Below are 54,065 nucleotides of genomic sequence, written 5' to 3' on the forward strand. Positions count from 1 at the left end.
GGCGGCTCTCTGTGGGCGGTGCGGGGTGCCAATACCAGCGCATCAGCGGTGTTGCGGGGCCCGATCAGGAGACGTCCTTATAATCGGGGGGAGATTGTATCGAAGAAACGCAGGGAAATGGTCGTGTTTAATGACTTTTATTAGCCGTCCGGTCAGATGGTCAACAGTTGCCGGTTGCGTGCGCGAGCCCGCAGCGGTTGCACGCGGGCGCTGGCGGGCAATGGCTGGTGCAACCAGTTGAGGCGGATCTCTTCGATTTCCACCCAGCCTTCGCCCATCGGCTGCAGGCTGCATTGCTTGAACGCCTGGCAGCGGCCATTGCTGTCCAGCAGGGCGAAGCTGCGGTGGTGAGGGCGCGGGGTGAACAGCGAAATCAGGAAGCGCATGATCGGATACCGGGTCAGGGAGCTTGAGGCAAGCCTGACAGCGGGCCATGACATGGCGGTGTAAGGACCGTGACAAAGGGGTGACAGGAACCGCTTTGCGCGGCCTGTGTCAGACATTTCAGTATTCATCGTCCGGTGCTAGTTCCAAGGCAGAGCCCGCCGCTATACTGCGGGCCTGTTCGTGCCCGATTCTGGAGAGAAGCGCATGTTGCAACGCCTGTTGTTCGGTTTGATCGCCGTGACCAGTCTGACCCTCGTCGGCTGCGCCCACAGCCCGCAACAACTCAACCCCGAGCCCAAGCTCAATGCCCAACTGGCGCCGGTGGGCCGTGGCCAGCCGGTGGCGGTGCGGGTGGTGGACGGGCGTCCCTCGCCGACCCTCGGCACCCGTGGCGGGCTGTACCCGGAAACCAGCGTGATCACGGTGCAGGGCGCACAGATCCTGCCCAAGTTGCAGGCCCAGGCTGAAGCCGCCGTCCGCTTGCTCGGCTTCACCCCCACCGCCAACGCATTGAATGCGCCGCAACTGACCGTGACCCTGGCCGAACTCAAGTACCAGTCGCCCAAGGAAGGCATGTACGTGACCGAAGCCACCATCGGCGCGACGTTCCGTTCCGACGTGCAGAACGCCAACCGCCGCTACAGCGGTCGCTACGGTGCGTCGCTGGACCAGCGCTTCGGCATGGCGCCCAACCAGGACACCAACACCAAGTTGGTCAGCGATGTATTGAGCGATGCCCTGACCCGGCTGTTCAAGGACCCGACCGTTGGCCAGGTGCTGGCTGAGTAAGCGTTCGACCTGTAACACCAACCTGTGGGAGCGAGCTTGCTCGCGATAGCGGTTAGTCAGTCGCCTGATGTGTGGCAGGACTGACGCTATCGCGAGCAAGCTCGCTCCCACAGGTTTTTTGTATCCTTTTCAGGCCGCCTGCGAATACAGCTCCAGCACGCTGATCCCGGTCAGCAGGTCGGTCTCGGGCAGGTCGGCATGCGGGTGGCCGCCGAGGGCGCAGTACACCAGCCAGTGCCGGTCCTGCACATTGAAGGACAAGCTGCCGACGAGGGCCTGCTGTTCGTCGCTGGGGCTGATGAGGTAGAGACGATCCTGGTTTTCGGCGTGAAGCATGGTGGGGTCCGTGCAGGTTTGGAAGGGCGACAGGGTGGCGTATCCAGATGACGAAACCATGACGGCGGAAATTAATCGCTCAGATCAGGCCTTGCCCCACAGGTCGGAAAAAACCGCCCAGGGCGGCAGGCTTTCGGTAGAATCCGCGCCCTGTTCGTAGGTCCCGGGCGCGTCCTGTCCGTTTTTCCCGCTTGAGGTTCGTGATGTCGCTGCATCTGTTTTCGCTGTTCGCTGCCCACCCCGCCAAACTGGTCAACCTGCTCGCGTTGCTGTTTGCCTGCCCGGGCGGTTGGGTGCTGCACGCGACGCGCCGACGTGAGCAACGGGCGCGGGCCTGCCTGCAAGCGCGCAGCGGCAATGGCGAGGAGCGTTTCGAAGCATTGCTCGACCTGGCGACCCAGCGCATGAACCGGTTCTTCTACCGGTTCGGTTTCGGCTGCCTGGCATTGGCGTTGCTGGTGTCCTGGATCAGCACGCAAATCTGACGAAGCAGCCCTGCCCGGCCATCGGGGATTGCCAGGCTAAGGCGCTGTTGTGGCGAGGGGATTTATCCCCGCTGGGTCGCGAAGCGGCCCCGTTCCGAAGATGGACCGAGCTATGAGCGCTTTGGGGCTGCTGCGCAGCCCAGCGGGGATAAATCCCCTCGCCACAGGAACGGCCTTCGCCTGCAAACATTGGCTTACAGCGCCAACCCCGCCTTGACCCGATACTGATTGCGCACCGGTGTTGCATATTGCAGCACCAGGAACGGCCGGTGTTCTGCCGGGCAAGCGTCCAGCCGGCGCTGCCATTCTTCCTCGGCCTTGGCCAGTTCCTCGGCACCGAACACCTCGGCCGCCGTGGGCACCTGCAACTGCGGGTCGGCATCCGCCCATTGGGCGTAGGCCAGGTAATGCACCGGGAACAACCGGTAGCCGCCGAGGATCTGCCGGTCCATCTCCACGGCCAATTGCTTGGTGTCCTCGTAGTATTCGGTGATCGGCGCGGCGAAGTTCACATGGACCCGGCCCTTGTAGCCGGTGATGCCCTTGGCGATGCTCACGTCGTCCTCGCCGGGCGCCTTGGTATAGGTGCCGGTGGTGGCGCGAATGTACAGCTCGCGGGCCTTGGCCTGGTCGCACGGGTCGTATTCGTAGCTGATGGACACCGGCGTGAGGTTCAGCGACTGGATCACCTCGCCGAAGGGCTCGTCCTTGCGGCTCATGTGGAACATCTTGAGGATCGCCGACTCGGTGCGGTCGTCGCCATCCTTGGCCCGGCCTTCGGCCTGGGCGATCCAGATCGAGGCGCAGTCGTTGCGGATCGAGTGGTTGATGTAGGCCGACAGCAATTGATAGGCCGCCAGTTTTTCCCGGCGCCCGGTGAGGGAGCGGTGCACGATGAAGCTCTTGTTCAGGCGCATCAGGTCGCTGACGAACGGCTTTTGCAGCAGGTTGTCGCCAATGGCGATGCGCGGCGTCGGCAGGCCGGCGTGGTACACGGCATAGTTGACGAAGGCCGGGTCCATCACGATGTCGCGGTGGTTGGCGAGGAACAGGTACGCGCTGCCGGACTTGAACTGCTCCACGCCGGTATACGTCACGCCGTCGGTGGCGCGCTCGATGGTGTGGTCGACATAGAACTCCACCTTGTCCTGCAAAGTGGCGACGGAGCTCACGCCGGCGAACTCACGACGCAATCTTTGCGCTATAAGGGGTTTGAGCATCCAGCCGAAAGCGCCGGCCATGCGCGGGAAGCGGAAGTGGGTGAGGATATCTAGAAACGCCTTGTCGCCGAGCAGCCGTGCCAGCACCGCTGGGACTTCACTGTCGTCGTAAGGTCGGATGGCATCGAATTCGCCCATCATGCTCTCTTGTTGGAAACGGCTAGGGTAAGTAAAGGTTCGCTTGAAAAAAACGACGGGGCACGGCCTGGAAGATAGCCAGGCGAAAATAGCCCTGCAAACAGACCGGCGATTATACGCACAAGTCACCTGGGAGGCCCGCGATGCTGGAAACTGCGCTTTATGATTGCCCCTATTGTGGTGAAGAGATCGAGACGTCCGTGGACCTGTCCGCAGGGGACCAGACCTATATCGAGGACTGCCAGGTCTGTTGCCGGCCGGTCACCTTCGTCTTGCAGGTGCATGGCGAGGAATGGCACCTCGAGGTCCATGGCGAAAACGACTGACGGGGGCGTGCCCATGCGACGCATCTACGAGCTGGAAAGCCTGATGGAAGGCGAGTTGCTGCAAGGCATGCTCGCCAGCGAGGGCATCACCGCGCACCTGGTGGGGCGTGACCTGGTGGGCGGCGCCGGCGAGTTGCCGATGCAGGGCCTGCTGGGGCTGGCGGTGGAGGACGAGCAGGCGCAGTACGCCCGGGAGCTGATCGTTGCGTACAATGCCGCGATGCCAGTGCCCGGCGATGAGCCGGAGAGCTACCCCGGCACGTTGGTCTGTTAGGCTTTGGGCGCAGAGCGTGGGGTCGTCCCTCGACGAATCCCCGTACAAGGCCCAGGCTGGCGGCCGTTTGATCAAGAGTCGTGTTACCCCATGTGTGGACGTTATGCCCTGTTTCGCTGGAACCCCGCTTTCGCGGCCTTGCCCGGCTTTCCTGCCGACCAGAAGGCCCAATGGAATATTTCGCCCAACGATTCGGTGCTGATGTTGCGTGCCGGCGCCGAGGGCCAGCGGGAACTGGCCCGGGCTCGCTGGGGGCTGACCCCGCCCTGGCTGACCGACCTGTCCCGCACCCCGGCCCACGCCCGGGCCGAAACCGTGGCCGAGCAACCCATGTTCCGCGAGGCCCTGCGCCTGCGCCGCTGCCTGCTGCCGGCCAACGGTTTCTATGAATGGCGCGGGGGCACGCGCAAGCGCCCGTACTGGCTGACGCCGGGGGAGGGTTCGTCGTTGTTGTTCGCCGCGATCTGGGAGGCGTACCCAGTCCAGGAACAGGTCTGGCTGAGCACCGCGGTCATTACCCAGCCGGCGGCGGGGCAGCGTCGGCCATTGATCCTGGATCAAGAAGGCCAGCGCCTGTGGCTCGACCCCGAGACGCCATTGCATGCCTTGCAAGGGCTGCTGGCCAGCGAACCGGCGCCGCTGCGCGAGCGGGTGCTGGCCAACCTGGTCAATGACCCGAAGCTCAATGGGCCGGAGTGCCTGACGCCGGCTTGAGGGTGTTGGTGCGGGTGCTGGTGCCTTTCGCGAGCTGGCTCGCTCCCACAGGTTGCGCGGCGCGTTCCATTGTGGGAGCGAGCCAGCTCGCGAAGACGCGTCGGAATCAAACCCTGAACTGATTGATCAACCGCCGCTGCTGTTCCGCCAGCTTGGTCAACCCGGCGCTGGCGGCGCTGGATTCGTCCGCGCCGCTGGCAACTTCGTTGGCCACCTGGCCGATGTTGATCACATTGCGGTTGATGTCATCGGCCACGGCGCTCTGCTCCTCGGCGGCGCTGGCAATCTGGGTGTTCATGTCGCTGATCACCGACACCGCCTGGGTGATCGTCTCCAGGGCCTGGGCCGCCTTCGCCGCGTGCTGCACGCTTTCATCGGTGCGGTGCTGGCTGTCTTCCATCACCCGCACCACATCCCGGGTGCCTTGTTGCAACTGCTGGATCATCGACTGGATTTCTTCCGTGGCCTGCTGCGTCTTCTGCGCCAGGTTGCGCACCTCATCGGCGACCACGGCGAAGCCGCGACCCTGTTCACCCGCGCGGGCGGCCTCGATGGCGGCGTTGAGGGCGAGCAGGTTGGTCTGCTCGGCGATCCCGCGAATGGCGGTGAGGATGGCGTTGATGTTCTCGCTGTCCTTGGCCAGCGTCTGCACCACGCCCACCGCCTTGCCAATCTCCACCGCCAGCGCGCCGATGGCGGTGGAGGTGTCCTGCACGATCTGCATGCCCTGGCTGGCGGCCTGATCGGCGTGGCTGGCGGCTTGTGCGGCCTGGGACGCATTGCGGGCCACGTCCTGGGCGGTGGCGGTCATCTCGTGGACGGCGGTGGCCACCTGATCGATCTCCGACATTTGCTTGTGCACGCCCTGGTTGGTGCGGATCGCGATGTCGGCGGTGTGTTCCGACGAGTCGCTGACGCTCTGCACCGAGGTCACCACTTGCGTGATCATGCCTTGCAACTTGCTCAGGAAGGTGTTGAACCCCCTGGCGATCGAACCCAGTTCGTCGGCGCGGTCGCTGACCAGTCGACGGGTCAGGTCGCCTTCGCCCTGGGCGATGTCATCGAGCATCGCCACCATCTGCTTGAGCGGCCGGGCAATGCCATGGCCCACCAGCCAGATCACCAGCAGGCCGACACCGGCAATCGCCAGGCCCACCATCGCCATGCCGAAGATGTCGGCCTGGCGCTGATGATCGAGGTCGTCCTGCAAGGCCTGCAGGTCAGCCATCACGGCGTTCAGCGGCAGTTGCAACATCAGTGTCCAGCGTGCGTTGGTGTCGCCGATGCCGAACGGCATGTACACCTCGATATGCCCGTGTTCTTCATCGATGTCGTAGCGCACGTCGTCCGCGCCGAGCTTGCCCAGGTTGTCCAGTTCGCTGGCGTCGAGCAGGTCGCTGGCTTTTTCCCCGAGCTTGCTCGGGTCTTTGGTGAAGGCCACGAAGCGGTTGTTGCTGGAGAGCAAGGCCATTTCCCCGGCGCCGTCGTACAACTTGCCGTCGGCGGCCACGAGCATGTCCTGGATGAAGTTCACCGACAGGTCGGCCCCGACGATGCCCTGGAACTTGCCGTCGATGAGGATCGGCTCGATGAATGAGGCGAGCATGGTCATGGTGTCGCCGACGCGGTAGGGCGCCGGGTCGATCACGCAGGCCTTGCGGCTGTCCTGGGAACACAGGTAGTACTCACTGGCACGAATGCCGGTGGAAAGCAGTTTCTGGTCGGTCACGTCGGCGAGTTTTTCCAGGCCGAGGGTGCCGTCCTGGTTGCGAAACCACCAGGGCAGGAAACGCCCGTTGGTCTCCATGCCCACCACCTGGCTGTTCACGTAGCGGGCGTCGTCGTGATCGATGGCGTTCGGTTCCCAGGCGATATAGGCGCCCAGGACCTTGGGATTGCGCACCACGGTTTCGCGCAGCAGGCTGATCATCTGCTCGCGAGGCACCTTCAAGGGCGGGTTGCCGTCCGCGCCCTGCATGCCCATCAGTGCGTTGGTAGTGGCCAGGCCCTTGGCGAGCTGCAGCGGCGCCTCCAGTTCCCGTTGGATCAGGCTGGCCTGGGTGCGGGCCAGGGCGCCGAGGCGCTGTTCGATGAGCTGTTCGAATTGCGCCCGGGTCCGTTGTTGCACCATCTCCTGGGTGCGGGCGCCGGCAAACAACGCGTACAGCACCAGGGCGCCGACCACGCTGAGGACGATAGCGCCGGCCAGGGCCGCTACGGAAAACTGGATCGATTTGAATTTCATAAAGGCTCCGGACGCAGGATGACGTCTGGAACTTGTATCGGCATTTTGGCGCCCCGGCATGAGGCGCTGTTCGTCGGATGACTGTTTTGGCTGGGTGAGTGTCGCAAATGGAAACGTGGGCGTTTTCCGAAAAATCGGTAATCCATCGTCATGTATCTGGCGCCGATACAAATCACCGCCTAGGATACGCCCACGTTTCCAGGGAGCTTCTTATATGCACAAGACATTGATGGTGAGTGTACTGGGCGCGGGCCTGCTGCTCGCCGGTTGCCAATCGGTGAATACCACCAGCGGCGGCGCCGTGGGCGTGGAGCGCAAGCAGTACATGTTCAGCATGTTGTCGACCGACGAGGTCAACCAGATGTATGCCCAGTCCTACCAGAAGACGGTGGGCGAGGCGAGCAGCCAGGGGGCGTTGGACAAAAACAGCAATGAAGCCAAGCGCGTCCAGGCCATTGCCAGCCGGCTGATCGCCCAGGCGCCGGTGTTCCGCCCGGACTCGGCGCAGTGGAAGTGGGAAGTGAACCTGATCAAGAGCGACGAGCTCAACGCCAACTGTGGCCCTGGCGGCAAGATCATTTTCTACACCGGGTTGATCGATTCGCTGAAACTCACCGACGATGAAATCGCCGCGGTCATGGGCCATGAAATCGCCCACGCCCTGCGCGAGCACGGCCGCGAAGCGATGTCCAAGGCCTACGGTATCGAGATGGCCAAGCAGGGCGCCGGTGCCTTGTTCGGCCTGGGCCAGGACAGCCTCGCCCTGGCCGACACCGTGGCCAACTATGGCATGACCCTGCCCAACAGCCGTGCCAACGAGAACGAAGCCGACCTGATCGGCCTCGAACTGGCGGCCCGTGCCGGCTACAACCCGAACGCCGCGATCACCTTGTGGAACAAGATGAGCAAGGCCTCGGAAGGGGCGCCGCCGGAGTTCATGAGCACCCACCCGGCGTCGAGCAGCCGGATTGCCTCGTTGCAGGCGGCAATCCCCAAGGTGATGCCGCTTTACCAGCAGGCCAAGAAGTAAGCCTCATCATGCGTTGAGGCGGCAGGCCCCATCGCGAGCAAGCTCGCTCCCACGAAGACCTGCAGTGAACACAACTTTGTGGACACCCGCAGCCCCCGTGGGAGCGAGCTTGCTCGCGATGAACGACAACGCGGTCTTCAAACCCACCCGCTGCTCTGCATTGCCTTGTACACCGCCACCACCGCCAGGACGAAAAAGGCCGAGGCGGCCAGGCGGCGGATCAGGTTCAGGGGCAGCTTCTCGGCGGCGAAATTGCCGGCCAGTACTACCGGCACGTTGGCAATCAGCATGCCCAGGGTGGTGCCGATGATCACCAGCCACAGCTCCGGGTACTGCGCGGCGAGCATCACCGTGGCGATCTGGGTCTTGTCACCGATTTCCGCCAGGAAGAACGCAATCAGAGTGGTCAGGAACGGGCCGAATTTGCGGGCCGTGGTGGTTTCCTCATCGTCCAGCTTGTCCGGGACCAGGGTCCACAGCGCGGTGGCCGCGAAGCTGGCCGCCAGGATCCAGTGCAAGACCGCATCCGAGAAGATACTGCCCACCCAGGCCCCCACGGCCCCCGCAGCGGCATGGTTGGCGAGCGTGGCCGCGACGATGCCGGCGATGATCGGCCAGGGCTTGCGAAAGCGTGCCGCCAGGATGAGCGCGAGCAGTTGCGTCTTGTCGCCAATTTCGGCCAGCGCGACGATGGTGGTAGGTACGAGGAAAGAGTCCAGCATCAGGTGGTTCCTAAAGGGGCGGGTCGACACGGCTATGACACGTACAGCCTTCCCGCCCCGGGTAAGGTGTGCGTGTCATAGGTCTTGTCAAACCCAACGGCCATCTGCGTGGACGCTTGGATCGCATACGCCATGGTCTGCTGACCAAGTGTGTTGACGTATGCCGGGCGAGCAGGGCGCTCGCGGGAGACTACTCCCCTAGGACGGAGCGGATTCTGCCTAGGCAAATCCGATAGGGCAAGCGCTGTTTTGCAAAAAGGCTCAGCCGCGCCTGGCCTGGTAGATGCGAAACCCCTGGCCCTCGGCCTTGATCGTGCAGGCGCCCAAGTGCTCTTCGATCAGCGGCTGGTACTTGAGGAAGCTGTTGGCAACCAGCCGCAGTTCGCCGCCGTTCTTCAGGTGTTTCGCGGCTTTTCGCAGCAAGTTCTCCGTGGCGAAGTAATCGGTGTGCACGCCGACATGGAACGGTGGGTTGCTCAGGATCGCGTTCAGGCCCATCGGCGCGGCGTCGATCCCGTCACCGGTCAGTACCTCGGCGTCCAGGCCGTTGGCCGCCAGGGTCAGGCGACTGCTGGCGGCAGCGAACGCATCCACGTCCAGTAGCGTGACGGTATTGTGTGGATAGCGCCGCTTGACCACCGCGCCGAGCACACCGGCACCACAGCCGAAGTCCAGCAAATGCCCGCTGGGCAATTTGTCCAGGTGCTCGAGCAGCAACGCGCTGCCGCGATCCAGGCGACCGTGGCTGAACACGCCAGGCAGGCTGATGACGCTCAGCGGGCCTTCGGCCAGGGGCAATTCGTAGGTCTGGGCCAGGCTTTCCAGCGGCTTGGCCTCGGGCGCATTGGCCACGGTGACCTGCCACAACTGGCAATGCCGCGCACTGTCGAGCTTGCGCGGCTTGCCGAAAGGGTTGAGCTGCTTGGACGCGCCTTCGATGCCGCTGCGTTTTTCCCCCACCAGGTACACCTCGCGCCCGGCCAGGCGCGCCGCCACGGCGTTGAGGATGTAGTCGGTGAGGTCCTTGGCCTTGGGCAGGAACACCACGGCGGTGTCGAACCCGTGTTCCGGGACGGTGACGCCAAAGTGGCTGCGCTGCGGGAACCGCGCATCCAGCGCGGCCTGGTCGCCGGCATGCCAGCACCAGCCTCGGGCCTCGGGCAAGCGGCCGAGCAGGTCGTCGGCGGGCAAGCCGGCCAGCAAGACCTGGCCCTGGAATAACTCGGCCTGACGAAGCAGTACTTCACTGCGCGGATCCATGGTCTGCTCCTTGAAAAAGCCGGTAGAAAAAAGTCCGGCAGTTTATCAACTGACGACCCGCAGCGCTGTACCGCTGAAAAAGCCCTGGGCATTCTCGGTCATCTGCCCGACGATCCGTTGCCGCGCCTCGCGGCTGCCCCAGGCGTTATGGGGGGTGATGATCAACCGGGGAATGTCGCCCGCCAGCAGCGGATTGCCCTGGCTCGGCGGCTCGACGCTCAGCACGTCGGTGGCGGCCCCGCCCAGGTGGCCGCTACGCAAGGCGTCGGCCAGGGCCTGTTCGTCGATCAGGCCACCACGGGCGGTGTTGACCACGAAGGCACCGGCTTTGAGCCGAGCCAACTCCCGGGCACCGATGAAGTTCCGGGTGTGTTCGTTGAGTGGGCAGTGCAGGGTCAGGGCATCGACCTGCGGCAACAGCTGGTCCAGCGCCAGGCGGTCGGGCCGGGCCGGACGCCCGGGGATCTGCCCCAGCAATACGCGCATGCCGAAGGCTTCGGCCAGTCGCCCGACGGCGCTGCCCAGTTCACCGTGGCCCAGCAGCCCCAAGGTCTTGCCTTGCAGCTCGACGATCGGATAGTCCAGCAGGCAGAACTGCGACGCCTGTTGCCAGCGGCCTTCACCCACCGCTTTCTGGTAGTCGGCCAGGCGTGTCGCCAGGTTCAGCAGCAGCATGATCGTGTGCTGGGCCACCGACGGCGTGCCGTAGCCCTGGCAATTGCACACGGTGATGCCCTGGCTGCGGGCGGCCACCAGATCGACATTGTTGGTGCCGGTGGCGCTGATCAGGATCAGCTTCAAGCCAGGGTTGGCGGCCATCGCGGCCGCATCGATCACCACCTTATTGGTGATCGCCACGGTGGCGCCCTGGAGTCGCTCGGTCACCTGGTCCGGCGTGGTGCGGGCGAACAACTGCAACGTGTCGAAGCAACTGCGCAGCGGCGCCAGGTCCAGGTCGCCGAGGTCCAGGGACGGGTGATCGAGGAAAACGGCGCGGGCAGTGTTTGTCATCAGCTGTACCTTTTATCTCAAGAATCGAAGGCGTAATGTGGCGAGCCTATCAGATGGGATATGGCCGTGGCCTGGCCCGAATGTCGGGGGCCTATGATTCACTCGCCACACAATCGATGGTTGTTTCGAGATTGCGTTAGCCAAGGAGCTCCACCATGTACCTCACCGAATTCCTCACCGTCGCCCTGATCCACCTGCTGGCCGTCGCCAGTCCCGGGCCGGACTTCGCCGTGGTGGTGCGCGAAAGCGTGACCCACGGCCGACGTGCCGGGACCTGGACCGCGCTGGGCGTGGGCACGGCGATCTTCCTGCACGTGGGTTATTCGCTGCTGGGCATCGGCCTGATCGTGTCGCAGTCGATCGTGCTGTTCAACGCATTGAAATGGGCCGCCGCCGCCTACCTGCTGTACATCGGCTTCAAGGCATTGCGGGCGAAGCCGGCCAAGGCCGCCGAGGAAAACCTGCACAAGGAAGTCGGCGAGCGCAGCGCACGCGGGGCGTTCACCGCAGGCTTCATCACCAATGGCCTGAACCCCAAGGCCACGCTGTTCTTCCTGTCGCTGTTCACCGTGGTGATCAACCCGCACACGCCCTTGGCGGTCCAGGCCGGCTACGGCGTGTACCTGGCGGTGGCCACCGCGATGTGGTTCTGCATGGTGGCCATGTTGTTCAGCCAGCAACGGGTGCGCGCCGGTTTCGCCCGCATGGGCCACTGGTTCGACCGCACCATGGGCGCGGTGCTCGTGGCCATCGGCGTAAAGCTGGCTTTCACCGAAATGCATTGAGGGGGCTGGACGCCCCGCGGGTGGTGCCCGGGGGCGTCCTGCCGTCAGGCCTGGCGCTGGCGGGCGTAGTCCAGGAACGCTTCGAGGTCGTCGCTGCACAACAAGGGCGAGACAGCCTTGACCTCCTCCATCGGCCATTCCCACCAGGCCGACGCCAGCAGGGCCTGGCGCACCGGTTCGTCGAAACGCCAGCGGATGAACCGGCAAGGGTTGCCGCCGACAACCGCGTAGGGCTCGACATCGCGCGTCACCACGGCACCGGCGGCGACGACGGCGCCGTGGCCGATGGTCACCCCCGAAAGGATCATCGTTTCGGCACAGATCCAGCAGTCGCTGCCAATCACCACGTCGCCCTTGGTCGGGTTGCTGCCAGGGATGTGCCTGGCTTCGTCGATCATCAGCGGGAAGGGGAACGTGCTGACCCAGTCCATGCGGTGCCCGCCCCCCAGGAGGATCTTCACCCCGTTGGCAATGGAGGTGTAGGAGCCGATCCTGAGCACCGTGTCATCGCCGAACTCGGTCACCTCGGGGATGCCATAGGTGCCGACGCCAACCTGGTACCTGGGATAGCGCAGGCGGATCTTTTCCGGAGCCCTTTCGAGTTTTTCCAAGCGCTTGAGGTACTTGCGGGTCCTGCGTTCCTTGAGTTTCTGCAAAAACTTCACGACCCGGACCTCACGGTCGAGCGCGACAGCAGCAACCGCCTGAAACGCCTGAGGCTGGTCTTGTTCCAGTGGCGCCATGGAATGCTGCGCAGCAGTTTCCAGGCGTCTTTCTTGTCTTCCACCACGGCGTACTTCAGCGCCTTGTGGATCAGCACCGTGCGGGCCGACTCGTACGCGGGATGATCACGGTAGGGCGCGATGGCCGCCAGGTCCGCCTCGAGCATCAACTTGTACTTTCGCGACAGGTTATTGGGGTGGCGTCGATAGCGCGTGACCGTGACGGGCAACTCGTGGACTTCATAACCCAGGTGGGCAATACGCAGGGTGATCTGGAAATCCTGCACCCGCAGCAGCGGGTCATAGAATTCGGCGCTGCGCAGCGCGCTCATGCGGTACAACGCCGTGGGCGCACCGATGACCACGGCCTCGCGCAGGATGTCGTCGAAGGTATACACCCGGGTGCTGGTGCGGCGTTGCTCCTTGATGGCCTGGCCGTTGCTGTTCATGTAGATGATCAGCGCGCCGACACACCCCGTCTCGGGATGATGGTCAAGGTAGTCGGCGCGGACCCGCAGCGAATGCGGCAACATCACGTCGTCCAGGTCCGGTGTCGACACGTACTCACCCCTGGCGTATTTCAAGCCATGGTTGAGCGCGGCGCTGACGCCCTGGTTCGCCTGGGAATAGAGCTGGAAGTCATAGGTCTGCTGCAACTGCCGGAGCATGGCCAGGCTGTTGTCGGTCGAGCCGTCGTCGACCACGATGACTTCGTAGTTCGGGTAATCCTGCGCGAAGATGCTGTGAATGGCCTCTTCCAGGTATTTCTCGGCGTTATAGCAAGGCGCCACGATTGAAATCAGCGGCGGTATTTGCGACGCGGTGGCCTGGGGAGGTACTAATTCAGTGCTCATTGTTCTCCGTAATGGCCAGGCGGCAATCTTTATTCGTCCATGGATTTTGTAATAAAGCTGATGGCATATGCTCGCCTTTGAAGGGCGTTCTGACAAGGTTTTGTACAAATGGCCCGGGAACCGCGCAATTACTGGCCCAAGGCTAGTATCCACGGACCGTTCAAATCATTCCTTTGGCTGATTTGATCGGCGCATAAGCCCTCTAGAGTGCTTACCTCCAGCCAAGACCGTGCAGTCAGAAAAGGGACTCCCATGTTGCAGACTCGCGTTATTCCTCCAGCCGAAGGCGCTTATCAATATCCGTTGCTGATCAAACGACTGCTGATGTCCGGTGCCCGTTACGAGAAGACCCGCGAGATCATCTACCGCGACCAGTTGCGCTACACCTATCCGACGCTGATGGAACGGGTTGCGCGCCTGGCCAACGTCCTGACCGAGGCCGGGGTCAAGGCCGGCGATACGGTGGCGGTGATGGACTGGGACAGCCATCGCTACCTGGAATGCATGTTCGCCATCCCGATGATCGGGGCGGTGATCCACACCATCAACGTGCGCCTGTCACCGGAACAGATCCTCTACACCATGAACCACGCCGAGGACCGCTTCGTGCTGGTCAACAGCGAGTTCGTCGGCCTGTACCAGGCCATTGCCGGGCACCTGACCACGGTCGAGAAGACCCTGCTGCTCACCGACCTGCCGGAAAAAAACGCCGAGCTGCCGAACCTGGTGGGCGAGTACGAGCAATTGCTGGCCGCCGCCAGCCCCACCTACGACTTCCAGGATTTCGACGAGAACTCCGTCGCCACCACCTTCTACACCACCGGCACCACCGGCAACCCCAAGGGCGTGTATTTCACCCACCGGCAACTGGTGCTGCACACCATGGGCGTGGCCACCATCATGGGCGCCATCGACAGCGTGCGGCTGCTGGGCACCAATGACGTCTACATGCCGATCACGCCGATGTTCCATGTGCATGCCTGGGGCCTGCCGTACGTGGCGACCATGCTCGGCCTCAAGCAGGTCTATCCGGGCCGCTACGACCCTGAATTCCTCGTCCAGCTGTGGCACAAGGAGCAGGTCACCTTTTCCCACTGCGTGCCGACCATCCTGCAGATGCTCCTCAACGCCAAGGGCGCCCAGGACACCGATTTCGGCGGCTGGAAAATCGTCATTGGCGGCAGTGCGCTGAACCGCAGCCTCTATGAAACGGCCAAGGCCCGGGGGATCCAGCTCACCGCCGCCTACGGCATGTCGGAAACCGGCCCGCTGGTGTCCTGCGCGCACCTCAACGAAGAACTGCTGGCGGGCAGCGAAGACGAGCGCACCACCTACCGGATCAAGGCGGGCGTGCCGGGGCCGCTGGTGGAGGCCGCGATCATCGATGCCGAGGGGCGCTTCCTGCCCGCCGACGGCGAGACCCAGGGCGAGCTGGTGCTGCGCGCACCGTGGCTCACCGAAGGCTATTTCAACGAGCCGCAGAAGGGCGCCGAGCTCTGGGCGGGCGGCTGGCTGCACACCGGTGACGTCGCCACGCTCGACAGCATGGGCGTGATCGACATCCGCGACCGGATCAAGGATGTGATCAAGACCGGCGGCGAATGGATCTCGTCCCTTGACCTGGAAGACCTCATCAGCCGTCACGTGGCGGTACGCGAAGTAGCAGTGGTCGGCATTCCCGACCCGCAGTGGGGCGAACGTCCCTTTGCCTTGCTGGTGGTTCGCGAAGGGCATCAGGTCGGGGCGCGCGAGCTCAAGGAACACCTCAAGCCCTTCGTCGAGCTGGGGCACTTGAGCAAGTGGGCGATCCCGAGCCAGATCGCCCTTGTTACTGAAATTCCCAAGACCAGTGTCGGCAAGCTCGACAAGAAGCGCATCCGCGTCGACATCACCGAATGGCAGAGCAACAACAGCGCGTTCCTCTCGACGCTTTGAGCCTGTTTGCCGTGCCCGAACGGGCACGGCAGCCCCACCAAGCAAGCGCTTGCCTTGTCAAACCGCAAATTTCAGCCATCCTTGCCGTGCCGACACCTGTCGGCCTGGCGAAAGGACTGTTCCAGAGTGGTCGGGGCTGCAAATCACACTTTAGAGGGATCAAGCCGTACTACCTGCTGGCTATAGTCCGTTGACGGATTTTTCAGGAACGGGGCGCACGCACGAAAGGGCGATGCGACTCCGACGCAGGTCGGGACGCTGCCGCTCCCTGCCGTCGGGGTGTTCCTGGATAACCACTGCCATAACAATAATGCAATGGAGTAGCGTCGATGACCTCAGCAACCACGTTCTGGCGCCGGGCAAAATTGCCTCTGGCGGTCAGTCTCGCCTCTTCGCTCGCCGGCCCGGCCTTCGGCGTCAGCTTCAACATCGGTGAAATCGAAGGCCAGTTCGACTCGTCCCTGTCGGTCGGCGCGAGCTGGTCCACGGCCAAGCCCAACAAGGACCTGATCGGCGTCAACAATGGCGGCAAGGGCCTGTCCCAGACCTCCGATGACGGCCACCTGAACTTCAAGCGTGGGGAAACCTTCTCGAAGATCTTCAAGGGCATCCATGACCTGGAGCTGAAGTACGGCGATACCGGCGTGTTCGTGCGTGGCAAGTACTGGTATGACTTCGAGCTCAAGGACGAAAACCGCCTGTACAAGGACATCAGCGACAACAATCGCAAGGAAGGCGCCAAGTCCTCCGGCGGGCAGATCCTCGACGCATTCGTCTACCACAACTATGCGATCGCCGATCAGCCGGGCTCGGTCCGCCTGGGCAAGCAGGTCGTCAGCTGGGGCGAAAGCACCTTCATCCAGGGCGGCATCAACTCCATCAACCCGGTCGACGTGTCCGCGTTCCGCCGTCCCGGCGCCGAGATCAAGGAAGGCCTGATCCCGGTCAACATGTTCTACGTGTCCCAGAGCCTGACCGACAACCTGTCGGCCGAGGCGTTCTACCAGCTGGAATGGGACCAGACGGTAGTGGATAACTGCGGCACCTTCTTCTCCCAGCCGGATGTGATTGCCGATGGTTGCGACAATAACCTGCGGGTGTTGAACAAGCGTTCCAGCGTCCCGCTGCCGGGCGTGGTCCTGCCCATCCTGGAAGGCCAGGGTGTCGACATCAACGAGGAAGGCGTGCTGGTACGCCGTGGCCCGGACCGCGATGCCCGCGACAGCGGCCAGTGGGGCGCATCGCTGAAGTACATGTTCGAACCGCTGGACACCGAGTTCGGTGCCTACTTCATGAACTACCACAGCCGTGCGCCGATCTTCAGCGCCCAAGGCGCTGCGCCGCAGTTCTACACCGCTGGGCCCATCGCGGCACTGCGTCCGTTGATCGTGGCGGGTAACTCCAACTATTTCGTGGAATACCCGGAAGACATCCGCCTGTACGGGTTGAGCTTCTCCACCACGCTGCCTACCGGCACGGCGTGGAGCGGTGAGATCAGCTACCGTCCCAATGCACCGGTGCAGCTGAGTACCACCGACATTCTCTTCGCTGGCGTGACGCCGCTCCCCGGCTACGGCAATGCCTCGGTGCTCCAAGGCACGCCGGGCCAGGACCTGCATGGCTACAACCGTAAAGAGATCACGCAGTTCCAGACCACCTTCACCCACTTCCTCGACCAGGTCATGGGCGCCAGCCGCCTGACCCTGGTGGGTGAGATCGGGGTGACTCATGTGGGTGGCCTAGAAAGCAAGTCCGAGGCCCGCTACGGCCGTGACCCGGTGTTCGGCCCGGGCAAGCTGCCCAATGATTTCTGTAACTCGCTCAATACCTCGACCGCTTCCGGTGGCGGCCAGACCGTCGGCAACGTGAACAGCAACTGCAACAACGACGGCTTCACCACCTCCACGTCCTGGGGTTACCGCGCACGCGCCATCTGGGAATACCCGGACGTCTTCGCCGGGGTGAACCTCAAGCCCAACGTGGCCTGGTCCCACGACGTCAAGGGCTACTCGCCAGGCCCTGGCGGGAACTTCGAGGAAGGCCGCAAGGCCGTCAGCCTCGGGTTGGATGCCGAATACCAGAACACCTACAACGCGAGCCTGGCCTACACCAACTTCTTTGGTGGCGACTTCAGCACCGTGGACGATCGCGATTTCCTGGCGCTCAGCGTCGGCGTGACCTTCTAAGCACCGTATTTCAGGACGACACACTATGAAAAGAACAAAAAGTCTGTTGCAGGTCGGCGTTTTGGGGCTGTCCCTGCTGGCCGCCAGCGTCATGGCGGCAGTGCCTGCCGCCGAAGCCGACAAGCTGGGCAAGAGCCTGACGCCGATGGGCGCCGAGATGGCCGGCAATGCCGATGGTTCGATCTCCGCCTGGAAGCCCATGGCCAAGAACGCCGGCAGCGTCGACAGCAAGGGTTTCCTGTCCGACCCGTACGCCAGTGAAAAACCGCTGTTCACCATCACCGCGCAGAACGTCGACCAGTACAAGGACAAGCTCGCGCCGGGCCAGTACGCCATGTTCAAGCGCTACCCGGAGAGCTTCCGGATGCCGGTCTACCCGACCCATCGTGGCGCCACCGTGCCGGATGAAGTGTTTGCCTCGATCAAGAAGAACGCGGTGAACACCAAGCTGGTGTCCGGCGGCAACGGCCTGGAGAACTTCGAGACCGCCGTGCCGTTCCCGATTCCGCAGAGCGGCGTGGAGGTGATCTGGAACCACATCACCCGCTACCGCGGTGGCAGCGTGACGCGCCTGGTGACCCAGGCCACGCCGCAGCCCAACGGCTCCTACAGCCTGGTGTACTTCCGCGACCAGTTCGTGTTCCGCGACAAGATGAAGGATTTCGATCCGGCCAACCCGGGCAACATCCTGTTCTACTTCAAGCAGCAAGTGACCGCGCCGGCGCGCCTGGCCGGCGGTGTGCTGCTGGTGCACGAAACCCTCGACCAGGTGAAGGAGCCGCGTTCGGCGTGGGTCTACAACGCCGGCCAGCGCCGCGTACGCCGTGCGCCGCAAGTGTCCTATGACGGCCCGGGTACCGCCGCCGACGGCTTGCGTACCTCCGACAACCTGGACATGTACAACGGCGCACCGGATCGCTACGACTGGAAGCTGGAAGGCAAGAAAGAGCTGTACATCGCCGCCAACAGCTACAAGATCGATTCGCCGCAACTCAAGTACGCCGACATCCTCAAGGCCGGCCACATCAACCAGGACCTGACCCGCTACGAGCTGCGTCGCGTCTGGCACGTGACCGCGACCCTGAAGGAAGGCCAGCGCCACATCTACGCCAAGCGTGACTTCTTCATCGACGAAGACACCTGGCAGGCGGCGGTCATCGACCATTACGACGGTCGTGGTCAACTGTGGCGCGTGGCCGAGGCCCATGCCGAGAACTACTACGACAAGCAAGTGCCGTGGTACGCGGTGGAAACCCTCTACGACCTGCAGTCCGGCCGCTACCTGGCGCTGGGCATGAAGAACGAAGAGAAGCAGGCCTACGACTTCGGTTTCACCGCCAGCACCGCCGACTTCACCCCGAACGCACTGCGTCAGGACGGCATTCGCTAAACCGCTTTACCCGAGGCCGCATCCTCGAAGAAACGCCCCGACCTGGTTCGGGGCGTTGTTTTTGGGGCCAACACAAAACCCCTGTGGCGAGGGGATTTATCCCCGTTGGGTGGCGAAGCGACCCCCTAAGCCATTACCTCGGAACATCAGCCGGATAGCCTTCAAGCTTTTTGGGCTGCTTCGCCGCCCAGCGGGGATACATCCCTCGCCACAAAAACGCCCTCTGCAAGGGCCATCGGCTTGTAGTCTTTTTGTAGCCATTTGTAGCACTCCCTTCAATACCTCTTCGTTTACCGCTAGTCTGCGGACATCTGCAACGCCGCCACCCGCCTTTCAACAAGAGCCGGCCATGACTGATTTGTCCTCACTTCCGGATTCTGCCCGCGCAGCCATCGCGGTCCAGGACGGGCGTTTCTACCGCCCGCCCTTGCCCGACGGTCACGTTGTGCGGCCGCGGTTGTGCGAGCGCTTGAGCGCGGGGCTGGGTGGCCGGCTGCTGTTGGTGAGTGCCCCGGCGGGGTTCGGCAAGAGTTCCCTGGCGGTGGAGTTCTGCCAGGGCCTGCCGAGTCATTGGCAAAGCCTCTGGTTGGGGTTGAGCGTCCGCGACAACGACCCGGGGCGTTTCCTGGAGCGGCTGCTCGAAGGGCTCCAGGCGTTCTTCCCGCAATTGGGGCGCCGGGCGCTGGGGCTGTTGAAAATGCGCCAGCGGCATCAACCCTTCGCCTTCGAGGAATGGCTCGACGGCTTGCTGGACGAGCTGTCCAGCCACCTTTCGCCGCGTGACCCGCTGCTGCTGGTGCTCGACGACTACCACCTGGCCCAGAGCCCGGTGCTGGACCGTTGCCTGCAATTCTTCCTCAATCACTTGCCCGACGGCCTGCTGGTGCTGGTCACCAGCCGCCAGCGTCCGGACTGGCACCTGGCGCGCCTGCGCCTGTCGCGGCAACTGCTCGAATTGAACGAGCAGGACCTGCGCCTTACCCATGAAGAAGCCCAGACCCTGCTCCAGCACCACAGCAGCTCGTTGCGCGGCGAAGCGTTGGACAACCTCATCCAGCGCAGCGAAGGTTGGGTGGCCGGGCTGCGTTTCTGGCTGCTGGCCGCCGCCGAGGCCGGTACCGAAGGCCAGTTGCCCCAGGCTTTGCACGGTGGGGAAGGGCTGATTCGCGACTACCTGCTCGAAGAGGTCATCGACTGCCTGCCCGCCGAGGTGCAGGCCTTTCTCTACGACACCGCCCCCCAGGAGCGCTTTTGCAGCGCATTGTGCGACGCGGTGCGCGAAGCCCACGACAGCGCCGAGATCCTGCGCTACCTGGCGGCCCACCAGGTGTTCCTGGTGCCGCTGGACGAACACGGCCACTGGTACCGCTATCACCACCTGTTTTCCGACTTGTTGCGCAGTCGACCCAGCTTGCCGGCCATGGTCCCGGCGGCGACCCTGCACCTGCGCGCCTGCCGCTGGTTCAACGCCCAGGGCCTGATCGACGAAGCCGTGGAGCAGGCACTGCGGGCCGGGCACCTGGACGTGGCGGCGAACCTGGTGCAGAACCTCTCGGAGGAGCAACTGCTGGCCGAGCAGAACGTCGGGATGTTGTTGCGCTGGAAAATGGACCTGCCCGACAGCCTGCTGATCAGCACCCCGCGACTGATCGTGCTCTACAGCTGGGCGCTGGGGCTGGCGTGCCAGCTGGATGCCGCCGAGGAGTTGGCGGCGCACCTGAGTCGCTTCCTGCCGGCGCCCTCGGCCACCGCGCAAAAATCCATGCTTGCCCAATGGCTGGCCTTGAGCGGAATCGTGGCCCGAGGCCGCGGGGATCGCGAAGCCACCGTGCGCTATTGCAGCGAAGCGCTGGAAAGCCTGCCGCACAAGCGCTACGGCCAGCGTCTGATGTGTTTGTCCACGTTGTCCAACCTGGCGATTGCCGACGGTGACCTGTGGCGCGCCCGCGCCCTGAACCGGGACTCCCTGGAACTGGCGCAGCGAGTCGGCAACCCGCTGTTCGAGGCCCTGGCCCATTACGATCGCGCCCGGGTCCTGCAAGCCCGCGGCGAGATCCAGCGGGCGCTGGACGAAGTGCACCAGGGCCTGCAACGCCTGCACGCGCTGTCACCGCAACGGCTGTATGCGGTGCGGGCGCGGTTGACCCTGTACGAAGGGTTCCTGCTGACCTTGCGCATGCAGCCCCAGGCCGGCTTGACGCGGTTGCAGGCCGGTCTCACCGAAGCCCGTGCCTGTCGTGATATCAGCGTGTTGCTCGGTCATTGCGTGATCGCCCGTATCGAGGGTGCCAGCGGCGAGTTCGCCCGGGCCTTCGCCGAACTGGCCGAGGCCGAACGCCTGATGCACATCTGGGACGTGCCGCCGATCTACTACCTGGCGATGATCACCCTGGTCAAATGCGAGCTCTGGCTCGCCCAGGGCCGCACCGACCTGGCCGAGGCCTGGTTGTCGCGGCTCGGGCAGACCTACACCGGCGAACGGGCCGCCGCGCCGCCGGAATTCCATCCGCAACTGCCGCTGCATGTCGAGCTGCAACAGGCGCTGCTGGAATCGATCCGTGGGCAGCCGATGCTTGCCGAGGGACGGCTCAACGCCTTGCTCGAACATGGGCAGCAAACCGGCCGGCAAATGCTCAGCGTGATGGCGCTGAACCAGAAAGTCGCCCTGTTGCTCGGGCTTGGCCGCGAACCCGAGGCGCGGCGTGCCCTGGCCCAGGCCTTTGAAGCGGCAGGCGGTGGTGTCCTGCAGCCGTTCGAATGGCTGCTGGGCGAGCACCGCGAATGGCTGCGCGAACAGCTGTCGCATGCCGCGTCCAGCCCCGTGCGCGAGCGGTTGCTCGAACGCCTGCCGTCGGCGGTGACCCAGGCGGTCGACCCTTCGGCCTCGGTCGAGACTCTTAGCAGTCGCGAGCGGGCCGTGCTGCAACTCATCGCCCAAGGTTGCTCGAACCAGGAAATCAGCGAACAGTTGTTCATTTCCCTGCATACGGTGAAGACCCACGCCAGCCACATCAACAGCAAGCTCGGCGTCGAGCGCCGCACCCAGGCGGTGGCGCGGGCGAAGGCGTTGGGGTTGTTGGGGTGATGAGCGCTACGGGGGGCGAGAAGCTTTTGTGGCGAGGGGATTTATCCTCGTCGGGTGCGAAGCACCCATGAAACCTGAGTACACGGTGCATCAGGCGAGAGCGTTGCCCAAAGCTCTGGGGCTGCTTCGCGCCACAAAAGCCGGTCAGAATCAGTAAGGAACGACGTCAATGCTCCCCCTCTACAAAACCATCCCATCCCCCGTCGGCCAACTGATCCTCGTCGCTCGGGAGCGCAAGCTGGCGGCTATCCTCTGGGAGAACGAGCGGCTCAACCGGGTGCGCCTGGGGCCGCTGGAAGAAGACAACCAACACCCGACCCTCAGGGAAACCGAGCGCCAACTCGCGGAATACTTCGCCGGCCAGCGCAGCCGCTTCGAGCTGGAGCTGGATTTCGCCGGCACCGACTTCCAGGTCCGGGTCTGGCAGGCATTGCTGACCATTCCCTTCGGCCAGACTCGCAGCTACCGCGACATCGCCATCCAGATCGGCCAACCGACAGCCGTGCGTGCGGTTGGCGCAGCCAATGGCCGCAACCCGATCTCGATCATCGCCCCTTGTCATCGCGTCATCGGCAGCTCCGGCAGCCTGACCGGTTTCGCCGGCGGGCTGGCCGCCAAACAGTTCTTGCTCAGCCTCGAAGGCCAGCAGACCCTGCAACTGGCCTTCTGAAAGCCAGCCCACCCTGTCTGAAAGCCCAGTCCACCCCTGTGGGAGCGAGCCTGCTCGCGAAGCGGTGGGGCAGCTTGAATAGATGTTGAATGTGCCACCGCCATCGCGAGCAAGCTCGCTCCCACAACGGCAGATGACCCTCAGGCCGGCGGCGACTTCGGTGGCTGCATGCGGGTCGGCGGCTGGCCGTTGGCGTTGTGCTGGTAGATCCGCGCCGGTTGTCCCTGTTCATTGAGGAACACCTGGCCAATCCCCGCGCCATTCCACAACCGCTCTCCCGCCTCGGCGTGTTCCGGGGTATGGGGAACGATGCGCATGCTGCGGCGCTTGGTGAACCAGTTCAGGGGCGAGCGTGGGGCGTAGAGCCAGCGGTTCAGGCGGTCGAACCACGCCAGCAACGCGGGTGGGAATTCGTTCTTGATGCCGCTGCTGGTGATCTGCCAGATGCGCGGGCCGCCCTTGCGGTGTGGGATCAACACCTCGTAGACGAAGGAATAATGCACATCGCCGGACAGCACCACGTAGCTGCCGGGCGTGCGCGAGTGTCGGAAGATGTTCAGGATCACTTGGGCCGCACCGCGATGGGCCATCCAGTTTTCCGCGTCCACCAACAGCGGATAACCGCACCAGCTGAAGACCCGTTGCACGGTCTCGATCAGTTTCACGCCAAAGATCGGTGCCGGTGAAACGATGATCGCCGAGGGGTGATCCAGCAGCTCCTGCTGCAGTTCGCTCAGGGCTTCCCAATCCAGCAGGCCGGAGGGGCGCTTGAGGTTGTTTTCGCTGCGCCAGCGACGGGTGCGGGTGTCGAGCACCACCAGGGCTGGCGTGCTCGGTATCACGTAGTGCCACTGTTGAAACCCCAGCAACGTGTCGATCAAGGTGTCCTGAGGCGCGCTGTCGAGGTAACGGTCGCGGGCGGTGGCGGTCAGGGCAAGGGTTTGCTGGAGCACATCGGCAAAGGCATCGGGGTTGTTGCCCCAACCCTGGCAGAGCATGTAGGCGATCAAGGCGTTGCCGATGATGCGCTTGGAGAACGGGTGGCCGTAGGCCGTTTCCTCCCATTGCGCGGAAAGATTCCAGTCGTCGGTGATGTCGTGATCGTCGAAGATCATCAGGCACGACAGGTGCGCGAACACCCGCGCCACGCCGTCCAGCCCCGCCTTGAAGACGTCGATGCGCTGCTGTTCCAGCTCGTAGCGTTGGCGGCGGTCGGGTGTCAGTTCGGGTGGTGTCGGCGCGATCAGCGTCCAGGGCACGGGCGACCACACCAGCAGGTACATCGCCATGACCTCGGCGAAGGTCACCAGGTGATTGTCGGCGCTGCTGCTGGTGAAGATCGGCTTGCGCGCCCCGCCGAAAAAACGCTCGCGCAGGGTCTCGTTGCTCTCCAGGGCCGGTAGCAAATCGGCGCGATGGTAATAACTGGCGGGGTGCCGATACAGCTTGGCGCTGTCCTCCACCACGGCGCCGTCCAGGCATTCCTCGAACAGGCCCAGGCGCTCGATCAAGGCATGGATCGCCCGCAGCATGGGGCCTGCGACGTCGTCGGCATACACCTGGTCGCCGCTCATCATCAGCAGTGCCGGGCGTTGTACGGGCTCCTGGGCCAACAACCGATCGACGCAAAGCAGGCCGTCGTTGGCCGGGTAATGGGGCTTGCGGCAGGACCCGTGGACCAGCTGCTCGATGCGCGAATGCAGCATGAAGTTCGGGCACCGCGCGCCGTCATACAGCAGATGGGGGGCCCACTGGGCAATCGGCGCGCCGTCCACCAACAGGTCGTAGTCGATCGACGTGTCCTGGGGCAGGGGGCTGTCGAGCGACACGTCAATCAGGTGGACGAACGCACGCTGCCCCACCGGCACCACCGTGCAACGAGACGCGTCGAGGACCAGGTCGCCCACCCCGTCGATCCGCAGCGTCAACGCCAATGGTCGCGTGCCCACCAACCACAGCACCAGCCGCGTGGGTTCCAGGCGCCGCAGCAGCGGGCCGACCAGCACGGGGGGCAGGGAAGGGGCGATGTCGGGGGAAGACGGCAGCATGGGTGGCGCAGGCTCTGTCCAGGGCGAGCCGGGGATCATAGCGCAATGTGCCGGCCCGCTGGGACCACAGGACGGTGCGGGGCTGCTGCGCAGCCCAGCGGGGATAAATCCCCTCGCCACGGTACCTGTGCGGCTCGCTGTATCACGGTGCGACGTTGGACGCCTGCGCCGCCTTGATCAAGTCCGCCCCGATCTCCTTTTCGAACTTCGCCCACACGGGCTTCATCCGGTCGCGCCAGGCGTTGCGCTCTTCGGGCGTGAGGGTAATGATCTCGGTGGTCTTGGCGTCGAGCACGTATTGCTTGTCCTGCTGGTTCAGCCGGTCCGCTTCCTGGTTCACATAGGCGGTGACCTCGACCACGATCTTGTCCAGTTCGGTACGAATGTCCGGCGGCAGGTTGTTCCAGAAATCCGACGTGGTGATCAACATGTAGTCGAGTACGCCGTGGTTGGTCTCGGTGACGTACTTCTGCACTTCATTCAATTTCTGGTCGTGGAAGTTCGAGTAGGTGTTTTCCGTGCCGTTGACCAAGCCGGTGCGCAACGCCTGGTAGGCCACCGAGAAGACCATCGGTTGCGCTTTGGCGCCCACTGCCTGGAACTGTTCCTGCAACACGGCGGAGGTCTGTATCCGAAACGCCAGGTTGCGAGCATCCTCCGGCTTGCGCAGGGGTTTGTTGGCCGACAACTGCTTCATGCCGTTGTGCCAATAGGCCAAACCGGTGACGTTCTTGCCTTCCATGGACTTGAGCAACGTCTGGCCTTCGGAGCTCTGCTGGAAACGGTCCACGGCGGCAATGTCATCGAACAGAAAGGGCAGGTCGAACAACTGCACTTTCCGGGTGTACTGCTCGAACTTCGCCAGCGACCGGGCAATGATCTGCACATCCCCCAGCAACAAGGCTTCCATTTCCTTGTCGTCGCCAAACAGCGTGGAGTTGGGATACACCTCGACCCTCACCTTGCCCGCCAGCCGCTCTTCCACCCGCTTCTTGAACATCGATGCCCCCAGGCCCTTGGGCGTTTGTTCGCCCACGACATGGGAAAACTTGATGACGATCGGCTCCGCCGCCATGGCCGTGCCCAACGCACTGGCGGCCAGCAGGCAGACGAGTGTCTTGCACAAACGCTTGAGCATTGCGAAGTTCCTTTTACGTTTTTATTTAAGGGGCGTGATGATTCAAAAACGAGACACGTTCAGTCTAGGAGAGAACTGGTCGGCTGCCGCAGAGTCGCTACAACAGAAGTGCCGCCATGCTTCTGCCGCAATTGCGCGATCTGGCTGTTCGGTAATATCGCCGTGGCGATCGTGGCGGTAGCGCTGGGCATCCTCTGGAATCGACGGCGCAGGGCTCGAATCCGATGAAACACGCCACTTGAGTGAGGCCTTTCACGACGCCTGGGCGGGGCCTTTCAATTCGATCTGGTTGCCATCCGGATCGAGGCAGTAGATCGACGGGCCATTGCCCTGCGCGCCATATCGTACCTGCGCCTGCTCGGCGTCGACGCCGTTCGACGCCAGATGCGCCAGGATAGCGGCCTCGTCGAAGGGCTCGACGCGCAGGCAGAAGTGATCGACATTCCGGCCCTGCTCGCCCGCCGCCGGCCCGCCCTGGCGCCCCAAAGGCCCGTCCACAGCCACCAGGTCGATCATCGAGACGCCGCTGCCGAGATGGATCATTCCAAGATCGTCCCGGCGCTTCCTGAGGTCACAGCCCAGTACGGAGGTATAGAACGCCAGGCTGCGCTCCATGTCCTTTACCCGCAGGACGATGTGATCGATCTGCTGAATCGTGAAGTTCCTCATGCCGGCCTCATGAACGTTGAATGGCGGGTTCCCCACCACCTTAGTGGACAATGGCGACTGTTGCCGGACAGGCCGAAGTCAAACACAAAAAAGTATGTGCGAGCATGCTCGCGAAAATGTCAGCCCAACCACCCCGAACGCTCGGATGCGTACCCTATGATGTTCACGATCTCTACACCCGCCACAAATCCCCTGTGGGAGCGGGCTTGCCCGCGATGACGGCGGCACATCCAACATCACCAGCCCAGACAGACCGTTTTCGCGAGCAAGCCCGCTCCCACAGTTTTTGATTCTGGGTGTTCACGATTTCTGCGCCCGCCGCAAATCCCCTGTGGGAGCGGGCTTGCTCGCGAAGATGGCGGCACATCCAACCTCACCGGCCCAGACCGACCGCTTTCGCGAGCAAGCCCGCTCCCACAGTTTTTGATCCCGGGTGTTCACGATTTCTACTCACGCCACAAATCCCTTGTGGGAGCGGGCTTGCCCGCGATGACGGCGGCACATCCAACATCACCAGCCCAGACAGACCGCTTTCGCGAGCAGGCTCACTCCCACAGTTTTTGATCCCGGATGTTCACGATTTCTACGCCCGCCACAAATCCCCTGTGGGAGCGAGCCTGCTCGCGAAGATGGCGGCACATCCAACCTCACCGGGCCAGACAGACCGCTTTCGCGAGCAGGCTCGCTCCCACAGTTTTGATCCCAGGTGTTCACGATTTCTACTCACGCCACAAATCCCTTGTGGGAGCGAGCATGCTCGCGAAGATGGCGGCACATCCAACATCACCGGCCCAGACAGACCGTTTTCGCGAGCAAGCCCGCTCCCACAGTTTTTGATTCCGGGTGTTCACGATCTCTACGCCCGCCACAAATCCCCTGTGGGAGCGGGCTTGCCCGCGATGACGGCGGCACATCCAACCTCACCAGCCCAGACAGACCGCTTTCGCGGGCAAGCCCGCTCCCACAGTTTTTGATTCCGGGTGTTCACGATTTCTGCGCCCACCACAAATCCCCTGTGGGAGCGGGCTTGCCCGCGATGACGGCGGCACATCCAACATCACCAGCCCAGACCGACCGCTTTCGCGAGCAAGCCCGCTCCCACAGTTTTTGATCCCGGGTGTTCACGATTTCTACTCACGCCACAAATCCCCTGTGGGAGCGGGCTTGCCCGCGATGACGGCGGCACATCCAACCTCACCGGCCCAGACCGACCGCTTTCGCGGGCAAGCCCGCTCCCACAGTTTTTGATTCCGGGTGTTCACGATTTCTACGCCCGCCACAAATCCCTTGTGGGAGCGGGCTTGCCCGCGATGACGGCGGCATATCCAACATCACCGGCCCAGACAGACCGCTTTCGCGGGCAAGCCCGCTCCCACAGTTTTTGATCCCGGGTGTTCACGATTTCTACGCCCGTCACAAATCCCTTGTGGGAGCGGGCTTGCTCGCGAAGATGGCGGCACATCCAACATCACCGGACCGTTTTACTCGAATGCCAGAACATCCACGCCCTTGGCCTCCACCATCTGCGCAAACCCCGGCAACCGCGCCACGAATTCCGTCTCGAAGGCCAGGTACCGATCCTGTGCCGCCAGGTAACGAATCGTCGGCTTGACCCGCGCAATGTCCTTGGACGACAGCTTCACCACCTCATGGCTACGCTGGTTCCAGAACCACGCCAAGGTTTGCGTGCCGAAGGTGTTGGTTTGGTAGTTCCACACCCACCAGTCCCCATGCCCCCGCGAGACATGAAGTTGCCCATGGAACGTGCGCAACGTGATGACCTGCTTGGGCTGGGTGACGAGCAGGCGCGTGTCCTGGCGCAGCTCGCTGCCGAAACCGTCCAGGGTCGCCCGGGTCTTGGTGCCGGTCATGACGTTGAAGCGCCACGCCAATAGGACCGTTTCCTGATAACCCGGATGCTCGACGTTCTGCCGCGTGCCCTCGCTGAACAGCAGAATCTCGTCTCCCCCCAGGTACGCGGTGGCGGCGCGCAGCTTGCCGCCGTCGGCCGGCAGCGGCTGGGCGGCGATGGCCGGATGGGGGGCGTCCTGGTGCCAGATCCAGCAGCGTGCACCGTTGTCCTCCATGAACAGCACGCGGCGCGGGCCGATGGGCAGGAGGGTCAACTCATCCGAATGCTCGAAAATGACCTCGCTGGTGTTCGCCGTAATCCGCCAGATCCGGGTCAGATGCTCGGGCTCGTAGAGGCGCTGGCGTTCGAATACTGCGTCGTCCACCACCACACAGGGTTCTTCGAAGCCGGGCCATTGCGTCTGCGCGGGGCCGAACGGCTGGATGTCGTCGCCACGGCGAAGTTCATAGACGTAGCGGTCGTCCGCGCTGTAGGCGCCCTGTTCGATTCGGCGGCGCCACAGGCTGCGCTGGGCATCGGCGTCGATGAACTGCAAATCAGCACCGTCCACCCCGTCGGCCCGGTGTTCGAGCATGTCCTGTTCGGCGGGCGGCCAGGGGTTGTAGTCGATCAGGAAGCACAGCCACTGGTCTTCGTCCTGCTCGGTAATGGCGGCCCAGCCGTTGCGGTAGTTGTACGCATGCACATGCGTGGGGCAGGGGTAGTCGTGGACCTCCTGCAACCAGTTCAATGCCTTGCGTTTGGCCGGGCTGGGCTTGCGTTGCGGGGCGACGGGTACCTGCGGCTCGATCCAGTGCGCGGTGAGGTCCGCCTCGGCCTGCCAGTGCCGGGCGAACGCTTCGCGCTGGTCGGACGCGATAATGACGGGCCGGTAATCATCGCCACCGGCGTCCAGGTTCCACAGGTCGTAGCCGTGACGCGCCAATGCCGTCGCCAACGCCTCGAAACAGACTTCGGGCATCTCGTTGGACAGTTCATCCAGCAACGCTTCGAATTCCGGGCCGGTGAACAGCCCGATATCGGGATAGTAATGCTGCAACAACCGGAGCAGATCGCTGCCCGGTGTTTTCCAATCGATATGAACCAACGGATCGAATTGCGATTGCATTACGTCAGCCTTCCTGGTGATTTCGCCCTCGCCATCTTAGCCGCGCCCCAATCCCCACTCATAGCTCCGGGAACTGTAAATAACACACCGGCGAACTCCCCTCCGTCCGTTTCTCTACCTCATCCTCCAGCCACTGCGCCAACACCAGCGCATTATTCTCGACCGTCGACTTGGCCGCGTACACCAACGTCAACGTCCCACCTTGCGCAACCTCCAGCTTCCACCAGTGCTCCGGGCGTCCCGCCAGTTCTCGCCGATACGCGGCGCTGAACTCGGCAAATGAAAGCGCCCCGGTCTTGAATGCCTTGCGCAACGCAGGGGACGGCCCGACCTCCGGCAGCCATTCGGCAAGCGCCAAGGTCTCCTGGCGACAGTGACGCGGCCACAAGCGGTCCACCAGAATCCGAACGCCATCTTCGGCGCTCGCGGTTTCATAGGCACGTTTGCACTGGATCATCAGCGTTTGCCTGTTCAAGTGAGACCGCCTCAGCATAGGCGGTCGATGGCGAGGGGCATGGTGAATGACGTCTTCAAGTCTTCGCCGGACCTGCCGCTATCGGTATAACGATTTCTACCCATCCTTCGATTGGCTTTGCAATACCGGTGCTTTCCGGCAATTAATGGGCAAACGCACGACAAGAGAACGTAGCGAATGGACGACGGACGGTATGCAGGGCGGACGGCGATGGAGGCAAGCGCGGGGGCGTCGGAGCCGCCGCATATTCTGCTGATCGACGATGTTCCGGAGGATATCCGCGCAACGCTTGTCCTGCTCAAGGCGCAGCCTTGGCGCATTTCCCTGGCCAGCGACGCCCACCAGGGGTATCAGCGCGCGCTGGCGTTGCGTCCGGATTTGATCGTGCTGGACGTGCACATGCCGCATATGAACGGTTTCAGCCTCTGCCGGCTGTTGCGCGAGGCCCCGTCGACCCGGCACACGCCGATCCTGTTCCTGTCATCGGCCAACACCACCATCGAGCGCCTGGAAGGGCTGACCGTTGGCGCGGTCGATTACATCCCCAAATCCTGCGCCCCCGAGGAAGTGCTGGCGCGCATCAGGATCCACCTGCAACTGACCTGGCGCGCCCCGTCCACTGGTCAAGCCGGCCCGGCCAACCCTGAGCCGGAGGGCGATGAAATCGTCCTGCGCGCCGCGATGCGCTGGATTGATGACCACCTTGAGGACATGCCTTCCCTGGTGGCGCTGGCGCAAAAAGTCGGCACCCACGAGAAGCGCCTCTCGCGGATTTTTCGCGAGCACCTGGGGCTGACCGTGTTTGCCTACATCCGCGATGCGCGATTGCGGCGCGGCCAGGATCTGCTCTCCGAGAGTGCCATGAGCGTGCAGGACGTTGCCGAACTGGTAGGTTTTCGCAACGCCTGCAACTTCACCACGGCTTTTCGCCAGCGCATCGGCATGACACCCAGCCAGTTTCGCCAGCAAGCCCTGGGCATCAGCGAAACCGAGTCGGCCGGGCACGCCTGATGCGGTTTCTTCAGTTTCTGCTGCTGGCGATGACGTTGTTATCCACAAGCCTGCTGCGCGCAGCACCTGTGGATATCTGCCGGACCGATCACCTGGACCTGATGCCCGCGCTGGAAATCTTCGAAGACCCCCAGGCCAACCTGAGCCTGGAAGCCGTCACTCAACTGCCCGACAGCCGTTTCAATCCCGCCACCCCGAGTTGGCCCACGCAAGGCTACAGCCGCTCCGCATTCTGGCTGAAATTGCACTTCACCAACTCAAGCGCCGCGGCGTGTTCGCGCCTGCTGGTGGTCGGGGCACCGCGCCTGGAAGACATCCGCGTCTACCAATCGGGGCGTGTCGCCCATGGCGGAGGCGCCTATCCGCTGGCCGAATGGCCCCAGCCGGTGGCACGCCAGCCGGCGTTCCCGGTGTCGTTGGCGGCCGGGGAGAGCGTCACGGTGTTCGTTCGCGTGGCGAGCCATTTCCAGCTCTTGCTGGAGCCGCAACTGTGGTCCGAGCCGGCGTTGCTGCGCAGCCAGCAACAGACCTACCTGAGCGACGGACTCACCCTCGGCATTGTCCTGCTCGTGGTGCCGTTCGGCTTCATCGTCGGCTGGATCCTGCGTTCCCGATTGTTGACCGTGAACGCGGGGGCGGTGCTGAGCTACATCCTGCTGACCTGCCTCCTGAACGGCTACCTGATCTACTGGCCCAGCGCGCTGGGCTGGACGCGGGAGCTGCTGACCGCCACCAGCGCGGTCTCGTTCGTCCTGTTTCTCGCCTACATGCGCGTGCTGTTGCAGGTGGCCCGGCTGCCCAGCGTCGTTGGCTGGAGTTATTGGGTGCCGCTGTCGGGCTGCGTCCTCGGCCGACTCTGGTGGCTGAAGGTCGATCCGGTCCAGGGCGCGCAGATCGTCCAGCTGTCCCTGTTCAGTTTTTATGGCGTGCTGCTCGCCACGCTGTTCATGGCGTGGCGCAGAAGGCTCAGTTACTCCTGGATGGCCTGGCTGGTGCCGGCGCTGTTGCTTGGGCAGTTGCTGATGCGGATTTTCTTCCCGCAAGAACAACTGCCCTGGCAATCGCCGGAAAGTAAATACAGCCTCTCCTCCACGTTGCCGGGCGTGGCGTTGCTGGTGTGCACATTGATCATGGAAGTCGCCCGCAGCCGCCACCGGGAAAAACACGCGCTGGCGACCCTCGACCAACAACGCCAGGCCGAGCACGAGCGGCTGGAAAGCACCGTGGCATTGCGTACCGTGCAACTGCGCGAATCCTTGGCGGCGCGCAGCGCGTTGATGGCGCGCATCAGCCACGACCTGCGCTCGCCGCTGGTGCGCATCATCGACTACGCGCGCCTGTTGCACGCCGGGCCGAACCGCGAATACCAGGCCACCATCGAGCGCAACGCCCGCCAGCAACTGGAGCTGATCGACGAGATGCTCGAGTTCTCCCGTGGCGAGCTGGAACAGATGCAACTGACCCTCGCGCCGGGTTATCTGTACGGCTTTTTGAACGAGATCGCGGACGAAGCGGGCTTTCTCGCCGCGCGCCAGGGCAACACCTTCGAGGCCGTTTTCGCCGATGACCTGCCGCCCCTGGTGGAGGCCGATTTCAAGCGCCTGCGGCAAGTGCTCATGAACCTGCTGGCGAACGCGGCAAAATTCACCCGCGACGGCCAGATCCGTTTTGATGTGAGCACCTGTCCAGGAGCGACCGCCGACACAGTGGAATTGCATTTCAGCGTGATCGACAGCGGCATCGGCATCGACCCGCAGGAGTTCGAACACCTGCTGCAACCGTTTCGCCGCGGCCGCAATGCACACCGCTACGAAGGCAGCGGGCTGGGCTTGTCCATCGTCACCCAACTGCTGGAACGCATGGACAGCCGCCTCGAACCCCAGGCCACCGCCCAGGGTAGCCACTTCAGTTTTCGCCTGTCGCTGAAATGCGCCCAGGAACAGGACCTGGAAAACGGCCTCGTCGACAACAACACCACGCCATTCGACGGCCAGGGCAAGCATGTTTTGCTGGTGGACGACGTCGAGCAGAACAGCGAATGGCTCTACGACCTGCTGGCCGGCTACGGTTTCGACGTGAGCATGGCGGCCAGCGGCGAAGACGCCTTGGCCTGCCTGGCTGAGCAATCGGTCGACCTGCTGATCAGCGACCAGATGATGCCCGGCATGGACGGTTGGGAACTGCTGCGCCAGGTGCGCGAGCGTCGGCACCCTCTGCCGGTGATGCTCTATTCGGCGGTCCCGCCGCGTCGGCCCGAAGGTTATCCGCAGGACTTGGCGTTCGACGCGGTATTGCTCAAGCCCGCCGACAGCCGCGAATTGCTGGCGTGGATCAAGTCACTGGCCTGCCCGGACACGGTGCGTCGCGCGACGGCCGGGGAGCGATAGCGTGCCCGGTTGGGGTTACCGGCTGCTGTTGCTCGGCAGTTTCTGTGCATGGCCTGGGGCATCGGTGAACGCCGCAGAAGAGGCGCCCGGCGTCCTCACGCTCGACGCAACCACGGTGACCGCTCGCCGCCGCGAGGAAGACCCGCAGCAGGTACCGATCCCGATCAACGTCCTCTACGGCGAGCAACTGGATGAGGCCGGCCTGCACCGGCTTCAAGACATCCAGCAGCGCGTGCCCGGCCTGGTGGTCTCCGGTCACGACGCCCGCTACGCTGGTTTTGGCCTGCGTGGCTTCGGCGCGACCGCTTACAACGATGGCCTGGAAAGCAGCGTCGGCACTTACGTCGATGGCGTTTACCAGGCTCGCCAGGGCATGGCCTTCACCGAGTTGATGGACATCGAGCGCATCGAAGTGCTGCGCGGCCCCCAAGGCACCTTGTTCGGCAAGAACACCACCGCCGGGGCGCTGAACATCATCACCCGGCAACCGACGTTCCAGCCCGAAGCCAACCTCGAAGCGAGCTACGGCGAGCACGGCTTGCGGGAGTATCGCGGGACGCTTTCCGGCCCGCTGCAGGACGACGTGCTGGCCGGGCGGCTCAACGTCTTTGACAGCGCCGCCGAGGGCACCGTGGTAAACCTGCAAGACGGCGCCCGCCTCGGTGATGCCGACAGCCAAGGCCTGCGCGGCCAGTTGCTGTGGACACCGGACGCCGACTTCAGCGCCCGCCTGATCGCCGACTACGCCGAGCAGAACGAAGCCGGCAACGTCCTGCTGGTCAATCACTACAGCACCCAGACCCGCGAGCGCGCCCAGTTTCTCGGCTATCCACTCGCGGAGCCCGACCCTTACCGACGCCAGACACGCATCGACGCACCGGGCCATCCGCGCACGTTGCAGGACGGTGTCTCCCTGGAATTGAATGGGGACCTGGACGAGGCGATGCGCTTCACCAGCATTACCGCCTACCGCGACTGGAACTACCGCGCCAGCCGCGACGGCGACAGCACCGCGCTCTCGGTGGCCCAATCCGACACCGAACTGGGTCACCGGCAATTCAGCCAGGAATGGCGCCTGTCCGGCACGGCCGGCTCGTCCGTCGATTACGTCGCCGGGCTCTATTACCTGCGCCAACAGCTCGACCGCGAGATCGACGTCGGATTCGGCAAGGACGCCGCGCCCTGGTTCGTCGGCGATCAACGGGAGGCCCTGCAAAAGCTCTACGGCATCACCTTCACCGATCCCAGCCAAGTGCCGGCCATGCTGCTGGAGGGCGCCCGGCAGCGTTATGACGGCGAGCAGAAGGGCGACAGCCGGGCCGTTTTCGGCCAGCTCTCCTGGCGTCCGATCGAGCCGTTGGAGCTTACTGGCGGCCTGCGCTACAGCGAGGAGCGCAAGGACGGTTGGATCGCTCGCGACGCCAGCAACCTCGCTCCGCTGACGGGGTTGCCGCCGGTGTTCCAGGCCGGAGGGCAACTGCTGCGCGACATCGCCCTGGGCCGAGGTTATTACCGCGAGGATTCCATTGAAGAACACAACGTCTCCAGCCTGCTCAGCGCCAGCTACCACTTCAGCGACGCGGTGATGGGCTACGCCAGTTGGTCGCGGGGCTACAAGGCCGGCGGCATCAACTTCGACGTGGTCGGCCCGTTCACCGCGCCGACGTTCGAACCGGAGCGGGCCACCTCCCTGGAGCTGGGCATGAAGACGCGCTTCTGGGACGAGCGGGCCTTGCTCGACCTCGCCGTCTACCAGACCGACATCGACAACTACCAAGCGCTCACCTACAGCCCGCCCACCTCGCTGTTCGCGCCGCCGCTGCGGGACAACCTGATCAACGTCGGCAAGGTCCGCCTGCGCGGCATCGAACTGGATTCCGCCTGGCAACTCACCCCCCGACTCAGCGGGCGCCTGGGCCTGGCCTGGAGCGATGCGCGCTACCGCAGCTTTCCCAACGCACCGTGCCCGCCGGCCACGGGCCAATGGGCCTGCGACCTCAGCGGCGAGCGCCTCTACAACGCGCCGGAATGGAACCTCAGCAGCGGCCTCGACCACACCCAGCCGCTGCCCTACGGATTGGAAGCCTTCAGCGGCATCGACTACAGCTTTCGCAGCGGCTCCTACGGCACCCTCGAAGGTGGCGAAGGCAGCTACCAACCCAGCTACGGCCTCACCCACCTGCGCCTGGGCCTGCGCAGCCAGGACCGCGCCTGGGAAGTGGAAGGCTGGGTGCGCAACGTCTTCGACCGCCAGTACATCACCGCCGTGTACTCACTGCTCGGTGCCGGCGACTACGGCGTCATGCCCGGCAACGAGCGAACCGTTGGCACCACCGTCAGGCTTCGCTACTGACCGAAATGAACCGCGTCGGACAGAACGCAAGGCGATTGCCGCCGGCCTTTTTCGACAGGTACATCGCCTGGTCCGCCTTGCTGATCAACCCATCCACTTCATGCCCATGCTCCGGGTAAAACGCCACCCCGATACTCGCCGCGATCTCCACTGTCTGCGCGCCAATCAAGATCGGCGCGTTCGCCGCCGCCAGCATCCGCTTGAGCAGCGGCTCGCTGTCCTCCACCGCCTGCAACCCCACCAACCCGGCGACAAACTCATCGCCGCCGAGCCGCGCCAACGTATCGCCCTCGCGCAACGTCGCATTGATCCGCGTCGCGACAATCTGCAACACCCGGTCGCCCCAGTCATGCCCATAACTGTCGTTCAGCGCCTTGAACCCGTCGAGGTCGATAAACGCGATAGCCACCTTCTGCTGATGAAGGCGCGCCTTGCCCAACGCCTGGCGCATCCGCTCCCCCAACAACAGTCGATTGGGCAGTTGCGTCAGCGCGTCGTACCGCGCATCACGCTCCAGCAACTGCAAACGCTGCTTCATCTGCGTCATGTCGCCGAGCAGCGCCACGTAGTGCTGAACATTCCCGTGACGGTCATGCACTGCACTGATGCTGATGCGTGACGTCATCTCCCGACCGTCCTTGTGGTTGCTCTGGATTTCACCGGACCAGTGCCCGTGGAAATCCAGCGCGTTTTTCATCGGCGGGTAAAACGCCGTGAGCCGCCGCGCGATGCGATGGGTGCTCAGCTCACGGCCCGTGATCTCTTCTGCCCCGTAACCGGTGAGCCGGGTGAAAGCTTCGTTCACGCGGATGACCCGACCGTAGGGGTCGACCAGGAGAACGCCTTCGCGGGCATGGCTGAACACGCTGGCGGCCAACTCGGGGCTCACGGTGTCGAGGCCACGGTCCAGCCTGCCGTCCTGGGTCGCTGGCCACGTCGCGGAGTCGAAGCCCTGCCGGGCCAGATAGCGGGCCAGGGAAGACAACCCACGGTGCAGCCGGATCAATGCCGTCGTGGCGAACTTGGAATGGCGGATGAAGATGAAAAAGTTCATGGGATACGGGTTGGTGGCTAGGGGAAGCAAGCTGGAGCGGGGATTATCGAGGGACGGGAAAGAGGGGGACTTTGCTGGAGCGGATGAAAGCTTTGCGGCAGGGGATGGATCGAGGATTTTCCTGTGTTTTACGAGGCCAGCCCCTGTGTTTTATCGACCATTTGAACGGCTAGCCTGAATCACCCCTGGCCAACACCACCCGCCCAAACCGGGCGTTGTCATCCTGCGGCGTGATCGCCAACAACTGATCGAGGCGAATCTCGCGGCGGCCCTCGGCGGTGTCGATTTCGAGAAACTCCTCCCGCGTGTGCGCGGTGCGCGTGGTGATCGCTCGGGCGGTCAGGCGTTGGCCGTCGCTCAGCTCGATGACCAACGTGTAGCCGTACAGGCAGGCGATCTCCAGGTAGTCGTGCAGGTCGCAGTTCAGGGGCCGATAGGTGTTCATCTCATACCCCGCAACCTTGCAGCTTGAGGATGTAGAAGCCCTGCCGGGCGATGGCCTCGACGACCTCGGTGTTGCTGGGCTCGACGTGGCAGAAGCGGCAGTCGTTGAGGGTGATGTCCTGGTCTTCGATGCCCTGTTCAGCGAGGAAGCGTCGAGCGCAGGCCTGGGCGAATTCCAGGTCGTTGCGGTCGATCAGCACGTCGAAATGCAGGTACCGCCCGTCCTGGGTGCGTACGTGTGTGTCATAGACTTTGATGGTCATAACGTGTCCCTCATCAATGGCGCGGCAGTGGGTGGGGCGACCGGGCAGGTGGGCGTCCATGAACGCCCGCCTGGCGGTCGTCGGGCAATGTGTCGATCAGCGCAGTTGTTCCAGCATGGCCCGCAGTTGGTTGTCGCGCGCCGCATCGAGCGGGAACACCGGCAGGCGTGGGTCGCCCACCTCCAGGCCCAGGGTGCGCAGGCCAGCCTTGATCGTGGCCGGCAAACCGCCCTTGAGGATGAAGTCCAGCAACGGCAATTGGCGATAGAACAGCTCGCGGGCCCGACCCAGGTCATTGGCCAGCACGGCGGCGTACAGGTCGAGGTTGAGCTGGGGAATCAGGTTCGGCGCCGCGGTGCACCAGCCCTTGGCGCCGGCGGCGAAGGCTTCCAGGGCCAGGGGGTTGCATCCGTTGTAGAACGGCACCTGGCCCTCGCCCAGCAGTTGCAGCCTGTGCATGCGCTGGATGTCGCCGGTGCTCTCCTTGACCATGGTGACGTTTTCCACGGCGTTGAAAATCCGCAGGATCAGCTCCACCGACATGTCGATGCCGCTGGTGGCCGGGTTGTTGTACAGCATGATCGGCAGGTCGATGCTGGCGCCGATGGTCTGGTAATGGGCAAGGATTTCCGCCTCGCTCAGTTTCCAATAGGAGGCCGGCAACACCATCACCCCATCGGCGCCCTGGGCCTGGGCAAAGCGTGCGCGGCGTACTGCCTTGGCGGTGGTCAGGTCAGAGACGCTGACCACGGTCGGCACGCGGCCGGCGACGCGGGCAATGCTGAACTCGCTGACCTGGTCCCATTCCGCGTCGCTCAGGTAGGCGCCTTCACCCGTGCTGCCCAGGGGCGCGATGGCGTGGACGCCGCTGTCGATCAGGCGGTCGATGGACTGGCCCAGTGCGTCCAGGTCGAGGCCTTGGCCGTCGGCGGAGAAGGGCGTGATGGTGTAGCCGATGATGCCGTGGATGTTGGGGGTAGACATGGTTTCGCTCCTGGTGGGTTCAGTTCAGGCAATCGGCGTGTTGGCGCAGGTTCTGCCGCACGTAGTAGTCGAAGGCGGCCGCGTGGCGCTTCGGCCGGGCGATCCAGTCGTGGGCTTCGCGGCCCAGGTGCGGCAGGATCGGTTTCACCTCGCCGGCGGCCATGGCCAGCAATTGCAGCTTCGCCGCGCGTTCGATCAATTGGGCGATGTTGCAGGCTTCTTCCACGGTGGCGCCGGTCGACAGCTGGCCGTGGTGGGAAAGCAGGATGGCGCGCTTGTCGCCCAGGGCGCCGGCGATCAATTCGCCTTCCTCATTGCCCACCGGCACGCCCGGCCAGCCTTCAAGGAAGGCGCAGTCTTCGTACAGCGGGCAGAGGTCCATGTGGGAAATCTGCAGCGGCACTTCCAGCATCGACAGCGCGGCGATGTGGGTCGGGTGGGTGTGGATGATGCAGTTCACGTCCGGCCGGGCGCGGTAGACCCAGGTGTGGAAACGGTTGGCCGGGTTGGGCATGCCGTGGCCCTCCAGCACCTCCAGGTCCTCGTTGATCAACAGCAGGTTGCTTGCCGTGATCTCGTCGAACCCCAGGCCCAATTGCTGGGTGTAGTAAGTGCCCGGTTGCGGCCCGCGCGCGGTGATCTGCCCGGCCAGGCCCGAGTCGTGGCCGTTCTCGAACAGGATGCGGCAGGTCAGGGCCAGCTTTTGTCGCACAGTCCACGTATTATCCGGCAGTGTTTTTTGCATTTGCTTGACCGCGTGCTGGACCAGTTGGTCCTTGGGCGTCGCCAGTGTCTTGCTCATATCTGTTCTCCCGATTCGTTCTTTGAGCGTTCTTGATCCGCGTCATGGAAGCTTTGGAATGGAGGTGCTAATGACACAAAAAATACTATATGACACAAAGTGTCATTTGCAACCGCTGATTGTCCGTTTCCCGGGAAATGTGGGTTACCTATGTCCATTCGTTTGAAATTGCTCAGGAAAAAACTCGGGGTCACGCTGGACGTCCTGGCCGAAAAAACCGGGATGACCAAGAGCTACCTGTCCAAGGTGGAACGCGGGCTCAGCTCGCCTTCCATCGCCACCGCGCTCAAGCTGTCCAAGGCGCTGAACGTCAACGTCGAAGAACTCTTCTGCGAAGAAAACGTCGCCCTCGACAGCTACAGCCTGGTGCGGTGTGAAGACCGCCAATCGCTGGCGTCGAGCAGCGGCAGCTCCGAATACGCGGTGCTGGCCCATCAGGTGTCCGAGCGCAGCCTGTTGCCGTTCATCCTTTATCCGGCGGCCGAATTCACCGCGCACCACGCCTTCAAGGAACACACGGGTGAGGAGTTCCTGTTCGTGCACGAAGGCCAGGTGGAAGTGGACTTCATGAACGAGCGCGTGCTGCTCAATCGCGGTGATGCCTTGCATTTCAATGCGCAGAAACCCCATCGCCTGCGTTCGGTGGGCGAGGTCCAGGCGCAATTGCTGGTGGTGGTGCACAGCGCCGAAGCGTCGGAATAGACGCTCCAGCTGCGTGCGCCCCCCCCGCGCCCGGCGGCCTCGACCGGGTTTATTTCAGGGCGACCTTGGCGAAGTCGACCGGAATGTCCAGTGCGACGTTGACGTAGTTGGTGAACAGGTTCAGCGCGACATGGGCGATGATCTCGACAATCTGCTCATCGCCAAACCCGTTTTCACGCAGGCGCTGAACATCGGCATCGTCCACTTGCGCACGCTGCTCGACCACCTTCAAGGCGAACGCCAGGGCCGCCGCGGTCTTGGGATCGCTGGATTGCCCTTGCTGGGCGGCCGCCATGTCCGACGGGGACACGCCGGCCTTCCGGCCCAGGGCCGTGTGCGCGGCGAGGCAGTATTCACAGCGGTTGCGGTTGGCGATGGCCACCGCAATCTGCTCGCCGAGCGGCGCGCCCAAGGTGCCCTGGCCCAGGGCGCCGAACGCCGCCCACAGGCTTTGCAACGCCGCTGGCGAATTGGCCACGGCCTTGAACATGTTGGGCGTTGCGCCAAAGGCCTGTTGGATCTGGGCCAGCAAGGGCTGGCTGGCGGCGGGTGCTTGTTGCGGCTGGATGTTGATACGAGTCATGGTGGTTCTCCAAGGGTGGGGCGGGGTTAACAGTGACTTGGGTACGGCCTCAGGGCTTGACCTTGCCGGGCAGGGACAGGTCGCCCGAGGCCACCTTGAACACGTCGGCGACGCACAGCAGCGGGTTGTGCACGCTGGCGTTCACCCGCAGGGCCGCGGTCACGCCGTCGAAAGCACCGGCCTCGACAGGGCCGATGTCGTCGAACGGCACGCGCACTTCGACGGTCTGCTGGTTCATGGTCGGGGTCCAACCGGGGCTGTCGATCAGGATCGGCAAGCCGGGCCAGGTCTTGGGTACGCGTGGCTGGGTGCCTGCGGGGATGTCCACCACCTTCAGCGCATCCTTGCCACAGGCCGGGTCGGGCTTGAGCACCACCCAATGGGAATGCCAGAGGTCGCCGTCGTTATCCAGGCGTCCGTCGTGGTTTTCGTCGAACAGCGGGGTGTCGTCGAAATCCGGGTGTGACGTGACCGCGAACGCCAGGATCCCCGACTTCGCCTCGAAGCCGATCACCGAAGGGTCCAGGCTGGTGGGCCAGACGTACGAGAACACCGTGCTGCCGGCCAACTGGCCGCTGGCGGCGGGGCGGGTGGCGCCGGCCTTGCCGGACACCGCCATGTGGAAAATCGCCACGTTGCCTTCGGTGCTGATCTTGGTATGGACGATATCGAACGGCGCCTGCACGGCCTTCGCCGGCTTGCTGGCGATACCGTCCTGATGCGCGGCTTCGTGGGCGCTGACGCCGGCACTCAGGCCAAGCAGCAACGACGCGCAAAAGAGGGGAGAGCGAGTGAGTTTCATGGAAAGGCCCTTCTGCCAAGTGAGGTGGTGTTGGCAGTGTAGGGATATGGGCTGTACTATTTGGCTCCTATCGTACGCCTAACATAGCAATTCGTTCAGAATGCAGACCTTACCCACCATAGATCGCCTCTCCGGCATCCTCGACCACTTCCGCGTGCAAGCGCAGTTGCACCACACCGGCGCCCTGTGTGGCGTGAACCGCTTCGACGCCGGCGAAGGTTTCGGCTACCTGCATGTGCTGCGCCGAGGCCAATTGAAAGTCAGCCACCCCGGCGGCCAGGGCTTGCCGCCGATGAGCTTCGAAGAACCGTCGCTGCTGTTCTATCCTTGCCCGCTCACCCATCAGTTCCACAATCCGCCCACCGAAGGCGCGGACTTCACCTGTGCGCGACTGCAGTTCGAAGGCGGCTCACGCAACCCCCTGGCCCGCGCGTTGCCCCCCTTGATTGCTCTGCCACTGGCCCAAGTCCCCGGCCTGCACGCGGCCCTGGAACTGCTGTTCGCCGAAACCGACCACGTCCGCTGCGGCCAGCGCATGCTCGCTGATCGGCTGTTCGAAGTCGTGGTGCTGCAACTGCTGCGCTGGCTGCTCGATCACCAACAGGAAGCCGGCATCCGCCCCGGCCTGATCGCCGGCCTGTCCAACCCGCGCCTGGCCCGGGTACTGGTCGCCATCCACGAAGACCCCGGCGCCCCCTGGACCCTGGAACGCATGGCCGAACACGCCTGCCTCTCGCGCACCGCCTTCGCCAACACCTTCCGCGATGTAGTGGGGCAAACACCGGCCGACTACCTCACCAGCTGGCGCATCGCCCTGGCCCAGAGCCGCCTGCGCCAGGGGGAATCGATCAAGGGTTTGACGGAAGAGCTGGGCTACACGACGCCATCGGCGCTTTCGCGGGCGTTCACGGCGAAGGTGGGGATGTCGCCTCGGGAGTGGTTGGCGGGGGTGGGTGTTAGGTCGGGGTAGGGGGCAGTGAAGTCCTTCTGCACACCTCCTTGTGCTAGAGAAAAAAATTCCCTAGCATGCCTGGCATGGCTACCGTATATAGCGACCGTAACTGGAAAATAAAAATCTACCCGGACGATCACGCGCCGCCGCATTTTCATGTGCAAACGCCTGACGGTGAGTCGCTGGTGGAGATCGACGGACTCAGGGTGCTTGGCAAAGGAGCCAATGCTAGAGCTCTGAAAGCCGCCTTGGCGTGGGCGTCAAATCACACGGCTAAGCTACAGCGTGTGTGGAATGAACAAAATCGGAGGAGCTGACCCATGATCAGCAAAGCCAGGATCAACAGCGTGAAGCCTATCCCCGGTAAACATGCCTTGCAGGTGGAGTTTGCCAACGGTAAATGCTACGACGTTGACCTGCGGGACCACATTCAACAATTCCCGGTGCTCAAGCCCTTGGAGGACCTTACATTGTTCGGTGCCGCCCAAGTGGGTGAATGGGGCTTCGATGTGAGCTGGGGGGATGACTTGGAACTGGCGGCTGTCACCTTGCATCGGTTAGCGCTGGAGCAAGCCGGTGAGGTGATGCCGACCCAGGCGTTCAAGCGCTGGATGGCTGCTAATAAGCTTTCGTTGACGACCGCCGCGCAGGAACTGGGCTTTACCCGTCGCACTATCACCGCTTACAGCAGCGGGACCTCAATGATTCCCAAGCATGTAGCCTTGGCCTGTAAGGGATGGGAGTTTGAGCATAAGGGCAAGAAAATGACAAAAGCTGGGAACAGAAAGACGTCGCAAATAGCTTGATAAAAAAACCTTGGTGTCGCTGAAGCTAAACTCTCTGCTTTTCTTTGATCAAATAGGGTTTACAGAGCGCTAACACATGAAGACGACGCATTAGCTAAACACTAGCGGAGCCGCGACCATGGAATATGACGACAAATTGATAGAAGAAGCTGTGTTAGCCTTGCTTGCAGCTTTCAGTTCCGACACCGGTAACGCCTGGAAAGGCTTCGACTTCGAGGTCATGAACCGATTGCATGAACAGGGCCTGATCAGCGATCCGGTAAATAGGAACAAATCGATCTGGTTGACGGATGAAGGGTTGGAGCGGGGACGGCAGATTGCCGACCGGTTGTTTGGGAAAGGGGGTTAAGGGGGCGCGCGCGTCGCCTCGTGGTTGCTTGCTAGAAGGTACGGCGAACCCTATCGAGAGCCTGGCTTCGGCTGATGGCGATGACCAATGATTCCTAGGATTTCTACTGGCCACTCACTCTGTAGCTACCAATTGTCTTGGTAAATCAAAGGCAATCTGATAGTCATAGGTGCTCCAATCAATTGAGTGTTGAAAATTTGGTTGGAGTATTTTTCCCCATTCCTGGGGGGACATAAAATACACCGTTATTCGCATTGTTTTAGTTGCTGCTGGTTAAAAAAATCAATAGGTTTCGGGGCAGCTCTATTGAGCACGCTTCTTCCAATGCTGCAATTTGAGGAGGGCTCAACTCATAATCGTAAAAATAGCTTTCCTCTTTGGTCCAGTTCATTATTTTTGCTAGCGTCTTAGTGTCAATGCAGAGCTCTTTTTCGAACGAGGCAAAGTCGTCACCGTCAGTCACGCCCATTATTTTGTGTTTCATGGTTCTATCCACCTCGTTGGATCGGCTGGTTTGGTTTGGGCTCCCGTAATGTGGTCGAATTCGCCCAAGTGCTTTCCTCGTTTGTTATATTTTTCTACGGCGCCATGCTGAAAATCCCATTCATATATGAATTTCTCTTTATCCTTCCAGCGAGGACGCAACCCTCCTCCTTTCATACGGGTTTTGGATGGCGTCCATTTCGCAGTGGGAAACGCAGGTAAAAAAGCTGGTTTCGGGTGGTAGTCATGATGAGCCGTACTCACCACAACATAAACCGGCCGAACCCCCGAATCTGCCGGAAACACCAGGATGAAATCCTTGTACTCCGGTGGATAGATCGGGTTGACGATGATGCTGTCGGCCACCGGCGTCGGTGGATAGATCCAAATCGGCGGTGCCTGCGGTGCCGCTTCCAAGGCAGGAATGCCGAGGGTGTCGGACGGGTCGGTGGCAGGTGTCCAGATCAGTTCGACGCCATCACCCAGGTTGGCGACGAACTGGTCGGCTCTCGGGGCGAACTGGACAACGTCGACCATTTCCCAGTCACGGTTCTGGCCGGTATAGAAGCCATAGCCCTTGAGGCTGCCGTCGGCCTGCTGCTCGATGCTCAGGCGCATGCGACTGCGTGCCTGTTTGAGGCTGCGCAGTTGATCTTCGCTGTAGAGCGAGCTGTCACCCAGGCTGCTGGGCCAGAGCAGGGCGACGATGCCAGTCAGCAGGGCTGCGCCGACGGTGCTTCCCGCCGTGGCAGCCGCGGAAGTTGCCGTACCACCCAGCGCGAGCCGACCTAAGATAACGGGAACCGACCCCGCGCCAATCCGCTTGAGGGGGATCGTGCCGGATGAGTCGACGGCCTTGCCGCCGAGCCACATGAGATCGCCGTACTGCTTGACCTGATCCGCCGGGACGAAGCCGCTGGGGTTGCTGTAATCGATGATGCCGTTGGGTAGCTTGCAGCTTTTGGCAAATACGCTTCCGGTCACGGTAAGTAATGACTTGTTATCCACCGTGGCCCAGCGTGCTTGTTCATAGGCTGCTTGCCGGGCAAGCATGGCCTCGAGAGCCAACTGCCGGGCTTCGCGCTCGGCCAGTTCGCTGGCGGTCATGTCCCGATAGGTGACGTGATGCCCGTCGCCGCCGGGCGGGTTGCGGACTTGGGGGATGTCTTTTTTGCGTGTCACGACGGCGTGAGTCTCGTCCGGTAAAGGCAGGACAGACGCTAACGCGGGAGCAGTGGCGGCGGTTGTAGGAGGTTTCTGGGAATAGCTGTTCCGTTTTCGTCAGTGTTGGTTAAGGGACGGTGTTGAAGACACGGGGCCGCCGAACAAACGGGCAATGGTTCCCGCTCTTCAACGAGACTTCAGGCACAGAGGGCGCGTCGGACGGTTTAAGTTATTGGATCGGACGCCGATAGGTGTGCGGAAGAAAATCACCGAAGGAGCGGAACATGTTTCACCCTCGCGAAGCTGAAAAAGACCATCTCTACAACCGAATCGTCCTGCTCACCGTAGCGTGCTGCGTACTGCTGTTCCTGGCTTCCATGGCAAAACAATCAGGGACCATTTATGGGGCCATTCAATGGAGCGCTGTCGAGGTGACAGGCACCGTGACGCAACTTGAAAGTATTCCGATGAATGAAAACGGCATGATCATTCACTACCGCTATCTCGACGGTGATCAACAACCTCATGACGATGAGTACGCGGACCAACGCTACAGCGAACACAATCAGTACGAGGTCGGGGGTGACGTTCCGCTGTTGTATTCACGCTGGTTCCCTCAAATCAGCAGTATCGCCAGCGAGCTGCACACGTATCGCCCCGGCTTTATCATCATGGCCGGCGGGATCGCGCTGACATTGCTGTTCTTCGCAATCTCCTTCACGACGTTCGGTCAGATTTATCGCATCAAGGATGAAGACCGCTTCTATTAAAAGACCGCCAGTCTAGATCTCATAGCCTGCAGCGTTCCCCAGCACACTCCCGAACCCTTTGAACTCGCCTTCCAGCAACCACACAAACGCATCCTTCGCCCGATGAGCCCCCGTGTGCTTGTTCCAGACAAAGTAATTCTGCACAGGCTTTAACGGGTTGAGCGAAAAACCGTTGATATTGCCCATGTGCTTGAACTGTTCAAACACGCCCGCCGGCACCAGCGAAACACCCGCGCCGGCACTGACGCAGCCGAGGATCGTGCCGTAGCTGGCGATGCTGGTGATGTTGAATGGCACCTGATGCTTGTTCAGCCACTGTTCCAGGGCCTGCCGGTACGGGCAACCGTCCGGCCACATGAACAGGGGCTTGCCGGCCAAGTCCTGTGGTTGGGTTATCTTTCCTACAGTTGGCGAAGCGATCAGGACGAGCGCTTCTTCGTAGAGCGCCAGGTGCTCGAGGTCGGGGTGGTTGCTGTCGACCGCGATAATGGCGCCGTCGAGTTGATGGTCTGCCACTTTAGCGACCAATTGCGACCAGGTTCCCGTGCTGAATTGCAGGTCGACCGTCGGGTACTCGTGGTGATATCTCGACAGCAAAGCGGGCAGTCGCCCCGTCGCGGACGATTCAATCGCGCCGATTCTCAAGGGGCCGGCCGGCGCCGCCTCTGGGTCGAGTGCCCGACGGGCTTCCTGGCATAGAGACAGGATCCTGTTTGCATAGCCAAGCAGCAACGTGCCGGAAGGGCTGATGACCAGCCCTCGGCCTTTGCGTATGAACAAAGGTACACCCAGCTCCCTCTCCAGGAGCTTGATTCGGTTGGTGATATTTGAGGGAACGCAGTGCAGCAGCTTGGACGCCTGGACAATGCTGCCCTGTTCGGCGACGACTTTAAACATCGTTAATTGTGCGAGTTCCACGGCTAAACAGCTCACTAAAACTGAATGATGGGCTCAGGTTAAGTTGCTTGTCGGTAAGCGATCAAGCCACATAAGGTCTCACTCAATGGTCTGACGCCGAGTAGTGGCTTATGCACAGTGATTCCGCAATCCTCGCATTGGGCGTGTTGGCTTTCTGCGGCGGATTGATTGACGCGGCGGTGGGCGGCGGGGGGTTGGTACAGGTGCCGGCGCTGTTGCATGCCTTGCCCGGGCATTCGTTGGCCACGGTGTTCGGGACGAACAAACTGGCGGCCCTGGCCGGCAACGTTTCTTCGATTTTCAACTACCTGAAAAGGGTAAAGATCATCTGGCGGCTCATGCTCCCCACGATGACCTCCGCGTTTGTCTTTGCATTCCTCGGGGCGCTTTCAGTTTCGCTGGTTCCTAAGGCGTTCATGGAATACGTGGTCTTTTTTGTATTGATAGCCATGGCCGTCTATACCTTCGCCAAGAAAGACCTCGGCCGTGTGCATTCGAATATCCAATGCGGGCGTAAAGAGATCTGGCTGGGTATTTTTCTTGGCGGCGCGATGGGTTTTTATGACGGCGTTTTCGGCCCGGGGAGCGGCAGTCTCCTGCTGTTCATATTCGTCAAATATTTCGGCTTCGACTTTCTCAACGCGAGCGCTTCAGCAAAGCTGGTCAACCTGGGAACGTTCAGCGCGGCGCTTTTGTTCTTCATACCGTCAGGCCATGTCCTCTGGACGATTGGCGGCGTGGTTGCCATCTGCAACATGGCCGGTGCTGTGACCGGGACGTTTTTAGCCATGCGCTATGGGAGTGGGTTCATCCGGATATTCTTCCTGCTCCTACTGCTGTTTCTTATCGGGCGGATGGGGCTCGCCATTGTGAGCCCAACCTGAAGGAGAACGGTCCATCGGCGTGGGGATTGACAGGTCTGGGATACTGAAAGCAACAACCGATTAGCGCGATGCGTCCATCACGTCTCAAGGTGCCCTATGCGCAACGAAGAACTCAAGACAGTGTTCGACCGACACGCGGTCAGCTACGACAAGCAATGGGAAAGGATGGCGCCAATTCGCGCCGCCCTGTATTTGCTGCTCGAATCCCTGTTCACCGATCTGCCAGACAATGCCCGAATACTCTGCGTCGGCGTAGGCACGGGAGCGGAACTTGCCCATCTGGCGGAGCGCTTCCCCGGCTGGCATTTCACCGCTGTCGACCCTTCGGGCGCCATGCTTGACGTCTGTCGCCAGAAAGCCGTGGAGAATGGCTTCTTAGAGCGCTGCCATTTTCACGAAGGCTACCTTGATACGCTCATTGCCGAGGCCAACTACGAAGCGGCTACCTGCTTGCTGGTATCCCAATTCCTGTTAGAAGAAAGTGCCCGCACCGCGCTCTTTCGCGAGATTGCCCGCCGCCTTAAACCCCACGGACTACTGGCCAACGCCGACCTCGCCTCTGACACCGCATCGCCTGCCTATGAGGTGTTATTACGCAGCTGGATGACATTGATGTCCGCCGATGGTCCTCAGCCAGAAGTGCTTGAGCGAGCTCGGACAGCCTACGCCACTAGTGTTGCGGTCCTGCCTGCCCCAAAGGTCGCAAGCCTTATCGAGGCCGCCGGGTTTGACGCCCCTGTGCAGTTCTTTCAGACGGGGTTGATGCATGGATGGTTTTGTAAGCGGTTGGCTGCGCTCGAGTGAGTTGGAAGCAACATGAGAGAGCGAAACAACGAAGTGTCGGATGGGGCTGTCAGTCACTGGGCGCGCGCAACTCGCGAGCTGACGTCGCCTTGCGCCTTTGCCTACAACTACGCCAGAATCCGCCGGCTTGTCCGCCTTGGGTTGCGTCGGTAGTTTGGACCTGTCACTGCTCATCAGTGATCGGGTTTAGCAGCTCGCGGTGAAACAGGTTGTGCAAGGCGTCATCCAGTCAGGACTCCCGTCCTGCATTCGATGGCGGCTGTGCGCAGGGCGTCCCCGGACGCGCCGGCTTCTTGTTTCCCCGGTCTGCTAACCTGCGTACAGCTGCCTCCCATCGTTTAGCAGCGAGTGGGGGATGGCTCCAACCACAGGAAGCAAGACGATGGCAAAAGAGACTCCGAATCCCCCTGAAACGAACGAACACGTCTCCCGTGCTCAGTCTGCCCGCAACAAGAAAAACGATGACGCTGCCACGCGAGCGTTGGATTTTTACCTGAAACCCAAGCCTAAGGGCGAAACGTCTGACAAGACGGACTCTATTTTACGGATTGATCCGGAGGTGGATTCTGAGTGCTTGCTGGCGAATCTTAGTGAGAACCTGGCTTCTGCGAATGCCATGATCAGTGATTTGGCGTTTGATCTGGATGGGTCGAGGCGGCGGATTGCGTTGGGGATTTTGCAGGTGATTGAGGTGAGTGAGCTGTTGGCGAGTCGGGCGTTGGATATTGTTGAGGTGAGGTAGCCGAGACGCTCGCCCATGACGGGAAAGGCCTGGCAGGGCTTGGCCTTTCTTGTTCTAAGAAGGGGAGGTACTGTTCACTTGCCCGCTATTTAATCGGCGCCAACCCCTCCAAACGCCGAACCCACTCATCAAACCGCCTGCACTGCAACCGAATCGCCGGCAACCCAATCTCAATCGCTGCCAGCGAACCATGCAACGGTTTGTCATACCCTTCATATAGCTTCAGCAGTCGCTTGCTCGGCGCTGTAACGGGACTGTTGTTGATGCTTTCAGGCGTATCAAATGCATTGCGTATATGCAGGAACTTATCCTCAAGCGCTGGCTGGTTGATTCCCGTGGCTAGTCCCTTGGGGCAACTGAACAGCAGTCCTTCGAATTCGTACATCTGGACATAAGGAATGAATCTGCGTAACGCGTCCTCGCCGAGCTTGAGTTGAAGTTTTTCCATCATCGCATTCAGCAAGCAGTTGGCTTTGCCGTCCATGGTGTCTTTGCCGTTGGCGTCGGCCTTGCCGGGAAACTCTTCGGGCAGGCCGTAGAAGTCGAAGAAGGTGGTGCAATAGGCATGGCGGTCGCCGAGCAGGCGTTTTTCCAAGTCGGTGAGAAGACGCTCGAAGCGGACGTTGCCGCCCTTATGGCCTGGTTTGCCAATCAGCGAAGGTGTTAGGTAGATATCCAGGTAATGAAAAGTCTGGGCAAGCACCTCGTTGATGAACATTTCCTCCGTTTGGCCTTCGCAGATGACATGCACTCGAATCATTTACGCGGCCTCCCGCCGAGTATGTTTTTCTCCCATAGCTCACCCACCGAATAGTCTTCCAGCCAGGCTTCGAACTGTTCCTCATCCAACCTCTTGAAAACTGTGGCACCTTGCTCGCGCTCGACAATGATCAGGTCGCTGATTGAAAACTCGTTCACCAGGGGGACGGACTGGGTCGAGACAATCACTTGCATTCTTTTCGAGGCCGATCGAAGCAGTGAGCCCAGCAAAGTAATGGCGTACGGATGCAGGCCCAGTTCCGGCTCATCGATGATGATGGTGGATGGCGGTTCCGGTTGTAGCAGTGCAGTGACCAGGCAAATGAAGCGGATCGAACCATCCGAAAGCTGGCTGGGCCAGAAGATGTAGTCACTGTCGTTCTGACGCCATTGCAAGTTGATCAGCTCTTCTTCCGTGCTCAGGCGAAGGGGCTTGAGCACGAAGTCGTCAAAAAACGGAATCGCCAATTGAATGGTCTTGCGAATCTGTTCGTAGACGTCCGGTGCTTCCAGCGTCAGGCGATAAAGGTAGGCCGCCAAGTTTGACGCGTCTGGGCGCAGGTAGTCGTTGATGTGGACGGGGCCACGGCGCTTGACGCTTGCGGTGTCGCTGGTGTCATGGAAGTGGAAGACTTTCCAGCTGGAAATCGATTCGTAGCAGTAAGCGACGACATCGTTTTTGTAAGAGGCGTAAGAGCGCTTGGAATTGAATGCTTCTTTAAGTTTCGCTTCTTGATGTCCCGAACCGAGAGGTATCCATTGCTCTCCGTACCGGGGACCGTCGAAGAAAAGTTGTTCATTCGAAAATACGAAGTCACCGTCCAGCGTTGGTTCTAGCTCAAACCGATAGCCATTCAGGCCAAACTGGACGAAAGATTCGATTTTCCGAGTTTCTTTCACGCCGAAACTGACAATACGATCCGCCGAGCCTTGTTGAATGGTCCAGGTTTTTAGGCGCTGCTCCATCATTTCGCCAAGCATACGGAAGTAGGAGACGAAGCTGCTCTTCCCGGCACCGTTGGCGCCCAGCAGGACGTTCAGGCTGCCAAGCTCCAGGCCGTCCAGATTCTTTATGGACTTGAAGCCTTTGATCGTCAGCCGGTCGATGGCGTTTTTTTTGCTCATTGATGCGAGATTCCTTTGGCGGCACTGTCTGTGAACCGCAGGCCGCTGTCATGGATAGCTTTCGAAGTTTGCCACTGATCTCAGTGGCTGGCTCGTTTCATCCTAACCCTAATCTTTTCCAGCTAATACCGGTGCTTGAACCAGGCCGTTCACTGGATATCTTTCAGGTAGCCGTTGAGCACCGCCAGCGGTTCTCCAAGCTCTTCCATTGTCCGGGCGGCGCGTACTTCCCGCGCCAGACGTTCCAGTTCTCGTCCCAACGCCGTATCCACGCCGCCAACAGCTCCCAAAGCCGAGTCTAGGCAGCGCTCTACCTTGCCTTGAACTCCCACCAAATCCCCCCGCCTTACCAACAACCCAAAAACCTCCCGATCACACCCACCCATCAACGGATCATCCCGCAAAATCGGACTATGCCCCTCCGTCTCGTAAGCCAGCTTCAGCGAGTAAAGAGCAACCGTTTCCAGCAGCAATTCCATGGGGTGAAATCCTTCGTGACTGGGTGAGGAGGGTGGGGTGGAGTTGGGTGGGTTGTGCATGTCTTGGTGATGGATGACCTGGAGTATCGGTGAGGGCAGTGACTTTTTTGTGAGGGCTTTGCGCTCAAGCGGGAGCGAGCTTCCTCGCTGCGGGTTTCTCCTTGCCCCGGGTTCATCGTTGCCAGGGGATTCCTTATCATCCGCAGGTTTGTGTTTGGGGCCGCTTTGCGGCCCAGCGGGGATGAATCCCCTCGCCACAAAAACGGGGCGGGGGAGGGCTTGGATCTGCTTCGAACACGGCCAAAACCACTTTCCTCCAGGCGAAAAAAAAGACCTTGAATTTCAAGGTCTTTCTTTAAGATGGTGCCCCGAGGGAGACTCGAACTCCCACTCCTTTCGAAAACGGATTTTGAATCCGCCGCGTCTACCAATTCCGCCATCAGGGCTCAATGGCGGCGAAGTATAGAGAGGTGACTACCGTTGGTCAATCACGTTTCATGGTCAATTTTTGATATTTCCGCTAGACTTTCCGGCCCTGCTAGACGAACCCCATCATGCGTGTTGCTGACTTTACTTTCGAACTCCCGGATTCGCTGATCGCTCGCCACCCGCTGGCCGAGCGTCGCGCCAGTCGACTGTTGACCCTGGACGGGGTCACCGGTGCCATGGCTCACCGTCAATTCACTGATTTGCTCGAGCATTTGCGCCCGGGCGATTTGATGGTGTTCAACAATACCCGGGTGATTCCGGCGCGGTTGTTTGGCCAGAAGGCCTCCGGCGGCAAGCTGGAGATTCTGGTGGAGCGGGTGCTGGACAGTCATCGCGTGCTGGCCCATGTGCGCTCCAGCAAGTCGCCCAAGCCGGGTTCGTCGATCTTGATCGACGGCGGTGGCGAGGCGGTGATGGTGGCGCGGCATGATGCGTTGTTCGAGCTGGCGTTTGCCGAAGAGGTGCTGCCGCTGCTCGACCGTGTCGGGCACATGCCGTTGCCTCCTTATATAGATCGCCCGGACGAAGGTTCGGACCGCGAGCGTTATCAGACCGTGTACGCCGAGCGCTTGGGGGCGGTGGCGGCGCCGACGGCGGGGCTGCATTTCGATCAGCCATTGCTGGAGGCGATTGCCGCCAAGGGCGTCGAGACCACGTTCGTAACGTTGCACGTCGGCGCCGGCACGTTCCAGCCGGTGCGTGTGGAGCGCATCGAAGACCATCACATGCACAGCGAATGGCTGGAAGTCAGCCAGGACGTGGTCGATGCCGTGGCGGCCTGTCGCGCCCGCGGTGGGCGGGTGGTGGCGGTGGGGACCACCAGCGTGCGGTCCCTGGAAAGCGCCGCTCGCGATGGCGTGCTCAAGCCGTTCAGCGGCGACACCGACATCTTTATCTACCCGGGCCGGCCGTTCCATGTGGTCGATGCCCTGGTCACCAACTTTCATTTGCCCGAGTCCACGCTGTTGATGCTGGTTTCGGCGTTCGCCGGTTATCCCGAAGCCATGGCCGCCTACAAGGCCGCCGTCGAGCATGGATACCGCTTTTTCAGCTACGGTGATGCGATGTTCATCACCCGTAACCCCGCGCCACGCGGGCCCGAGGAAACCGTATGAGTCGCACCTGTCGCATGTCCTTCGAGTTGCTGGCCACCGATGGCAAGGCGCGTCGTGGTCGCCTGACCTTCCCCCGCGGTACGGTGGAAACCCCGGCGTTCATGCCGGTGGGCACCTACGGCACGGTCAAGGGCATGCTGCCACGGGACATCGAGGCGATTGGCGCCGAGATCATCCTCGGCAATACCTTCCACCTGTGGCTGCGCCCGGGCATGGAAGTGATCAAGGCCCACGGCGACCTGCACGATTTCATGCAGTGGAAAGGCCCGATCCTGACCGACTCCGGCGGCTTCCAGGTGTTCAGCCTTGGTGCGATGCGCAAGATCAAGGAGGAGGGTGTGACCTTCGCCTCGCCGGTGGACGGTTCCAAGGTGTTCATGGGGCCGGAAGAGTCGATGCAGGTCCAGCGCGACCTGGGCTCGGACATCGTGATGATCTTCGACGAATGCACGCCGTACCCGGCCGATGAAGACGTGGCGCGGGTGTCCATGGAGCTGTCGTTGCGCTGGGCCCAGCGTTCCAAGAACGCCCACGGCGATAACACCGCGGCGCTGTTCGGCATCGTCCAGGGCGGCATGCACCAGGACCTGCGCATGCGCTCGCTCGAAGGCCTGGACAAGATCGGCTTCGACGGCCTGGCGATTGGCGGCCTGTCGGTGGGCGAACCCAAGCACGAAATGATCAAGGTGCTCGACTACCTGCCGGGCCAGATGCCCGCTGACAAACCTCGTTACCTTATGGGCGTTGGCAAACCGGAGGATCTGGTTGAGGGTGCGCGCCGCGGGGTGGACATGTTCGATTGCGTGATGCCAACCCGTAATGCCCGCAATGGGCATCTGTTCATCGACACGGGCGTGCTGAAGATCCGTAACGCGTTTCATCGCCATGATGATTCGCCGCTGGATCCGACGTGCGATTGCTACACCTGCCAGAACTTCTCCCGCGCTTATCTGCATCATTTGGACA

At 62.2% G+C, this 54,065-nt stretch carries 54 protein-coding genes, 1 tRNA gene, 1 pseudogene and 1 riboswitch (1 of these 57 only partly in view); of the genes and pseudogenes, 26 read left to right on the forward strand and 30 right to left on the reverse strand.

What is annotated here, in order from left to right; translation table 11 throughout:
• Positions 1 to 152: 152 nt before the first annotated feature.
• Positions 153 to 386: a hypothetical protein gene (locus Q6A48_RS10910; RefSeq protein WP_304554113.1), complete on the reverse strand. Its 234-nt coding sequence runs from the start codon at positions 384 to 386 to the stop codon at positions 153 to 155.
• Between the two features lie 205 nt (positions 387 to 591).
• Here Q6A48_RS10910 and Q6A48_RS10915 point away from each other — a divergent pair, with 205 nt between their 5' ends.
• A complete protein-coding gene (locus tag Q6A48_RS10915) occupies positions 592 to 1,176 on the forward strand; it encodes a YajG family lipoprotein (protein WP_304554114.1) in 585 nt (194 codons plus the stop codon).
• A 129-nt stretch (positions 1,177 to 1,305) separates the two neighbouring features.
• On the opposite strand, the gene Q6A48_RS10920 is transcribed toward Q6A48_RS10915, so the two are convergent.
• Positions 1,306 to 1,512, reverse strand: coding sequence for a hypothetical protein (locus tag Q6A48_RS10920; protein WP_304554115.1), 207 nt, complete (start codon positions 1,510 to 1,512; stop codon positions 1,306 to 1,308).
• Positions 1,513 to 1,715: 203 nt separating this feature from the next.
• On the opposite strand from Q6A48_RS10920, the gene Q6A48_RS10925 reads away from it, so the two are divergent.
• Complete coding sequence (locus Q6A48_RS10925; RefSeq protein ID WP_304554116.1) at positions 1,716 to 1,997, forward strand: hypothetical protein; 282 nt, start codon at positions 1,716 to 1,718, stop codon at positions 1,995 to 1,997.
• 194 nt (positions 1,998 to 2,191) lie between these two features.
• Here the strand turns inward: Q6A48_RS10925 and Q6A48_RS10930 are convergent, their stop codons facing one another.
• On the reverse strand, positions 2,192 to 3,358 hold the full coding sequence (locus Q6A48_RS10930; RefSeq protein ID WP_304554117.1) for a 1-acyl-sn-glycerol-3-phosphate acyltransferase: 1,167 nt from the start codon (positions 3,356 to 3,358) through the stop codon (positions 2,192 to 2,194).
• A gap of 140 nt (positions 3,359 to 3,498) precedes the next feature.
• Between Q6A48_RS10930 and Q6A48_RS10935 the strand changes: the two genes are divergently transcribed.
• From Q6A48_RS10935 to Q6A48_RS10945, 3 genes are all read left to right on the forward strand, one after another.
• Positions 3,499 to 3,681: a CPXCG motif-containing cysteine-rich protein gene (locus tag Q6A48_RS10935; RefSeq protein ID WP_304554118.1), complete on the forward strand. Its 183-nt coding sequence runs from the start codon at positions 3,499 to 3,501 to the stop codon at positions 3,679 to 3,681.
• A 13-nt stretch (positions 3,682 to 3,694) separates the two neighbouring features.
• Positions 3,695 to 3,955, forward strand: a complete 261-nt coding sequence (locus tag Q6A48_RS10940) for a putative signal transducing protein (RefSeq protein ID WP_304554119.1) — start codon at positions 3,695 to 3,697, stop codon at positions 3,953 to 3,955.
• 90 nt (positions 3,956 to 4,045) lie between these two features.
• Complete coding sequence (locus Q6A48_RS10945) at positions 4,046 to 4,669, forward strand: SOS response-associated peptidase (protein WP_304554120.1); 624 nt, start codon at positions 4,046 to 4,048, stop codon at positions 4,667 to 4,669.
• 106 nt (positions 4,670 to 4,775) lie between these two features.
• Here Q6A48_RS10945 and Q6A48_RS26065 read toward each other — a convergent pair whose 3' ends face one another.
• The gene (locus tag Q6A48_RS26065) at positions 4,776 to 5,618 is read right to left on the reverse strand and encodes a methyl-accepting chemotaxis protein (RefSeq protein ID WP_369811686.1); all 843 of its coding nucleotides are present in this window, start codon (positions 5,616 to 5,618) and stop codon (positions 4,776 to 4,778) included.
• Positions 5,619 to 5,633: 15 nt separating this feature from the next.
• Positions 5,634 to 6,974 (reverse strand): annotated as a pseudogene (locus tag Q6A48_RS26070) (methyl-accepting chemotaxis protein); the annotation flags it as partial.
• Between the two features lie 154 nt (positions 6,975 to 7,128).
• On the opposite strand from Q6A48_RS26070, the gene Q6A48_RS10955 reads away from it, so the two are divergent.
• A complete protein-coding gene (locus Q6A48_RS10955) occupies positions 7,129 to 7,944 on the forward strand; it encodes a M48 family metallopeptidase (RefSeq protein WP_304554122.1) in 816 nt (271 codons plus the stop codon).
• 137 nt (positions 7,945 to 8,081) lie between these two features.
• On the opposite strand, the gene Q6A48_RS10960 is transcribed toward Q6A48_RS10955, so the two are convergent.
• The 3 genes from Q6A48_RS10960 to Q6A48_RS10970 form a co-directional block, all read right to left on the reverse strand.
• Entirely contained in the window at positions 8,082 to 8,666 is a 585-nt protein-coding gene (locus Q6A48_RS10960) for a TMEM165/GDT1 family protein (RefSeq protein WP_304554123.1), read from the reverse strand.
• Between the two features lie 89 nt (positions 8,667 to 8,755).
• Positions 8,756 to 8,878: riboswitch (yybP-ykoY riboswitch) on the reverse strand.
• Between the two features lie 49 nt (positions 8,879 to 8,927).
• Positions 8,928 to 9,926 carry a methyltransferase gene (locus tag Q6A48_RS10965; protein WP_304554124.1) on the reverse strand — a complete coding sequence of 333 codons (999 nt, stop codon included), beginning with the start codon at positions 9,924 to 9,926 and terminating at the stop codon, positions 8,928 to 8,930.
• A gap of 45 nt (positions 9,927 to 9,971) precedes the next feature.
• Positions 9,972 to 10,937, reverse strand: coding sequence for a 2-hydroxyacid dehydrogenase (locus Q6A48_RS10970; RefSeq protein ID WP_304554125.1), 966 nt, complete (start codon positions 10,935 to 10,937; stop codon positions 9,972 to 9,974).
• Positions 10,938 to 11,092: 155 nt separating this feature from the next.
• On the opposite strand from Q6A48_RS10970, the gene Q6A48_RS10975 reads away from it, so the two are divergent.
• Entirely contained in the window at positions 11,093 to 11,722 is a 630-nt protein-coding gene (locus Q6A48_RS10975; protein ID WP_304554126.1) for a LysE family translocator, read from the forward strand.
• A gap of 44 nt (positions 11,723 to 11,766) precedes the next feature.
• Here Q6A48_RS10975 and Q6A48_RS10980 read toward each other — a convergent pair whose 3' ends face one another.
• Entirely contained in the window at positions 11,767 to 12,387 is a 621-nt protein-coding gene (locus Q6A48_RS10980; RefSeq protein ID WP_304554127.1) for a CatB-related O-acetyltransferase, read from the reverse strand.
• Entirely contained in the window at positions 12,384 to 13,298 is a 915-nt protein-coding gene (locus Q6A48_RS10985; RefSeq protein WP_304554128.1) for a glycosyltransferase family 2 protein, read from the reverse strand. The genes Q6A48_RS10980 and Q6A48_RS10985 overlap by 4 nt, the downstream gene beginning before the upstream one ends.
• A 252-nt stretch (positions 13,299 to 13,550) precedes the next feature.
• On the opposite strand from Q6A48_RS10985, the gene Q6A48_RS10990 reads away from it, so the two are divergent.
• From Q6A48_RS10990 to Q6A48_RS11010, 5 genes are all read left to right on the forward strand, one after another.
• A complete protein-coding gene (locus Q6A48_RS10990; RefSeq protein ID WP_304554129.1) occupies positions 13,551 to 15,233 on the forward strand; it encodes a fatty acid--CoA ligase in 1,683 nt (560 codons plus the stop codon).
• 329 nt (positions 15,234 to 15,562) lie between these two features.
• Positions 15,563 to 17,419 carry a DUF1302 domain-containing protein gene (locus Q6A48_RS10995; RefSeq protein ID WP_304554130.1) on the forward strand — a complete coding sequence of 619 codons (1,857 nt, stop codon included), beginning with the start codon at positions 15,563 to 15,565 and terminating at the stop codon, positions 17,417 to 17,419.
• 25 nt (positions 17,420 to 17,444) lie between these two features.
• Positions 17,445 to 18,809, forward strand: a complete 1,365-nt coding sequence (locus Q6A48_RS11000; protein WP_304554131.1) for a DUF1329 domain-containing protein — start codon at positions 17,445 to 17,447, stop codon at positions 18,807 to 18,809.
• 349 nt (positions 18,810 to 19,158) lie between these two features.
• Positions 19,159 to 21,894: a winged helix-turn-helix domain-containing protein gene (locus Q6A48_RS11005; RefSeq protein ID WP_304554132.1), complete on the forward strand. Its 2,736-nt coding sequence runs from the start codon at positions 19,159 to 19,161 to the stop codon at positions 21,892 to 21,894.
• 169 nt (positions 21,895 to 22,063) lie between these two features.
• On the forward strand, positions 22,064 to 22,564 hold the full coding sequence (locus tag Q6A48_RS11010; RefSeq protein WP_304554133.1) for a methylated-DNA--[protein]-cysteine S-methyltransferase: 501 nt from the start codon (positions 22,064 to 22,066) through the stop codon (positions 22,562 to 22,564).
• A gap of 140 nt (positions 22,565 to 22,704) precedes the next feature.
• On the opposite strand, the gene Q6A48_RS11015 is transcribed toward Q6A48_RS11010, so the two are convergent.
• From Q6A48_RS11015 to Q6A48_RS11035, 5 genes are all read right to left on the reverse strand, one after another.
• Complete coding sequence (locus tag Q6A48_RS11015) at positions 22,705 to 24,612, reverse strand: alkaline phosphatase D family protein (RefSeq protein ID WP_304554139.1); 1,908 nt, start codon at positions 24,610 to 24,612, stop codon at positions 22,705 to 22,707.
• 142 nt (positions 24,613 to 24,754) lie between these two features.
• The gene (locus Q6A48_RS11020) at positions 24,755 to 25,750 is read right to left on the reverse strand and encodes a TRAP transporter substrate-binding protein (protein WP_304554140.1); all 996 of its coding nucleotides are present in this window, start codon (positions 25,748 to 25,750) and stop codon (positions 24,755 to 24,757) included.
• A 252-nt stretch (positions 25,751 to 26,002) separates the two neighbouring features.
• Positions 26,003 to 26,419, reverse strand: coding sequence for a VOC family protein (locus Q6A48_RS11025; protein WP_304554141.1), 417 nt, complete (start codon positions 26,417 to 26,419; stop codon positions 26,003 to 26,005).
• 1,481 nt (positions 26,420 to 27,900) lie between these two features.
• Positions 27,901 to 29,400, reverse strand: coding sequence for a DUF6630 family protein (locus tag Q6A48_RS11030; protein ID WP_304554142.1), 1,500 nt, complete (start codon positions 29,398 to 29,400; stop codon positions 27,901 to 27,903).
• Positions 29,401 to 29,458: 58 nt separating this feature from the next.
• A complete protein-coding gene (locus Q6A48_RS11035) occupies positions 29,459 to 29,857 on the reverse strand; it encodes a DUF488 domain-containing protein (RefSeq protein ID WP_304554189.1) in 399 nt (132 codons plus the stop codon).
• Positions 29,858 to 30,085: 228 nt separating this feature from the next.
• Here Q6A48_RS11035 and Q6A48_RS11040 point away from each other — a divergent pair, with 228 nt between their 5' ends.
• From Q6A48_RS11040 to Q6A48_RS11050, 3 genes are read left to right on the forward strand one after another with little or no spacing between them, the layout of a single operon-like run.
• Positions 30,086 to 30,886, forward strand: a complete 801-nt coding sequence (locus Q6A48_RS11040; protein ID WP_304554143.1) for a response regulator transcription factor — start codon at positions 30,086 to 30,088, stop codon at positions 30,884 to 30,886.
• Positions 30,886 to 33,273, forward strand: coding sequence for a hybrid sensor histidine kinase/response regulator (locus tag Q6A48_RS11045; RefSeq protein ID WP_304554144.1), 2,388 nt, complete (start codon positions 30,886 to 30,888; stop codon positions 33,271 to 33,273). Before Q6A48_RS11040 ends, Q6A48_RS11045 begins: the two co-directional genes overlap by 1 nt.
• A 1-nt stretch (position 33,274) precedes the next feature.
• Positions 33,275 to 35,626: a TonB-dependent receptor gene (locus tag Q6A48_RS11050; protein ID WP_304554145.1), complete on the forward strand. Its 2,352-nt coding sequence runs from the start codon at positions 33,275 to 33,277 to the stop codon at positions 35,624 to 35,626.
• Here the strand turns inward: Q6A48_RS11050 and Q6A48_RS11055 are convergent.
• The 5 genes from Q6A48_RS11055 to Q6A48_RS11075 all read right to left on the reverse strand — a co-directional run bounded on the left by Q6A48_RS11055 (position 35,610) and on the right by Q6A48_RS11075 (position 39,173).
• Positions 35,610 to 36,680: a sensor domain-containing diguanylate cyclase gene (locus Q6A48_RS11055; RefSeq protein ID WP_304554146.1), complete on the reverse strand. Its 1,071-nt coding sequence runs from the start codon at positions 36,678 to 36,680 to the stop codon at positions 35,610 to 35,612. The genes Q6A48_RS11050 and Q6A48_RS11055 overlap by 17 nt on opposite strands.
• 169 nt (positions 36,681 to 36,849) lie before the next feature.
• Complete coding sequence (locus Q6A48_RS11060) at positions 36,850 to 37,125, reverse strand: Rho-binding antiterminator (protein ID WP_304554147.1); 276 nt, start codon at positions 37,123 to 37,125, stop codon at positions 36,850 to 36,852.
• Position 37,126: 1 nt separating this feature from the next.
• Positions 37,127 to 37,387: a DUF2024 family protein gene (locus Q6A48_RS11065; protein WP_304554148.1), complete on the reverse strand. Its 261-nt coding sequence runs from the start codon at positions 37,385 to 37,387 to the stop codon at positions 37,127 to 37,129.
• Positions 37,388 to 37,483: 96 nt separating this feature from the next.
• Positions 37,484 to 38,371: a dihydrodipicolinate synthase family protein gene (locus tag Q6A48_RS11070; RefSeq protein WP_304554149.1), complete on the reverse strand. Its 888-nt coding sequence runs from the start codon at positions 38,369 to 38,371 to the stop codon at positions 37,484 to 37,486.
• A 19-nt stretch (positions 38,372 to 38,390) separates the two neighbouring features.
• Positions 38,391 to 39,173 (reverse strand): aldolase, encoded by a 783-nt coding sequence (locus tag Q6A48_RS11075; protein ID WP_304554151.1) that lies wholly within the window; start codon positions 39,171 to 39,173, stop codon positions 38,391 to 38,393.
• Positions 39,174 to 39,323: 150 nt separating this feature from the next.
• Here Q6A48_RS11075 and Q6A48_RS11080 point away from each other — a divergent pair, with 150 nt between their 5' ends.
• Positions 39,324 to 39,875, forward strand: a complete 552-nt coding sequence (locus Q6A48_RS11080; RefSeq protein WP_304554152.1) for a helix-turn-helix domain-containing protein — start codon at positions 39,324 to 39,326, stop codon at positions 39,873 to 39,875.
• A gap of 49 nt (positions 39,876 to 39,924) precedes the next feature.
• On the opposite strand, the gene Q6A48_RS11085 is transcribed toward Q6A48_RS11080, so the two are convergent.
• Both Q6A48_RS11085 and Q6A48_RS11090 read right to left on the reverse strand, forming a co-directional pair.
• Positions 39,925 to 40,458, reverse strand: coding sequence for a carboxymuconolactone decarboxylase family protein (locus tag Q6A48_RS11085; protein WP_304554153.1), 534 nt, complete (start codon positions 40,456 to 40,458; stop codon positions 39,925 to 39,927).
• A gap of 49 nt (positions 40,459 to 40,507) precedes the next feature.
• The gene (locus tag Q6A48_RS11090) at positions 40,508 to 41,260 is read right to left on the reverse strand and encodes a hypothetical protein (protein ID WP_304554154.1); all 753 of its coding nucleotides are present in this window, start codon (positions 41,258 to 41,260) and stop codon (positions 40,508 to 40,510) included.
• Positions 41,261 to 41,360: 100 nt separating this feature from the next.
• On the opposite strand from Q6A48_RS11090, the gene Q6A48_RS11095 reads away from it, so the two are divergent.
• From Q6A48_RS11095 to Q6A48_RS11105, 4 genes are all read left to right on the forward strand, one after another.
• Positions 41,361 to 42,230, forward strand: coding sequence for an AraC family transcriptional regulator (locus Q6A48_RS11095; protein ID WP_304554155.1), 870 nt, complete (start codon positions 41,361 to 41,363; stop codon positions 42,228 to 42,230).
• 65 nt (positions 42,231 to 42,295) lie between these two features.
• The gene (locus Q6A48_RS26075) at positions 42,296 to 42,529 is read left to right on the forward strand and encodes a DUF4160 domain-containing protein (protein ID WP_369811684.1); all 234 of its coding nucleotides are present in this window, start codon (positions 42,296 to 42,298) and stop codon (positions 42,527 to 42,529) included.
• Positions 42,530 to 42,532: 3 nt separating this feature from the next.
• The gene (locus tag Q6A48_RS11100; protein WP_304554156.1) at positions 42,533 to 43,018 is read left to right on the forward strand and encodes a DUF2442 domain-containing protein; all 486 of its coding nucleotides are present in this window, start codon (positions 42,533 to 42,535) and stop codon (positions 43,016 to 43,018) included.
• A gap of 118 nt (positions 43,019 to 43,136) precedes the next feature.
• Entirely contained in the window at positions 43,137 to 43,367 is a 231-nt protein-coding gene (locus tag Q6A48_RS11105) for a DUF6429 family protein (protein ID WP_304554157.1), read from the forward strand.
• Between the two features lie 114 nt (positions 43,368 to 43,481).
• On the opposite strand, the gene Q6A48_RS26080 is transcribed toward Q6A48_RS11105, so the two are convergent.
• Genes Q6A48_RS26080 through Q6A48_RS11115 form a run of 3 tightly spaced genes read right to left on the reverse strand, consistent with a single transcriptional unit; the run spans position 43,482 to position 45,032 of the window.
• Positions 43,482 to 43,622 (reverse strand): colicin E3-like toxin immunity protein, encoded by a 141-nt coding sequence (locus Q6A48_RS26080; RefSeq protein WP_369811685.1) that lies wholly within the window; start codon positions 43,620 to 43,622, stop codon positions 43,482 to 43,484.
• Between the two features lie 4 nt (positions 43,623 to 43,626).
• On the reverse strand, positions 43,627 to 43,851 hold the full coding sequence (locus Q6A48_RS11110; protein ID WP_304554158.1) for a hypothetical protein: 225 nt from the start codon (positions 43,849 to 43,851) through the stop codon (positions 43,627 to 43,629).
• Positions 43,848 to 45,032 carry an S-type pyocin domain-containing protein gene (locus Q6A48_RS11115; protein ID WP_304554159.1) on the reverse strand — a complete coding sequence of 395 codons (1,185 nt, stop codon included), beginning with the start codon at positions 45,030 to 45,032 and terminating at the stop codon, positions 43,848 to 43,850. Before Q6A48_RS11115 ends, Q6A48_RS11110 begins: the two co-directional genes overlap by 4 nt.
• Positions 45,033 to 45,298: 266 nt before the next feature.
• On the opposite strand from Q6A48_RS11115, the gene Q6A48_RS11120 reads away from it, so the two are divergent.
• A complete protein-coding gene (locus tag Q6A48_RS11120) occupies positions 45,299 to 45,784 on the forward strand; it encodes a DUF3592 domain-containing protein (protein WP_304554160.1) in 486 nt (161 codons plus the stop codon).
• A gap of 12 nt (positions 45,785 to 45,796) precedes the next feature.
• On the opposite strand, the gene Q6A48_RS11125 is transcribed toward Q6A48_RS11120, so the two are convergent.
• On the reverse strand, positions 45,797 to 46,702 hold the full coding sequence (locus Q6A48_RS11125) for a LysR substrate-binding domain-containing protein (protein ID WP_304554161.1): 906 nt from the start codon (positions 46,700 to 46,702) through the stop codon (positions 45,797 to 45,799).
• Between the two features lie 110 nt (positions 46,703 to 46,812).
• Between Q6A48_RS11125 and Q6A48_RS11130 the strand changes: the two genes are divergently transcribed.
• The 3 genes from Q6A48_RS11130 (at position 46,813) to Q6A48_RS11140 (ending at position 49,132) form a co-directional block, all read left to right on the forward strand.
• Positions 46,813 to 47,586, forward strand: coding sequence for a sulfite exporter TauE/SafE family protein (locus tag Q6A48_RS11130; RefSeq protein WP_304554162.1), 774 nt, complete (start codon positions 46,813 to 46,815; stop codon positions 47,584 to 47,586).
• 96 nt (positions 47,587 to 47,682) lie between these two features.
• The gene (locus tag Q6A48_RS11135; RefSeq protein WP_304554164.1) at positions 47,683 to 48,390 is read left to right on the forward strand and encodes a class I SAM-dependent methyltransferase; all 708 of its coding nucleotides are present in this window, start codon (positions 47,683 to 47,685) and stop codon (positions 48,388 to 48,390) included.
• 382 nt (positions 48,391 to 48,772) lie between these two features.
• The gene (locus Q6A48_RS11140) at positions 48,773 to 49,132 is read left to right on the forward strand and encodes a DUF6124 family protein (protein WP_304554165.1); all 360 of its coding nucleotides are present in this window, start codon (positions 48,773 to 48,775) and stop codon (positions 49,130 to 49,132) included.
• 85 nt (positions 49,133 to 49,217) lie between these two features.
• Here the strand turns inward: Q6A48_RS11140 and Q6A48_RS11145 are convergent, their stop codons facing one another.
• The 4 genes from Q6A48_RS11145 to Q6A48_RS11160 form a co-directional block, all read right to left on the reverse strand.
• Positions 49,218 to 49,892 (reverse strand): DUF4276 family protein, encoded by a 675-nt coding sequence (locus Q6A48_RS11145; protein WP_304554166.1) that lies wholly within the window; start codon positions 49,890 to 49,892, stop codon positions 49,218 to 49,220.
• The gene (locus tag Q6A48_RS11150; protein WP_304554167.1) at positions 49,889 to 51,016 is read right to left on the reverse strand and encodes an AAA family ATPase; all 1,128 of its coding nucleotides are present in this window, start codon (positions 51,014 to 51,016) and stop codon (positions 49,889 to 49,891) included. The genes Q6A48_RS11145 and Q6A48_RS11150 overlap by 4 nt, the downstream gene beginning before the upstream one ends.
• Positions 51,017 to 51,165: 149 nt before the next feature.
• Positions 51,166 to 51,495: a hypothetical protein gene (locus Q6A48_RS11155; RefSeq protein ID WP_304554168.1), complete on the reverse strand. Its 330-nt coding sequence runs from the start codon at positions 51,493 to 51,495 to the stop codon at positions 51,166 to 51,168.
• Between the two features lie 361 nt (positions 51,496 to 51,856).
• Positions 51,857 to 51,941: transfer RNA gene (locus Q6A48_RS11160), tRNA-Leu, on the reverse strand.
• A 108-nt stretch (positions 51,942 to 52,049) separates the two neighbouring features.
• Here Q6A48_RS11160 and queA point away from each other — a divergent pair.
• Complete coding sequence (gene queA, locus Q6A48_RS11165) at positions 52,050 to 53,099, forward strand: tRNA preQ1(34) S-adenosylmethionine ribosyltransferase-isomerase QueA (protein ID WP_304554169.1); 1,050 nt, start codon at positions 52,050 to 52,052, stop codon at positions 53,097 to 53,099.
• A 14-nt stretch (positions 53,100 to 53,113) separates the two neighbouring features.
• On the forward strand, positions 53,114 to 54,065 hold the 5' portion of the coding sequence (tgt, locus tag Q6A48_RS11170; RefSeq protein ID WP_304554190.1) for a tRNA guanosine(34) transglycosylase Tgt. Its footprint extends 164 nt past the window's final position; 952 of the gene's 1,116 nt are visible here — the first part of the coding sequence; it begins with the start codon at positions 53,114 to 53,116; its stop codon lies beyond the right edge, outside the window.

It is taken from the genome of Pseudomonas citrullilanati (assembly GCF_030580855.1).
Taxonomy (GTDB): Bacteria; Pseudomonadota; Gammaproteobacteria; order Pseudomonadales; family Pseudomonadaceae; genus Aquipseudomonas; species Aquipseudomonas citrulli.

Bases quoted from the DNA above. Each gene is read 5' to 3' on its own strand.
- Q6A48_RS10910 (WP_304554113.1), bottom strand. From the start codon at position 386: ATGCGCTTCCTGATTTCGCTGTTCACCCCGCGCCCTCACCACCGCAGC.
- Q6A48_RS10915 (WP_304554114.1), top strand. From the start codon at position 592: ATGTTGCAACGCCTGTTGTTCGGTTTGATCGCCGTGACCAGTCTGACC.
- Q6A48_RS10920 (WP_304554115.1), bottom strand. From the start codon at position 1,512: ATGCTTCACGCCGAAAACCAGGATCGTCTCTACCTCATCAGCCCCAGC.
- Q6A48_RS10925 (WP_304554116.1), top strand. From the start codon at position 1,716: ATGTCGCTGCATCTGTTTTCGCTGTTCGCTGCCCACCCCGCCAAACTG.
- Q6A48_RS10930 (WP_304554117.1), bottom strand. From the start codon at position 3,358: ATGATGGGCGAATTCGATGCCATCCGACCTTACGACGACAGTGAAGTC.
- Q6A48_RS10935 (WP_304554118.1), top strand. From the start codon at position 3,499: ATGCTGGAAACTGCGCTTTATGATTGCCCCTATTGTGGTGAAGAGATC.
- Q6A48_RS10940 (WP_304554119.1), top strand. From the start codon at position 3,695: ATGCGACGCATCTACGAGCTGGAAAGCCTGATGGAAGGCGAGTTGCTG.
- Q6A48_RS10945 (WP_304554120.1), top strand. From the start codon at position 4,046: ATGTGTGGACGTTATGCCCTGTTTCGCTGGAACCCCGCTTTCGCGGCC.
- Q6A48_RS26065 (WP_369811686.1), bottom strand. From the start codon at position 5,618: ATGATCACGCAAGTGGTGACCTCGGTGCAGAGCGTCAGCGACTCGTCG.
- Q6A48_RS10955 (WP_304554122.1), top strand. From the start codon at position 7,129: ATGCACAAGACATTGATGGTGAGTGTACTGGGCGCGGGCCTGCTGCTC.
- Q6A48_RS10960 (WP_304554123.1), bottom strand. From the start codon at position 8,666: ATGCTGGACTCTTTCCTCGTACCTACCACCATCGTCGCGCTGGCCGAA.
- Q6A48_RS10965 (WP_304554124.1), bottom strand. From the start codon at position 9,926: ATGGATCCGCGCAGTGAAGTACTGCTTCGTCAGGCCGAGTTATTCCAG.
- Q6A48_RS10970 (WP_304554125.1), bottom strand. From the start codon at position 10,937: ATGACAAACACTGCCCGCGCCGTTTTCCTCGATCACCCGTCCCTGGAC.
- Q6A48_RS10975 (WP_304554126.1), top strand. From the start codon at position 11,093: ATGTACCTCACCGAATTCCTCACCGTCGCCCTGATCCACCTGCTGGCC.
- Q6A48_RS10985 (WP_304554128.1), bottom strand. From the start codon at position 13,298: ATGAGCACTGAATTAGTACCTCCCCAGGCCACCGCGTCGCAAATACCG.
- Q6A48_RS10990 (WP_304554129.1), top strand. From the start codon at position 13,551: ATGTTGCAGACTCGCGTTATTCCTCCAGCCGAAGGCGCTTATCAATAT.
- Q6A48_RS10995 (WP_304554130.1), top strand. From the start codon at position 15,563: ATGACCTCAGCAACCACGTTCTGGCGCCGGGCAAAATTGCCTCTGGCG.
- Q6A48_RS11000 (WP_304554131.1), top strand. From the start codon at position 17,445: ATGAAAAGAACAAAAAGTCTGTTGCAGGTCGGCGTTTTGGGGCTGTCC.
- Q6A48_RS11005 (WP_304554132.1), top strand. From the start codon at position 19,159: ATGACTGATTTGTCCTCACTTCCGGATTCTGCCCGCGCAGCCATCGCG.
- Q6A48_RS11010 (WP_304554133.1), top strand. From the start codon at position 22,064: ATGCTCCCCCTCTACAAAACCATCCCATCCCCCGTCGGCCAACTGATC.
- Q6A48_RS11015 (WP_304554139.1), bottom strand. From the start codon at position 24,612: ATGCTGCCGTCTTCCCCCGACATCGCCCCTTCCCTGCCCCCCGTGCTG.
- Q6A48_RS11020 (WP_304554140.1), bottom strand. From the start codon at position 25,750: ATGCTCAAGCGTTTGTGCAAGACACTCGTCTGCCTGCTGGCCGCCAGT.
- Q6A48_RS11025 (WP_304554141.1), bottom strand. From the start codon at position 26,419: ATGAGGAACTTCACGATTCAGCAGATCGATCACATCGTCCTGCGGGTA.
- Q6A48_RS11030 (WP_304554142.1), bottom strand. From the start codon at position 29,400: ATGCAATCGCAATTCGATCCGTTGGTTCATATCGATTGGAAAACACCG.
- Q6A48_RS11035 (WP_304554189.1), bottom strand. From the start codon at position 29,857: ATGATCCAGTGCAAACGTGCCTATGAAACCGCGAGCGCCGAAGATGGC.
- Q6A48_RS11040 (WP_304554143.1), top strand. From the start codon at position 30,086: ATGGAGGCAAGCGCGGGGGCGTCGGAGCCGCCGCATATTCTGCTGATC.
- Q6A48_RS11045 (WP_304554144.1), top strand. From the start codon at position 30,886: ATGCGGTTTCTTCAGTTTCTGCTGCTGGCGATGACGTTGTTATCCACA.
- Q6A48_RS11055 (WP_304554146.1), bottom strand. From the start codon at position 36,680: ATGAACTTTTTCATCTTCATCCGCCATTCCAAGTTCGCCACGACGGCA.
- Q6A48_RS11060 (WP_304554147.1), bottom strand. From the start codon at position 37,125: ATGAACACCTATCGGCCCCTGAACTGCGACCTGCACGACTACCTGGAG.
- Q6A48_RS11065 (WP_304554148.1), bottom strand. From the start codon at position 37,387: ATGACCATCAAAGTCTATGACACACACGTACGCACCCAGGACGGGCGG.
- Q6A48_RS11070 (WP_304554149.1), bottom strand. From the start codon at position 38,371: ATGTCTACCCCCAACATCCACGGCATCATCGGCTACACCATCACGCCC.
- Q6A48_RS11075 (WP_304554151.1), bottom strand. From the start codon at position 39,173: ATGAGCAAGACACTGGCGACGCCCAAGGACCAACTGGTCCAGCACGCG.
- Q6A48_RS11080 (WP_304554152.1), top strand. From the start codon at position 39,324: ATGTCCATTCGTTTGAAATTGCTCAGGAAAAAACTCGGGGTCACGCTG.
- Q6A48_RS11085 (WP_304554153.1), bottom strand. From the start codon at position 40,458: ATGACTCGTATCAACATCCAGCCGCAACAAGCACCCGCCGCCAGCCAG.
- Q6A48_RS11090 (WP_304554154.1), bottom strand. From the start codon at position 41,260: ATGAAACTCACTCGCTCTCCCCTCTTTTGCGCGTCGTTGCTGCTTGGC.
- Q6A48_RS11095 (WP_304554155.1), top strand. From the start codon at position 41,361: ATGCAGACCTTACCCACCATAGATCGCCTCTCCGGCATCCTCGACCAC.
- Q6A48_RS26075 (WP_369811684.1), top strand. From the start codon at position 42,296: ATGGCTACCGTATATAGCGACCGTAACTGGAAAATAAAAATCTACCCG.
- Q6A48_RS11100 (WP_304554156.1), top strand. From the start codon at position 42,533: ATGATCAGCAAAGCCAGGATCAACAGCGTGAAGCCTATCCCCGGTAAA.
- Q6A48_RS11105 (WP_304554157.1), top strand. From the start codon at position 43,137: ATGGAATATGACGACAAATTGATAGAAGAAGCTGTGTTAGCCTTGCTT.
- Q6A48_RS26080 (WP_369811685.1), bottom strand. From the start codon at position 43,622: ATGCGAATAACGGTGTATTTTATGTCCCCCCAGGAATGGGGAAAAATA.
- Q6A48_RS11110 (WP_304554158.1), bottom strand. From the start codon at position 43,851: ATGAAACACAAAATAATGGGCGTGACTGACGGTGACGACTTTGCCTCG.
- Q6A48_RS11120 (WP_304554160.1), top strand. From the start codon at position 45,299: ATGTTTCACCCTCGCGAAGCTGAAAAAGACCATCTCTACAACCGAATC.
- Q6A48_RS11130 (WP_304554162.1), top strand. From the start codon at position 46,813: ATGCACAGTGATTCCGCAATCCTCGCATTGGGCGTGTTGGCTTTCTGC.
- Q6A48_RS11135 (WP_304554164.1), top strand. From the start codon at position 47,683: ATGCGCAACGAAGAACTCAAGACAGTGTTCGACCGACACGCGGTCAGC.
- Q6A48_RS11140 (WP_304554165.1), top strand. From the start codon at position 48,773: ATGGCAAAAGAGACTCCGAATCCCCCTGAAACGAACGAACACGTCTCC.
- Q6A48_RS11145 (WP_304554166.1), bottom strand. From the start codon at position 49,892: ATGATTCGAGTGCATGTCATCTGCGAAGGCCAAACGGAGGAAATGTTC.
- Q6A48_RS11150 (WP_304554167.1), bottom strand. From the start codon at position 51,016: ATGAGCAAAAAAAACGCCATCGACCGGCTGACGATCAAAGGCTTCAAG.
- Q6A48_RS11155 (WP_304554168.1), bottom strand. From the start codon at position 51,495: ATGGAATTGCTGCTGGAAACGGTTGCTCTTTACTCGCTGAAGCTGGCT.
- queA (WP_304554169.1), top strand. From the start codon at position 52,050: ATGCGTGTTGCTGACTTTACTTTCGAACTCCCGGATTCGCTGATCGCT.